The following is a 55882-nucleotide window of genomic DNA, read 5'->3' on the forward strand; positions in this document are numbered from 1 at the left end:
CCGCCGGATCGACCGATCCGGCGGGGCCCCGCCCCACATGTGTCTGCGTCCCGCTCACTCCGTGCGCAGCGCCCCGGCCATCTTCTCCAGCTGGCCGAACGATCCCGTGCCGGTCACCACCGTGGTCGAGCCCTCGGCGTCCTCCAGCACCAGCGCGTCGTAGTGGTCGCCCTCGTAGCGCGTCCAGGTCCTGCCGTCGATCTGCCGCGTGGTCTCCGTCTTCGCGGCGCCCTGCGTCCTGTCCTCGATGAACGCCGACCGCTTGCCCGTGGACTGCTCGACCGCCACGTACTCCCCGTCGGGGGCGCGGAAGCCGAGGTGCCAGGCCTCGGACTCGGTGCCCTTGTAGCGGACGGAGGTGGGCTTCCACGCCTCGGACAGGCCCTCCGGCGCGGCGACGGGGTAGGAGGCGGCCCTGCGGGCCGTGAGCAGGTCGACCCGGTAGTCGACCCGCTTGAGGTCGGGTTCGCCGTCCTCGTGCGGGATGAACAGCCAGACCACTCCCGCCACGAGCATGATGAGGGCCAGGGAAAGGATCATGTCCCGGGCCGTTTTCTGCACGCTCTTCGTTCCTGCCACGCCCCCTATCGTCGCAGGTGCCCGGTGCGCTCATCCGTGGGGGGCCCTGCTCATTCTGTCGGACTGGCGATAGAGTCGTGCCCCACACCCTCATCCGGCCGTCGTCGTACAGAAAGGTGCGCTCCGATGACCGAACACCATCACTTGCCGTCCGAGCTCGATGTCCCGTCCGAGGCCCCCGACCGCAACCTCGCCCTGGAGCTCGTACGGGTGACCGAGGCAGCGGCCATGGCAGCCGGCCGCTGGGTAGGGCGCGGTGACAAGAACGGCGCCGACGGCGCCGCGGTGCGCGCCATGCGCACCCTCGTCTCCACCGTCTCGATGAACGGCGTCGTCGTCATCGGCGAGGGCGAGAAGGACGAGGCCCCGATGCTCTTCAACGGGGAGCGCGTGGGCGACGGGACCGGCCCCGAGTGCGACATCGCCGTCGACCCGATCGACGGTACGACGCTGACCGCCAAGGGCATGACGAACGCCATCGCGGTGCTGGCCGCCGCCGAGCGCGGCTCGATGTTCGACCCGTCGGCCGTGTTCTACATGGACAAGCTGGTCACCGGGCCGGAGGCCGCCGACTTCGTCGACATCGACGCACCGGTGAGCGTGAACATCCGGCGGGTCGCCAAGGCCAAGCGGGTCACCCCCGAGGACGTCACCGTGGTGATCCTCGACCGGCCGCGGCACGAGGGCATCATCAAGGAGATCCGGGAGACCGGGGCGCGCATCAAGCTGATCTCCGACGGCGACGTGGCCGGCTCGATCCTCGCGCTGCGCGAGGGCACGGGCATCGATCTGCTGCTCGGCGTCGGCGGTACCCCCGAGGGCATCATCTCGGCGTGCGCGGTGAAGTGCCTGGGCGGGACGATTCAGGGCAAGCTGTGGCCCAAGGACGACGAGGAGCGGCAGCGGGCGGTCGACGCGGGGCACGATCTGGACCGGGTGCTGACGACCGACGACCTCGTCGCCGGGGAGAACGTGTTCTTCGTGGCGACCGGCATCACCGACGGCGAGTTGCTGCGTGGGGTGCGGTACCGGCCGGAGACGGCCACGACCGATTCGATCGTGATGCGGTCGAAGTCGGGGACGGTCCGTCGGATCGACTCCGAGCACCGGCTCTCGAAGCTGCGGGCGTACAGCGCGATCGACTTCGATCGCGCCAAGTGAAACGTCACTTCGGTGCGGGGGCCTGCGGCGCGTGGGTGAGTGCGGGTGCGCTGTGGCCGGTCGCGCAGTTCCCCGCGCCCCTGAGGGTGTAGTCCTGCCCGGCGCTTGAAAAGGCGCCCCCGTGCGGAAGAAGCGCCCGCGCGGCGGAGCCGTACGTGCCACAGCCCCGCACCCCTGAGCGTGTGGTCCTGCCCAGTACGTGAAAAAGGGCGCCCCCTGTGCGGAGGGGGCGCCCCTTTCACGTGCGTGCGTTTCAGCCCGCTGCCGCGATGCGGCCCGGGCGGGTGTTCTTCTTCAGTTCCATCTCGCGGCGCCTGCGGCGGGCCAGGACCACTCGGCGTTCGGCGGCGGTGAGGCCGCCCCAGACGCCGTAGGGCTCGGGCTGGAGCAGAGCGTGCTCGCGGCACTCGACCATCACCGGGCAGCGGGCGCAGACGCGCTTGGCCGCCTCCTCGCGGGAGAGCCGGGCGGCGGTGGGTTCCTTCGAGGGTGCGAAGAACAGCCCCGCCTCGTCGCGCCGGCACACCGCCTCGGTGTGCCAGGGGGCGTCCTGGTCCCTGTCCCGCGCTGCCGCTCGCTGGGCCGGGACAGCGGCTATCTGCAGGGACGAATGCGGCGGTTGCAGCACGGTCTACTCCTGACGACGGCTTCGCAAGCGAGACACGATGCAGCAAGGCTTACCCGATGTACGCGCGCCTATGCACTGAGTTCCGAACCGCGCGACAGCCCGTCAGTGGCCCAGGTGCCTGCGCATGCTCCTGTCGACCTTGCGCTGCACCCGGTCGAGGATGTCCGCCACGAGCTTGCCGCGCTTGGGGCGCGCCTCGACGCTGCCCAGCACCGCCCAGCCGTCGATGTAGACCACCGGGGCCTCGTCGTCGGTCGCGTCGAGCGTGTCCACCTCGAAGGCGCCGAGCACGCCGCCACCCATGCCGCGCAGCGACACGTTCTCCGGGACGAGGATCTCGACGCTGCCGAAGACGGAGAAGGCCTTGATCATGACCTGCTGGTGGTCGAACAGCGCCTCGCTGAGGTCGATCTCCACGCTCCCGAAGATCGCGTAGGCGTGGATACGGCGGCCGGTGCGCCAGCGGCCCTTGCGGGCGGCGGCGCTGAACACCGCGACCACGTTGTCATCGGGGTCCATCGGGATCGCGCCGGTGGTGGGGCGGCTGGGGGCGGAGGCGTGTGCCGCGCGCCGCTGGTGGGCTATCGGCAGGTCCTGGATGAACACCTCCAGCTCCCCGACCGTCTTGGCGGCCAGCACGCCCTCGACGCGCTCCGCATGCTCGTCGGCGGTGAGGCGGCCCTCGGCGAGGGCCTCGCGCAGGAGGTCGGCGGTACGGTCCCGGTCGGCGTCGGAGGCGCGCAGCTCGGCCGTCCGCGGTGCCGTGTCCGGCTGCTGGGCGTGCTTCTGAAGGTCCACCGCGCCAGCGTACCGAAACGCGATAGATCGCGACTACCCCCTGACGGGGACAACTGAGGACAACCTCACAGGCTCGCCACGAAGAGCAGGTCCTACGCTGGTGAGCGCCCGCCGACGTCGGCGGGCGGCCGGCGAGCGAGCCGAAGGCGAGCCGCCCCGGAAGACTTCCTGTCGAGTGAGGAATGGGCGAGATGCCTGAGTTCGAGTACGCCGATCTGCTCCCCATGGGAGAGGACACCACCCCCTACCGGCTGGTGACCTCCGAAGGTGTCTCCACCTTCGAGGCCGACGGACGGACGTTCCTCAAGGTGGAGCCGGAGGCTCTGCGCAAGCTCGCCGAGGAGGCCGTCCACGACATCCAGCACTACCTGCGCCCCGCCCACCTGGCGCAGCTGCGCCGCATCATCGACGACCCCGAGGCGTCGGGCAACGACAAGTTCGTCGCGCTGGACCTGCTGAAGAACGCGAACATCGCGGCGGCGGGCGTGCTGCCGATGTGCCAGGACACCGGTACGGCGATCGTCATGGGCAAGCGCGGGCAGAACGTGCTGACGTCGGGGCGTGACGAGGAGGCCCTGAGCAAGGGCATCTACGACGCCTACAAGAACCTGAACCTGCGCTACTCGCAGATGGCTCCGCTCACCATGTGGGAGGAGAAGAACACCGGTTCCAACCTCCCGGCGCAGATCGAGCTGTACGCGACGGACGGCGGCGCGTACAAGTTCCTGTTCATGGCCAAGGGCGGCGGGTCGGCCAACAAGAGCTTCCTGTACCAGGAGACCAAGGCCGTCCTGAACGAGGCCTCCATGATGAAGTTCCTGGAGGAGAAGATCCGTTCGCTGGGTACGGCCGCCTGCCCGCCGTACCACCTGGCGATCGTCGTCGGCGGCACGTCGGCCGAGTACGCGCTGAAGACCGCGAAGTACGCCTCCGCGCACTACCTGGACGAGATCCCCTCCGAGGGGTCGGCGCTCGGGCACGGCTTCCGGGACAAGGAGCTGGAGGAGAAGGTCTTCGAGCTGACGCAGAAGATCGGGATCGGGGCGCAGTTCGGGGGCAAGTACTTCTGCCACGACGTGCGGGTGGTGCGGCTGCCCCGGCACGGGGCGTCGTGTCCGGTCGCGATCGCGGTGTCCTGCTCGGCGGACCGGCAGGCCGTTGCGAAGATCACCGCCGAGGGTGTGTTCCTGGAGCAGCTGGAGACGGATCCGGCGCGGTTCCTGCCGGAGACGACGGACGAGCAGCTGGAGCAGGACGGTGACGTCGTCAGGATCGACCTCAACCAGCCGATGGACGACATCCTCGCCGAGCTGACCAGGTACCCGGTCAAGACCCGGCTCTCCCTGACCGGCCCGCTGGTCGTGGCGCGCGACATCGCGCACGCCAAGATCAAGGAGCGGCTGGACGCGGGTGAGGAGATGCCGCAGTACCTGAAGGACCACCCGGTGTACTACGCGGGGCCCGCGAAGACGCCGGAGGGGTATGCGTCGGGGTCGTTCGGGCCCACGACGGCCGGGCGCATGGACTCGTACGTGGAGCAGTTCCAGGCTGCGGGCGGGTCGAAGGTGATGCTGGCGAAGGGGAACCGGTCGAAGCAGGTCACCGACGCGTGTGACGCGCACGGCGGGTTCTATCTCGGGTCCATCGGCGGGCCGGCGGCGCGGCTGGCGCAGGACTGCATCAAGAAGGTCGAGGTCGTCGAGTACGAGGAGCTCGGGATGGAGGCGGTGTGGAAGATCGAGGTGGAGGACTTCCCGGCGTTCATCGTCGTCGACGACAAGGGGAATGACTTCTTCCAGGATCCTTCGCCGCAGCAGCCGACGTTCACGTCGATTCCGGTGCGGGGGCCCGGGCCGGCGTAGCCCCTCCGGTGCGGCGGGAGTGGGTTTTCCGCCCCCGCCGCCCTTTCCCGTCCCGAACCCGGGGGTGCTGCCCCCGGACCCCCGCTCCTCAAACGCCGGAGGGCTGAAGTCAGCCCCTCCGGCGTTTGAGGACGAGGCCCGTTCAGGGCCGATGGGGGTCTGGGGGCGCAGCCCTCAGGGACGGGACGGGAAAGGGCGGCGGGGGCGAATCATTGCCGTCCGGATAGCGGACCCTGCGTACTTCTTTCGGGCAATCAAGCTCCAACCCTGCCCGTTCCGTTGACTGGCTCAACCATCACTGTGAGTCTTCTCGCCACTCCGACATGCTCATGCCATGTCAATCCTGTGTGGCTCACCCCACAGCCACCTCCCGGAGGAGACAAGGTGAAACGAAGATTCGCCGTGGCGGGCTTCTCGCTCGCTGTCGTGCTCGGCTGCGGCACACTCCCCGCCGTGGCCGCCGACTCCGCGCCCGCCGCGGCCACCGCCGCCGCCGCGCCCGACGTCGACGTGACCAAGGTGAGGGCGCACCTGAGCGAACTCAGCGCCATCGCCGGACGGAACGGCGGGAACCGCCGGTCCACCACCCAGGGCTACCGCGACTCCGTCGCCTACGTGAAGGGCAAGCTGCAGGCGGCCGGCTACACCGTCACCGAGCAGCCCTGCACCTCCGGCTGCACCAGCGGGGCCGGGCCCAACCTGATCGCCGAGTGGCCGAAGGGCGACGCCAACAACGTGTACATGTTCGGCGCCCACCTCGACGGCGTCTCGGCCGGGCCCGGCATGAACGACAACGGCTCCGGCTCGGCCGCCCTGCTCGAGAACGCCCTGACCCTGGCGCAGCAGAATCCCGCCATGCGCAACCGGGTCCGCTTCGCCTGGTGGACCGACGAGGAGCAGGGCCTCAACGGGTCCGACTTCTACGTGCGTTCCCTGTCGTCGACCGAGCGCGCGAAGATCAAGGCGTACTACAACTTCGACATGGTCGCCTCCACCAACGGCGGCTACTTCATCAACCACATCACCTCCTCGGCCGCCGCCCCGATGAAGGCGTACTGGGACTCGCTGGGCCTCCAGCCCGAGGAGAACACCGAGGGCGCGGGACGCAGCGACGACTACTCCTTCGAGCAGTACTCCATCCCCACCTCCGGCTACGCGATGGGCGCCAGCGCCCGCAAGACCTCCGCGCAGGCCGCCAAGTGGGGCGGCACCGCGAGCAGGGCGTACGACCCCTGCTACCACTCCTCCTGCGACACCCTCACCAACATCAACACCACCGGCCTGGACCGCGCGTCCGACGGCATCGCGTACACGATCTGGCAGCGGGCGGTGGACACCGGCACCGGCGGCACATGTGACACCACCGGCGTCGTCGGCAACGGCGGGTTCGAGAGCGGCACCTCGCCGTGGACCGGGACCACCGGGGCCATCGGCGCCCACTCGGGCCAGTCGCCCCACGGCGGAAGCCGGTTCGCCTGGCTCGCGGGGAACGGGACCACGAGCACCGAGTCGATCAGCCAGACGGTGACCGTGCCGGCCGGGTGCTCCCGGGTGTCGCTGACCTACTGGCTGCACATCGACACCGACGAGTCCGGCTCGACCGCGTACGACAGGTTCACCGTCAGGGCCGGCGGCACCACGCTCGCCACCCTGTCCAACGTCAACGCCGGCAGCGGCTACGTGCAGCGGTCGGTCGACCTGTCGGCGTACGCCGGACAGACGGTGGCCCTGACCTTCGCCGCCAGCGAGGACCGCAGCCTGCAGACCGGCTTCCTCCTGGACGACATCGCCCTCCAGAGCGGCTGACCTCCCCCCACGGGACCGCCGCCCCGCCGTGCTCCTCCTGCGGTGGGGCGGCGGCCGTCCGGGAATACGCTCGTCGGACACCGCTGCTGTGCATCTTCGGAGGTACGACGATGACGACCACGGACGACGACCGGCACTACCGCGTCGAGCACGACTCCATGGGGGAGGTGAAGGTACCGGCCGACGCCAAGTGGCGCGCCCAGACCCAGCGCGCCGTGGAGAACTTCCCGGTCTCCGGGCAGCGGCTGGAGCGCGCCCACATCGAGGCCCTCGCCCGGATCAAGGGCGCCGCGGCCAAGGTGAACGCCCGGCTCGGGGTGCTGGACAAGGACATCGCCGAGGCGATCCAGGAGGCGGCCGGCGAGGTCGCCGAGGGACGGTGGGACGAGCACTTCCCCGTCGACGTGTTCCAGACCGGGTCCGGAACCTCCTCCAACATGAACACCAACGAGGTCGTCGCCACGCTCGCCGGCGAGCGGCTGGGGCGGGACGTGCACCCCAACGACCACGTCAACGCCTCGCAGTCGTCCAACGACGTCTTCCCGTCGTCGATCCACATCGCCGCCACGGCCGCCGTCACCCGTGATCTGGTCCCGGCGCTCGACCACCTCGCCACCGCCCTGGAGCGCAAGGCCGAGGAGTTCGCCGACGTGGTGAAGTCCGGGCGGACGCATCTGATGGACGCCACGCCGGTGACGCTGGGCCAGGAGTTCGGCGGGTACGCGGCCCAGGTGCGGTACGGCATCGAGCGGCTGAACGCCTCCCTGCCGCGCCTGGCCGAACTGCCGCTGGGCGGGACCGCCGTCGGCACCGGCATCAACACCCCGCCCGGCTTCTCCGCCGCCGTCATCGAGGAGGTCGCCCGCGCGACCGGGCTGCCGCTGACCGAGGCGCGCGACCACTTCGAGGCGCAGGGCGCCCGCGACGGCATCGTGGAGACCAGCGGGCAGCTGCGGACCGTCGCCGTCGGACTGACGAAGATCGCGAACGATCTGCGGTGGATGGCGTCGGGCCCCCGTACCGGTCTCGCGGAGATCGGCCTGCCCGACCTCCAGCCCGGCTCCTCGATCATGCCCGGCAAGGTCAACCCGGTGATCCCGGAGGCCGTGCTCATGGTGTGCGCGCAGGTCACCGGCAACGACGCGACCGTCGCCGCCGCCGGCGCCTCGGGCAACTTCGAGCTCAACGTCATGCTGCCGGTCATCGCGAAGAACGTCCTGGAGTCGGTGCGGCTGCTCGCGAACGTCTCCCGGCTGCTCGCCGACCGCACGGTCGACGGCATCGTCGCGAACCGCGAACGGGCCCGCGAGTACGCCGAGTCCTCGCCGTCCGTGGTCACCCCGCTCAACAAGTACATCGGCTACGAGGAGGCCGCCAAGGTCGCCAAGAAGTCGCTGGCCGAGCGGAAGACCATCCGGGAGGTCGTGCTGGAGAGCGGTTACGTCGAGCGCGGCGACCTCACCGTCGAGCAGCTCGACGCGGCGCTGGACGTCCTGCGGATGACAAGGCCGTGAGAACACCGCACCGGGGAGCGCGAACCGTGACGGGGGCCGCGGCGTCGTATGCCCATGGCACTCTCATATCTGGCCATGGCGGAGGGCGGAGCGACGATGCGTGAGGAAGCGGGCGGGGCGGCCGGACACTGGGCGCCCGGGACACAGGTCCTGTGGCGGTACCGGGAGAACGGCGGGGCGCGCATCCACATCGCGCGCCCCGTCACGGTCGTACGCGACGACCCGGAGCTGCTCGCGGTGTGGATGGCGCCCGGTACCGAGTGCGTGAAGCCGGTGCTCGCCGACGGCACGCCCGTGCACCGGGAGCCCCTCGGCAGCCGGTACACCAAGCCGCGCACGGTGGGGCGGGGCCGCTGGCTCGGCACCGGTGTGCTGAAGCTGGCCCGGCCCGGCGAGCCCTGGTCGGTGTGGCTGTTCTGGGAACCGGGCTGGCGGTTCAAGAACTGGTACGTGAACCTGGAGGAACCGCTGGCCCGCTGGGCGGGCGGGGTCGACTCCGAGGATCACTTCCTGGACATCTCCGTGCACCCGGACCGCACCTGGCGCTGGCTGGACGAGGACGAGTTCGCACAGGCCCGGCGGGACGGTCTGGTGGACTCCGCGCTGGCCGGGAGGGTGCGGGAGGCCGGGCGGGCCGCCGTGGCGGTGATCGAGGCCTGGGGGCCGCCGTTCGCGGACGGGTGGGAGAACTGGCGCCCCGATCCGTCGTGGACGGTACCGTCACTGCCACAGGACTGGGACCGCACTCCCGCGCATCTGTCCTCGTGAGACCCTTGCTGCGCCCCCGGGCAGGAAACGTAGGATCGTCCTCCGCAAGGGTGCGGGGCAGCAACCACCGGAACGCGCACCAGGCTTGACCGATCGTCACCGAGGGGCGGCAGGACGTGAGCGAGGGGTACGGAAACACCGGTGCCGGCCGGGAACGGCCGGCCGACGGCACAGGCACAACCTCTGACCACGCGGGAATTCCGTTCCGGGGGCACGTATTCCGGGTATCGGAGTTTCGGCGGGACGAACCGCGCGCACGGCGTGCGCCGGACGGATGGACTCGACACGCGTGACGGAGCAGCCGACCTCCTTCGAACGCCCGCAGCCGGGCGCCGACCCCGCGGATCCCCGCGGGGCGCTCCTGCGTACCCCGCAACCGGCGCCTGTGCCGGGCACGGGGGCCGCCTTACCCGTACAGAGCCGCTCCGGCGGTGAGCCTCCCGCGTCCGGGGCCGCGTCCCCGGGGTCGTCGGGGGCCACGTCGCCGGGCGGCACGGTGACGCCGGACGGCACCGGCCAGGACCCGGTTGCCGGGTCCGGCTCCGAGCACTCCCAGCCGGGTGCCGGGCAGGGCGCCGAGCCGGACACGCACCGGCCGCGTCCCGCGCCCGAGGGCATCCCGGTGCAGCCGGCCGCGGACCACGGCCGGCCGGTCCAGGGTCCCGACGGCACGGAGCGCCGTACCGGGCAGCAGGCGCAGCCCGGACGGCCCACGCCGATGCGCAGGGACGGGGACCGGCTGCGGTTCGTCGGTGCCGCGACCCGGCGGATCGCCCGCGGCATCGACCTGGACGAGATCGTGATGGGGCTGTGCCGGGCCACCGTGCCCACCTTCTCCGACGCGATCCTGGTCTATCTGCGTGATCCCCTGCCGGTCGGCGACGAGCGGCCCACCGGCCCGCTGGTGCTGCGGCTGCGCCGCACCGACCGGATCCCGGCCGAGCGGGACACCGAGGGCGGGTTCACCCCGGTCGCCCCGCCGGAGCCGTCCGAGCTGGACTCGGTCGGCGCGGAGCTGTGCACCGTACGGCCCGGCAGCGCGCTCGCCGAGGTGCTGCGCGGCGTACGGCCGGTCTTCACGGACGCGCCCGCGGCCCGCGCCGCGCTGCCCGAACTCCTCGGCGAGGAGGGCGCGTCGGCCGTACCGGACGGGCAGCGGGCGATCCTCGCGCCGCTGCGCGGCCGGCGGCGGGTGATCGGCGCGGCGCTGTTCCTGCGCCGCCCGGAGCGCATCCCGTTCGAGGCCGACGACCTGCTGGTCGCCGCGCAGCTCGCCACGCACAGCGCCCTCGGCATCGACAAGGCGGTGCTGTACGGGCGGGAGGCGTACATCGCCGACGAGCTGCAGCGCACGATGCTGCCGGAGAACCTGCCGCGCTGCACCGGCGTACGGCTGGCGTCCCGGTATCTGCCGGCCGCGGAGACCGCGCGGGTCGGCGGCGACTGGTACGACGCCATCCCGCTGCCCGGCAGCCGGGTCGCGCTGGTCGTCGGTGACGTCATGGGCCACTCCATGACCTCGGCGGCGATCATGGGCCAGCTCCGCACCACCGCGCAGACCCTCGCCGGGCTCGACCTGCCCCCGCAGGAGGTGCTGCACCACCTCGACGAGCAGGCGCAGCGGCTCGGCGTGGACCGCATGGCGACCTGCCTGTACGCGGTGTACGACCCGGTGGCGCACCGCATCACCATCGCCAACGCCGGCCATCCGCCGCCCGTCCTGCTGGAGCTGGGCGGACGCGCCGAGGTGCTGCGGGTGCCCGCGGGCGCCCCGATCGGCGTGGGCGGGGTGGACTTCGAGGCGGTCGAGCTGGACGCGCCCGCCGGGGCGACCCTGCTGCTGTACACCGACGGCCTGGTGGAGTCCCGGCTGCGGGACGTGTGGACCGGTATCGAGCAGCTGCGGGAGAAGCTCGCCGCGACCGCGCAGCTGACCGGGCCCGATCATCCGCCGCCCCTCGAGGCGCTCTGCGACGAGGTGCTCGACATGCTCGGCCCGGGCGACCGGGACGACGACATCGCGCTGCTCGCCGCCCGTTTCGACGGGATCGCGCCGAGCGACGTGGCGTACTGGTTCCTGGAGCCGGAGGACGCGGCCCCCGGCCGGGCCCGCCGCCTCGCCCGGCGGGCGCTGTCCCGCTGGGGCATGGAGGAGCTGAGCGACTCGGTGGAGCTGCTGGTCAGCGAGGTGGTGACCAACGCCGTGCGCTATGCCACGCGGCCGGTCACGCTGCGGCTGCTGCGCACCGACGTGCTGCGCTGCGAGGTCGGTGACGACGTGCCGCAGCTCCCGCGGCTGCGGCAGGCGCGGGCCACCGACGAGGGCGGACGCGGGCTGTACCTGGTGAACCGGCTGGCCCGGCGCTGGGGCGCGACCCGGCTGAGCACGGGCAAGGTGGTGTGGTTCGAACTGAACCGCAGCTGAACCGTCGTACGACGTGACGAGGGGCGCCCGGTGCGGTCACCGGGCGCCCCTCGTGTCTTCCGTCTACTGCTCCTCGTCGTCCTCCGGGTCCTCCGGGCCCCCCGGGAGCTCGAACGTCGGCGGTGGGGAGGTGGTCGGGTCCGCCGGCGGCTCCGACGTCGGCGGTTGCGACGTCGGCGGCGCGGAGGTCGGCGGCGCGGAGGTCTCCGGCGGCGCCTGGGTGGTCGGTTCCTCGCTCGTCGGCTCGTCGCTCGGGCTCTGCGACGGCGACTGCGAGACCGACGGCGAGCTGCTCGGCTTCTTCACCGCGTTGCCCTGCTTGGTGTCCAGGTCGAACTCGGTGACCTCGTCCATGACGCCGAAGGTGTACGCGGCCCAGATCTCCGCCGGGGGGCCACCGCCGTTGACGCGGTAGTCGACGCCGGCCGCCTCGTACATCGGGACCTGCTTGCCGCTCTTCGCGTCCTCGCCGAACAGGCCGACCGAGGTGACCAGTTCGGGGGTGAAGCCGGTGAACCAGGCCGACTTGTTGTTGTCGGACGTACCCGTCTTGCCGGCGACCACCTGGCCGTCGCGCAGCGGGTTCTCCTTCACGGACACCCGGGCCGTACCGTCGTCGACCACGCCGGTGAGCACGGAGGTCACCGTGTCGGCGGCCTCGCGGCTGATGACCTGCTCACCGATCGGGTCGGGGAACTCGACCGCGCGGTCCTTGTGCTCGACCGACTTCACGATCGCCGGGGTGACCTTCCTGCCGTGGTTGTCGAGGGTGGCGTAGACGCCGGCCATCTCCAGCGGACTCGCGCCCATGGTGCCCAGGGTCTGCGCGGGCAGGGGGTCCATGCCCTCGGTCTCCATGCCGAGTTCGCCCGCGGTCTCCACCACCTCGGTCATGCCGACGTCGATGCCCATCTGCGCGAAGACCGAGTTGACGGACTTGTTCATCGACTCCTGGACGTCGATGTCGCCGTAGTCCTGGTCGTCCTCGTTGGGGGGCGCGAAGCCGACCTCCTTGTCGCCGTCCATCACGGGGCGCCCGCTCGTGCCGTCGTACAGCGTGTTCGCCGTGATCGGCACGCCGTCCTGGGTCTCGGCGTCCTGGTCCACGGCCGCGGCGAGGATCACCGGCTTGAAGGTGGAGGCGGGCTGGTAGTCGTCGCGGGTGGCGTTGTTCCGGTAGTGCTTCACGTAGTCCACACCGCCGTACATCGCCACGACCGCGCCCGTCTTCGGGTCCACGGAGGCGGCGCCGGCCTGGACGTCGGCGTCGACGTCGCGCTTCTCGGGGTCGAGCTTGCTGGTGAGCTTCTCCTTGACCGACTCCTCCAGCGCCTTCTGCTTCTTCTTGTCGATGTTGAGCGTGACGGTGTAGCCGCCGAGGTCCAGCATGGCGTCGGCCTGCTTCATGTCCTCGGCGGTGCCCTGGGCGACGAGCTGCTCCTTGACCGCGGTGTTGGCCGCCTCGACGAGGTATCCCGTCTGGCCCTCGAGACCGGGGGCGGCCTTGGGCTCCTCGGGAACCTGGAACTTCATGCCCCGGCGGTCGGCCTTGTCCAGCCAGTCCTGCTCGACCATGTTGTCCAGGACGTAGTTCCAGCGCTCCTGGACGAGCTTCTTGCCGGTGTCGCTGGCGATCGCCCAGTCGTACTGGTTCGGCGCCTGGAGCAGCGCGGCGAGGTACGCGCCCTGCTCGACGGTGAGGTCCTCGGCGTCGACGCGGTAGTAGGCCTGCGCGGCGGCCTGGATTCCGTAGGCGCCACGGCCGTAGTAGCTGGTGTTGATGTAGCCGGCGAGGATGTAGTCCTTGGACTTCTCCCGGTCCAGCTTCAGGGAGATGACCAGTTCCTTCAGCTTGCGGGTGACCGTCTGTTCCTGCGTCAGGTAGTAGTTCTTGACGTACTGCTGGGTGATCGTCGAGCCGCCCTGCGCGCCCTTGCCGGAGACCGTGTTGAGCACGCCGCGCGCGGTGCCCTTGAGGTCGACGCCGGAGTCCTTGTAGAAGGACTTGTTCTCGGCGGCGACGAAGGTGCGCTGGACGTCCTTGGGCACCTTGGCGAGGTCGACGATCTCGCGGTTGTAGCCCCGGCGGGCCATGATCGAGCCGTCGCTGTACTTGTAGACGTTGCCCTGCAGCTCGGCGTCGGCGTTCCCCTCGGGGATGTCGATCACCATGTACAGCACGATGAAGGCGCCCATGCCGAGCAGGCAGAGGCCGAAGAACGTGCCGAGGATCTTCTTCCAGGTGAAGAGGCGGCGTATGCCGCTGCGTCCGGCCGCGCCCGACGAACGGCGGCCCTTGGGTGCCGCACGGCGCCCACCGCGCTGTCGTGCGCGTCTTTCTTCCGCTCGTCCCATGCGTCCGTTCCGCTCCGCTTCGTTCGTGTGTGCTCTGCAGCCACACCAGTTCGCCGCTCGGGTCAGCTCAGAAAGCTAACACCGGGAGCTATGACAAAGAGCCGCCGATCCGGCCTTTACGGGCGTGACAATCAGCACCCGCTCCTATGGAACCGACGTACGAACGAGGTCCATGGTTGTCGGGATCGGGTAATCTGATATCACTTAGCTAGACAGGCGCTAGCCGCTCGGCGGGCGCCCGGAGAAACGGGGGAACACCCATGTCCACACACGACACGCAGGTCACGGCCGATGTGCCCGAGATGCCGGCCCCGCGCGTGCGGGAGTTCGCGGCGCACAGCATCGGCGGCGGACTGGCACTGCTGCTCGGCCTCGTCGGCCTGCTGATCGGCGCCGCGCTGATCGCCACCGCCACGGCGGTCGGCGGAGCCGGCGCCAAGGCCGCACTGATCATCGGCGGCATCCTGGTCGCCATCGCCGCGTTCCTCGCGATGTGCGGGCTGAACATGGTGGCGCCGGGCGAGGCACGGGTGGTGCAGCTCTTCGGCCGCTACCGGGGCACGATCCGGCAGGACGGACTGCGCTGGGTGAACCCCCTCACCTCGCGCAGGAAGATCTCCACGCGGGTGCGCAACCACGAGACCGCCGTCCTGAAGGTGAACGACGCCTACGGCAACCCGATCGAACTGGCCGCGGTCGTGGTGTGGCGGGTCGAGGACACCGCCCAGGCCACCTTCGAGGTGGACGACTACATCGAGTTCGTCTCCACCCAGACCGAGGCGGCCGTGCGGCACATCGCCATCGAGTACCCCTACGACGCCCACGACGAGGACGGCCTCTCGCTGCGCGGCAACGCCGAGGAGATCACCGAGAAGCTCGCCGTCGAACTGCACGCGCGCGTGGAGGCGGCCGGGGTGCAGATCATCGAGTCCCGGTTCACCCACCTCGCGTACGCTCCCGAGATCGCCTCGGCGATGCTCCAGCGGCAGCAGGCGGGCGCCGTCGTGGCGGCGCGGCAGCAGATCGTGGAGGGTGCCGTGGGTATGGTCGAGTCGGCGCTCGCCCGGATCGCCGAGCAGGACATCGTGGAGCTGGACCCCGAACGGAAGGCGGCGATGGTGTCCAACCTGATGGTGGTGCTGTGCGGTGACCGCTCCGCGCAGCCGGTCCTCAACACCGGGACGCTCTACCAGTGACGACTCCGTCCGGGGCCTCGGCCCCCCAGGGCCGGCCGCAGCGCAAGCAGGTGCTGCTGCGGCTGGACCCGTCGGTGTACGAGGCGTTGGCGCGGTGGGCGAACGACGAGCTGCGCTCGGCCAATGCGCAGATCGAGTTCTTGCTGCGGCGGGCGTTGGCCGAGGCGGGGCGGTTGCCCGGTGAGGCGGGGCCCCTGCCCCGTCGTGGTCGTCCGCCCGGAGGCTCCGTCCCCGGACCCCCGTCGGCCTGAACGGCCTCGTCCTCGGACTCCCCGGACGGGCCGCTTCACGCACGCCCGTCCCGTCAGCGCCCCCGCGCGGCCCGCCCAGTGGCAGAACCGTGACAATCGGCCTCCACCTGCGCCTCCGTACGCCACGCCACGCACTACACACTCAGCGTATACACACCGCGTATACACCGTGTGTAGAGTGCTCCGCATGTCCATCGGTCACACCCTCCTGGGACTCCTGGAGTCCGGTCCGCGTCACGGTTACGACCTGAAGCGGGCCTTCGACGAGAAGTTCGGTCACGACCGGCCGCTGCACTACGGCCAGGTCTACTCGACGATGTCCCGGCTGCTGAAGAACGGGCTCGTCGAAGTCGACGGCATCGAGGCCGGCGACGGCCCCGAGCGGAAGCGGTACGCGATCACCGAGGCCGGCATCACCGATGTCGAGCGCTGGCTCGCCACTCCGGAGCAGCCGGAGCCGTACCTCCAGTCGACGCTCTACACCAAGGTCGTCCTCGCCCTGCTCACCAGTCGGGACGCCGCCGACATCCTCGACACCCAGCGCTCGGAGCATCTGCGCGGCATGCGGATCCTCACCGACCGCAAGCGCAAGGGCGATCTCGCCGACCAGCTCATCTGCGACCACGCCCTGTTCCACCTCGAGGCCGACCTGCGCTGGCTGGAGCTGACCGCGGCGCGTCTCGACAAGCTCCGTGCGGCGGTGACCCGATGACCGCGCCCGTTCCCCCCGGTTCCCTGCTCACCGCCCAGGACCTGCGCAAGGCCTACGGTCCCACCACCGCGCTCGACGATGCCGCCTTCTCCATCCACCCCGGCGAGGTCGTCGCCGTGATGGGACCCTCCGGGTCGGGCAAGTCCACGCTGCTGCACTGCCTCGCCGGCATCGTCACCCCCGACTCCGGGTCGATCACGTACGACGGCCGTGAGCTGACCGCCATGAGCGACGCCGAGCGGAGTGCGCTCAGGCGCTCGGAGTTCGGCTTCGTCTTCCAGTTCGGGCAGCTCGTCCCGGAGCTCACCTGTGTGGAGAACGTCGCCCTGCCGCTGCGGCTGAACGGCACGTCCCGCAAGGAGGCCGAGCGGGCCGCGCTGACCTGGATGGAGCGCCTCGAGGTCGACGACGTCCGCAAGAAGCGGCCCGGCGAGGTGTCCGGCGGCCAGGGGCAGCGGGTCGCCGTGGCCCGGTCGCTGGTCACCGGCCCCCGGGTGCTGTTCGCCGACGAGCCCACCGGCGCCCTGGACTCCCTCAACGGCGAGCGGGTGATGGAGCTGCTCACCGACGCCGCCCGCTCCTCGAACGCCGCCGTCGTCCTCGTCACGCACGAGGCGCGGGTGGCCGCGTACTCCGACCGCGAGGTCGTCGTGCGCGACGGGAAGTCCCGGGACATGGAGCGCGTCGTATGAGTGCGGGCCAGTGGGCGCGGGACCTCGGCATGGGGATCCGGTTCGCCTTCGCCGGCGGACGCGAGGGGTGGATCCGGGCGCTGCTCACCGCCGTCGGCGTCGGGCTGGGGGTGGCGCTGCTGCTGCTCACCACCGCCCTGCCCGGCGCGCTGGCGGAGCGGCACCGGCGGGAGGAGGCGCGGCTCAACTACACCTTCGGTGAGCAGATCGAGCGCGCCGACGACACTCTGGTGACCGCGGACACCGACACGCAGTTCGGCGACCGCGACGTCCGCGGCCGGCTGCTGGAGCCGGAGGGCGACAAGGCCCCGGTGCCGCCGGGGCTGCGGGAGTTCCCGGCGCCGGGCGACATGGTGGTCTCCCCCGCGCTGAAGGAATTCCTCGACTCGGACGGCGGCGAGCTGCTGCGGGAGCGGCTGCCGTACGACATCGTGGGGACGATCGGCGAGCAGGGGCTGATCGGCTCGCAGGAGCTCGCCTACTACGCGGGCGCCGAGGGCCTCGCGGGGCGGGCCGGCGACGGGCTGGTGGGACGTATCGACTCCTTCGGGGACCCCAACCCGGTGGAGGAGGAGATGGACCCGGTCCTCATGCTGCTGATCCTGGTCGTCTTCGTGGTGCTGCTGATGCCGGTCGCCGTGTTCATCGCCGCGGCCGTACGGTTCGGCGGCGAACGGCGCGACCGCAGGCTGGCGGCGCTGCGGCTGGTCGGTTCCGACGGTGGCATGACCCGGCGGATCGCCGCGGGCGAGGCGCTCGCCGGGGCGCTGCTCGGGCTGGTGTTCGGCGCCGGGTTCTTCCTGGCGGGGCGTGAGTTCGCGGCGTCCGTCGAGGTGTTCCGCATCAGTGTCTTCCCGAGCTATCTGAACCCCTCCCCGCTGCTGGCGCTGCTGGTCGCGGTGGCGGTTCCGGGGGCCGCGGTGCTGGTGACGCTGCTGGCGCTGCGCGGGGTGGTCATCGAACCGCTGGGCGTGGTGCGCACGGCGCGGCCCGCCCGTCGCCGACTGTGGTGGCGGCTGCTGCTGCCGCTGGCCGGGATCGGCATGCTGCTCCCCATGATCGGCCAGGGCCGGGAGAACGGGGACTTCAACCAGTACCTGGTCACCGGCGGTGTCATCTGTCTGCTCGTCGGGGTCACCGCGCTGCTGCCGTGGATCGTGGAGACGGTCGTCGCCCGGCTCGGCTCGGGCAGCGTCTCCTGGCAACTGGCGGTGCGCCGCCTACAGTTGAGCAGCGGTGCGGCGGCCCGCATGGTCAACGGCATCGCGGTGGCCGTGGCCGGCGCGATCGCGCTGCAGATGCTGTTCGCCGGGGTGGAGGGCGACTACACCAAGGAGACCGGCTATGACACGTCACTGGCGCAGATGCAGGTAAGGGTGCCGGAGGGCACCGAACTCGCCGCGGCCGCCACGAAGCTCGAGGAGACCGAGGGCGTCCGCAGGGTCTACCCGCTGTCCGAGGGGTACTTCGCCGACCGGCCCTGGGAGAAGGAGCCGCAGCGCACCGCTCAGTTGACCATCGGTGACTGCGCGACCCTGCGCGAGGTGGCGAAGCTGCCCTCGTGCGCGGACGGCGACGTGTTCACGGTCCGGGGCGGCGAGTACGACGCCGACACCCCGTCGCTGAGCAGGCCGGGCCAGAAGCTGTACCTGGAGAAGTCCATCGGCGACAGCAGGGAGAGCGTCGCCTGGGCCCTCCCGGAAGGGCTGAAGCAGGCCGACTCCATCGAGGACCCGACCGGGAGCAGGCGCGGTGGCTTCCTCGTGACCCCGGCCGCGGTGCCCGCGGACATGGCCGAGGTGGTCACCGGCCAGCTGTACCTGTCGGTCGACGACTCGGTGCCGTACGTCCGCGAGTACATACGCAACGCGGCGGCCGCGATCGACCCGCTGTCCTATCCGACGACGTGGAACTCCGTCGAGCGTTCCGACCGCTACGAGTCCATCCGTACGGGCCTGTTCGTCGGCGCCGCCGTCGTGCTGGCGCTGATCGGGGCGAGCCTGCTGGTCTCCCAGCTGGAGCAGTTGCGGGAGCGCCGCAAGCTGCTGTCGGCCCTGGTCGCCTTCGGTACCCGGCGCCGCACGCTGAGCCTGTCGGTGCTGTGGCAGACGGCGATCCCGATCGGCCTGGGTCTGCTGCTGGCCTCGGTGGTGGGCATCGCCCTGGGCACGGTGCTGCTGAAGATGACCTCGGCACCGGTCGGCGTGGACTGGCCGAGCGTGCTGCGGATGACCGGCATGGGCGCGGGCGTGGTCCTCGTGGTGACGCTGCTGAGCCTGCCCCCGCTGCTGCGCATGATGCGCCCGGACGGCCTGCGGACGGAGTGAACGGTACGGACCGCGGGGGCGCTCAGCTCCCCACTATCCGCACCGGAAGGTCCCGCATCGCCGCTCGCAGGGACGCCGCCAGTTCCTTGTGCTCCGCCGCCCTCGCCGTGCCCGTGCGCATGGCGAGGGCGATGCGGCGGCTGGGGGCCGGGTCGGTGAAGCGGGCGGTGAGCAGCCGGTTGGAGCGGGCGGTCTCGACCGGGACGGCGGTGCCCGGCAGCAGGGTCACCCCCAGGCCGCCCGCGACCAGCTGGACGAGTGTGGCCAGCCCGGCCGCCGTCGTCGTGGCCGGGACGTCGGCCCGCCCGGCCTCCCGGCAGATGTCCAGGGCCTGGTCGCGCAGGCAGTGGCCCTCGTCGAGCAGCAGCAGGTTCAGCTCGCGCAGCACCGCGCGGGGGATGCCCTCCCGGCCGCCGAGCCGATGGCCGAGCGGGGTGACCAGCACGAAGTCCTCGTCGAAGAGGGGGATCTCGGTCACGCCGGGGACACCGAGGGGCACGGCGAGCAGCAGCAGGTCGAGCCGGCCGGCGGCCAGTCCGTCCAGCAGGTTCGCGGTCTGCTCCTCGTGCACCTGGAGGTCGAGGAGCGGATAGCGGCCGCGGACCAGCCGCAGGATCGTCGGCAGCAGATAGGGCGCGACGGTCGGGATGACGCCGAGCCGCAGCACCCCGGTGAACGGTGCCCGCAGCGCGTCCGCCTCCTCCATCAGCGCGTCGACTTCCCCGAGTACGGCCTTGGCGCGGGCGGCGAGCCGCTCACCGGCCGGTGAGAGCAGCACCTTGCGCGTCGTACGCTCCACGAGGGTGACACCGAGCGTCTCCTCCAGCGTCGACACGGCGCCCGACAGCGCCGGCTGGCTCATCCCGATCGCCGCGGCGGCGTCCCGGAAGTGCAGATGCTCGGCCACCGCGGCGAACGCGCGGAGCTGAGCGAAACTGGGCTGCCTGCGCCTCTTGCCCACGGTCACTGATAGCTACCTCCGATCAACACGACCGAGTGTAGCTATTTCACTAATCAATGCACGTTGTGCCAACATCAACAGGGTCCAACCCATGGGAAAAGCCCGCAATCCGGGTGTTTCCCCGCTGCAAGGAGAGCCTGTGCTCACTGTCGGTGACAAGTTCCCCGATTTCGAACTGACCGCCTGCGTCTCGCTGGAGAAGGGCAAGGAGTTCGAGACGATCGACCACAAGACCTACGAGGGCAAGTGGAAGATCGTGTTCGCGTGGCCCAAGGACTTCACCTTCGTGTGCCCGACCGAGATCGCCGCCTTCGGCAAGCTGAACGACGAGTTCGCCGACCGTGACGCCCAGGTCCTCGGCTTCTCCGGCGACTCCGAGTTCGTCCACCACGCCTGGCGCAAGGACCACGACGACCTGCGCGACCTGCCGTTCCCGATGATGGCGGACTCCAAGCACGAGCTGATGCGCGACCTCGGCATCGAGGGCGAGGACGGCTTCGCCAAGCGCGCCGTGTTCATCGTGGACCAGAACAACGAGATCCAGTTCTCCATGGTGACCGCCGGCTCCGTCGGCCGTAACCCCAAGGAGGTCCTGCGGGTCCTGGACGCCCTGCAGACCGACGAGCTCTGCCCGTGCAACTGGTCCAAGGGCGACGAGACCCTTGACCCGGTCGCGCTGCTGTCCGGAGAGTGAGCTGACATGTCCCTCGACTCCCTGAAGTCCCGCATACCGGACTACGCCAAGGACCTGAAGCTCAACCTGGGCTCGGTCATCGGCAACTCCGACCTGCCGGCCCAGCAGCTGTGGGGCACGGTGCTGTCGACGGCGATCGCCTCGCGCTCGGCCATCGTGCTCCGCGAGCTGGAGCCGGAGGCGAAGGCGAACCTGTCGCCGGAGGCGTACACGGCCGCGAAGGCCGCCGCCGCGGTGATGGCGATGAACAACGTCTTCTACCGCACCCGTCACCTGCTGTCGGACCACGAGTACGGCAACCTGCGCGCCGGTCTGCGGATGAACGTCATCGGCAACCCGGGTGTCGACAAGGTCGACTTCGAGTTCTGGTCCTTCGCGGTCTCCGCGATCAACGGCTGCGGCATGTGCCTCGACTCCCACGAGCAGGTGCTGCGCAAGGCCGGTGTGGAGCGTGAGGTCGTCCAGGAGGCGTTCAAGATCGCCGCGGTGATCCAGGCGGTCGCCGCGACGCTGGACGCGGAGGCGGCCCTCGCGGAGTAACTCCGCCCCCTTCTCGGGCCCGTCCACCATGACCGGTGAACGGGCCCGACCCGTACACCCCCACGTGTCCTCTCCACGCCCCGCTCTCCACGGGCAACCACGCCCCCCGCCCCTCCGCGGGCAGTCGTGCCGCAGGGCGGCACGGGTGGGCGCGACGGCACCCCGTGAGCGCCGGGCTGCGCGACACCCCCCGTCCGGCACCGGCACCGCTCACCGGCGCTCGCCGGGTGCCGCTGCGCCCACCCGTGCCGCCCCAGCGGCACGACTGCCCGCGGCTGCGGTGGTGGGTGGCGCAACTGCCCGCAGCTACGGCAGTGGGCGGCACCCCGCCGCGGACGCACGGCGCTGCCCGCGCCTACTCCTCGCCGGCGTCCCCCGGCCGCCCCTCCGTATCCGGTGTCGGAGGCCGGGCCTCCGACACCGCCGGCAGCGGGGCGTCCGGTTCGGACATCGCCGTGGCCCCCCGCGGCCGGGGCGCCTGGACCACGGCCGTCTCGTGCGTGTACGCACGCAGATAGCCGACGACGGTATTGGTGACCGCGACCAGCGGCACAGCCACCACCGCTCCCCCGATACCGGCCACCATCCCCCCCGAGGCGACCGCCAGCACCACCGCGAGCGGATGGACCCGGACCGCGCGCCCCAGGATGAACGGCTGGAGGATGTGCCCCTCGATCTGCTGCACCGCCAGCACCACCACCAGCACCATGACGCCCGTGAACACGCCCTGCGTGACGAGCCCGACGACCACCGCCAGCGCCCCCGACACCACCGCACCCACGAGCGGGATGAACGAGAACAGGAAGATGAACACGGCGAGCGGCACCGCCATCGGCACATCGAGGAAGTAGATGCCGAGACCGATGAAGATCGCGTCGATCAGAGCCACTATCACCGTGCCGCGCACATACGCCGTCAGCGTCCGCCACGCCGCAGGACCCGCCCCGGCGACACCCGGACGGGCCGCGGCCGGGACGAGCTTCAGCGTCCACTGCCAGATCCGCTTGCCGTCGTAGAGCAGGAACAGCGTCGAGAAGACCGCCAGCAGGATGCCGGTGAGCGCCTCGACCACGACGGTCACGCCCTCCAGACCCGCCGAGGTGATCTGCTCGGTGTTGGCGCCGACCGCCTCCCGGAGGTTCTTCGCGATCTCGTTGATCTGCTTGTCGGTGACGTGGAAGGGACTGTTCAGCAGCCAGTTGCGCAGTTCGTCGATGCCGTCCTGGATCTGGTCGGAGAGGTGGTCGATGTTCTCCATGACCTGCCAGGTCACGAACCAGCCGATGAGGCCGATCACGACGAACCCGAACAGCGCCGTCAGTGCGGTGGCCGGCCCGCGCGGCACGCCGAGCCGCTTCAGCCGCGTCACCGTCGGCTGCAGCAGCGCGGTGATCAGCAGCGAGGCCACGAACGCCAGCACCACGAGCTGTACGGCGCTGATGACCCGCATGAGCACCCAGACCGTGCCGGCCAGCACCAGCAGCCGCCAGCCGGCCTCGGCCGCGACCCGTACCCCCCAGGGCACGGCCTGCGCCGGGTCGGGGCGGGCCGGGACGGCGGCGGCCGTGTACTCGAGCGGCGGATCGGGGTCGGGGTGCGGGATCTTCACCCGTACGGGCTCGGAGCCGGGGTCGGCGTCCGTCGGACGGTCCCGCTCCACCTCGGCGCGGCGCTCCTCCAACCGCTTGCTGACCTCGGTCAGCCCGGCTCCGACCCGGCCGAGCCATCCTGGCACTCGCGACATGATCCGTCCTCTTCCCCCGTTTCTCCCCACCACTCACCCCTGGAGTCGTCGGTCAGACCGTACATGGCGAAAGCCCCGCACCGTAGGACGGTGTGGGGCTGTGCCGTGGTTGAGCGGGGCCGGGGGCGACGCGCTCCCGGTGCTTCTAGTAGTAGTGGTTGGCCTGCCAGAACGTCCAGGCCTCGCACGGGCTGCCGTAGCGGACGTTCATGTAGTTCAGACCCCACTTGATCTGGGTGGCCGGGTTCGTCGCCCAGTCGGCTCCGGCGGAGGCCATCTTGGAACCCGGGAGCGCCTGCATCAGACCGTAGGCGTCGGAGGTGGGGTTGTCGGCCATGTAGTTCCAGCTGGACTCGTGGTCCACGATGGTGCTGAAGCACTGGAACTGGTCCGCCGGGACGATCTGCCGGGCCATCGCCTGCACTTCGGCGATCGTGTAGGAGGACTGGACCGGGAAGCTGGACGCGTCGCGGGTCGCGGAACGGCTGGCGGCGGCCTTGGCCTCCGCGCGGTCCTTGGCGGCCTGCTTCGCCTTGTCGTCCGCTTCCTTCTTCTTCGCGACCGCGGTGTCGGCGGCGGCCTTGCGGGCGGCCTCCTCGGCGTCCTTCTTGGCGCTCGCGTCCGCGGCGATGGCCATCGTTTCGGCCTGCTGCGTCAGGGACGCGGTCTGCACCTGGGCCTGCTGGCCCGCGGGGATGTCCGCGAGCAGCGTGGTGCCGCTTGCCGTCGCTTCGGCGTCGTTGTTCTGAGCGGTGCTGCCCGAGGCAACGCCGACGACACTTCCGACAGCGGTGACCGCCGTGGCCGAGGCCACTGCGAATCCCCGGACCGAGATCCGGCTCACACGGTTTCCTTCCAGCATCGCCCGCTTCGGTGACCCTCGCGGACGCAATCGTGCCCCTGGCACTGGCCTCCCCAACTACGGGTCACGGAAGGCACGGGCCCGGTGGGCAACTCCTACGGAAGGAGCGCCGCGTGGTGCTCGGGCGGCATACGACGACGCTATGGAGTTGAGTCTGTGGTTCTGCACCTCCCCCACTGCCCTAAAGGCGTGGGCGGTACCCCCAGGGGTACAGGTGTGTCGTATGCGGGGCCTGACAGGAGTGAGACTCTGCCGTAACCCGACACCGCAAGGCAATTCTCCGTTGCGTGTGAAAGCTCACATCTCGTTTGGCCCCAGGGAATCCCGGAAAGCCGCACGCACGCCGACGCCGCCCGGCTAGGCTCTACGCCTTTCCGGACGGCGCCAACCAATCGGTGACCGGCTCCTGTTGGATGCCGCGGGTCAGATCTGCCCGTCTTCGAGCATTTCGGTCACAAGCGCGGCGATCTGGGACCTCTCGGACCGCGTCAGGGTGACGTGGGCGAACAGCGGATGCCCCTTCAGCTTCTCGACGACGGCGACCACACCGTCGTACCGACCGACCCTCAGATTGTCCCGCTGGGCGACATCATGGGTCAGAACGACCCGAGAATTGGCCCCGATACGGGACAGAACGGTCAGCAGGACGTTCCGCTCCAGCGACTGGGCCTCGTCCACGATCACGAACGCGTCGTGCAGCGAGCGGCCCCGGATGTGGGTGAGCGGCAGGACCTCCAGCATGCCGCGCGCGGTGACCTCCTCGATGACCTCCCGGCTGGTGACCGCCGACAGCGTGTCGAACACCGCCTGCGCCCAGGGGCTCATCTTCTCCGCCTCGGAGCCCGGCAGATAGCCGAGTTCCTGCCCGCCCACCGCGTACAGCGGACGGAAGACCATCACCTTCTGGTGCTGACGGCGCTCCAGCACCGCCTCCAGGCCGGCGCACAGGGCCAGCGCCGACTTGCCGGTGCCGGCCCGGCCGCCCATGGAGACGATCCCGACGTCCGGGTCGAGCAGCAGGTCGAGCGCGATCCGCTGCTCGGCGCTGCGGCCCTTGATGCCGAACACCTCCCGGTCGCCGCGCACCAGCCGCACGTTGCCGTCGGCGGTGACCCGCCCGAGCGCCTTGCCGCGCTCCGACTGGATGGTCAGTCCGGTGTGCACGGGCAGGCGGGAGGCCTCGGGCACATACACGTGCCCCTCTTCGAAGAGGACGTCCACCTGCTCTCCGGGCAGGGTCAGTTCGGACATCCCGGTCCAGCCGGAGGAGTCCGTGATGGCGAGCTCCGCGCGGTACTCCTCGGCGAGGAGGCCCACGGAGGACGCCTTGATCCGGAGCGGGAGGTCCTTCGACACCACGGTGACGTCGAACCCCTCGGCCTGCAGATTGCGGGCGACCGCGAGGATGCGGGAGTCGTTGTCCCCCAGGCGGTAGCCACTGGGCAGCACGCTGGGGTCCGAGTGGTTGAGCTCGACCCGCACGGTCCCGCCGAGGTCCCCGGTCGGAATGGGGGCGTCGAGACGGCCGTACCGCACCCGGTAGTCGTCCAGCAGGCGCAGCGCCTGCCGGGCGAAATAGCCGAGTTCGGGATGGTTCCGCTTGGCCTCCAGCTCGGTCACCACGACGATGGGGAGCACGACCTCGTGCTCGTCGAAGCGGCTCAGGGCGTTGGGATCGGCCAGCAGGACGCTGGTGTCGAGAACATAGGTGCGCCGGTCGGGCTTGTGGCGCTTTGCGCTGGTCACCACGGAAGGACGTACCCCCTCGGATGAGGTCGGGGAGCGACGAGGCGAGACTGGACCGGTCGACGGCCCCCGTGCACAGCGGGCCGGAAACCGGCCCTCCGCCGCTTCTTCCGTGCCGTGACCGCACGGTCGGGCTGGTGCAAAGGGCCTCCCGGGCGGACGGCTTCTGCGCCGCCCGCTGAGATCCGACACCCGTGGTTCGGGTGTCGACCTGTCTGGCTTATGCCCTCGAACGAGCGCCGCCATGCCACGGCATATGACGGCGCGCCGGTGAACTCCGTGTGACCTGCGGAGGATGTGCGGGGTGTTCAGCCGCCGTAGCGCCGGTGGCGGGCGGCGTAGTCGCGCATCGCGCGCAGGAAGTCGACCTTGCGGAAGGCCGGCCAGAACACGTCGCAGAAGTAGTACTCCGAATGCGCGGTCTGCCAGAGCATGAATCCGGACAGCCGCTGCTCACCGCTGGTGCGGATGACGAGGTCCGGGTCGGGCTGGGCGCGGGTGTAGAGGTGACGCCCGATCATGTCGATGTCGACGGCCTCGGCGAGCTCGTCCATCGACGTGCCCCGCTCGTGGGCGTCCAGCAGCATGGACCGCACCGCGTCGGCGATCTCCTGGCGACCGCCGTACCCGATGGCGACGTTCACCACTATCCCGTCGACGTCCGCGGTGGCCTGCTCGGCCTCCTTCAGGGTGGTCTGCATCCCGGACGGCAGCAGGTCGCGCGTGCCGACGTGATGGACCCGCCAGCGTCCGTCGGCGGCGAGGGTGCGCACCACGTCCTCGATGATGCCGAGGAGCGGGACGAGCTCCTCCTTCGGCCGGTCGAAGTTGTCCGTCGACAGCAGCCAGAGGGTGACGACCTCGACGTCCGTCTCGCTGCACCAGCCGAGGAACTCCCCGATCTTGTCCGCGCCGGCCCGGTGACCGTGGACGGTGCTGGAACCCGCGGCCTTCGCCCAGCGGCGGTTGCCGTCCATGATGACGCCGATGTGCTTGGGCACCTGAGCGGTGTCCAGGTGACCTTCCACCCGGCGTGCGTACAGCCTGACCAGCAGGCCCCGCAGCTTGTCGCGCAGGTTCACGTGATCGTCAGCCCCTCCGTACGGATCGGACAGGCGCGGCGCTCCCCGCCGCGTGGCGCGGCAAGCGACCCGGTCTCGGCCGCGGGCGACCCCTGTCCGTATGGCGGTCCCCGAAGGCGAAGCGTACCCCCGCCGGGGCGGGGGTCCCCAAAGTCCGGGGTGGCCGCGTTCTCCGGAGTGATCGCGTTTGCCCGCCGTCCCGGACCGCCGTCCCGTGGGGCACTCGCCCGGCTCTCCCCCGGGGGCAAGAAAAAACGGGCCGGTCCGTGGGGGGGGGAGACGGACCGGCCCGAGGGGGGGTTTCCACCATAACCCTTCGTAAGTGATGCTGCGTACATCGGCGCGCCACAACTACTCTCCGAAACCGTCCGACAACGCGCAGACGGCCCTGGAAGGCACTGTTCAGGGCCTCAAGGTGGCTGAAAACCGGCGAAATCGCGCGAAAATCGAGCAGTAAGGGGGCTCTGTGCCGAATGTGACACCACCCGCCGACAGGATGACCACACTTCCGGCCATCCCTCCGACGGGCGACCCGGGCACGGACACCGGATTGACCCGAGGAGGCCGGATCGGGCACCGCGCAGCCCCCTCCGCTGCGCGGTACCGCCGCCCCGCGCAGCTTTGCCGGCGCGAATCATCTTGGTCCGAACCTATGTGATCCCCTGCTCCGCGGACCAGCCGCACCCCATAACGATGAGGAAACTCACGGACGCGAGGTGCGGCCGGCTCCGCCCTTGCGGGCGTGGAAGAGATGCCGGGTGCTGTGGGCCACGAAGGCCCCCTCGTTCTCGATCCGCTCGTGCAGGGCGCACAGCCGCGGCAGATACGCCTCGACGGTGAACCCGGGAACCATCCAGATCACTTTCCGCAGGAAATGAACGACGGCGGCGATGTCGTAGAACTCCACGCGCAGCCGTTCGGCCCGCAGCTCGACGATCTCCAGCCCGGCGGCCTCGGCCGCGCGCCGCTCACGGTCCGGATGCCGCGCGTCGCGCCGCTCGTCCGGCTGCGCCCCGAGGAAGTACTCGACGAGCTCGTGGACGCTGCCGGGCCCGACGTGCTGGGCGAAGTAGACGCCACCGGGCTTGAGCACCCGCGTGATCTCCTCCCAGCGTGCCTCGACGGGATGCCGGCTGACGACGAGGTCGAAGGCCCCGTCCGCGAAGGGCAGCGGCGCGTCCTCGGGCGAGGCGACGACGGCGACACCGCGCGGCCGGAGCACGGCGGTGGCCTTGGCCAGGTTGGGCGGCCAGCCCTCGGTGGCGACGGCGAGCCGGGGCCGCCGAGGGGCGTTGGCGAGGGCGAAGTCCAGGACCTCCCCTCCCCCGGTCTGGACGTCGAGCACGGCCGTGGCCCTGCCCAGCCGCCCGGCCATCGTCCTGGCATACCCCCACGAGGGCCGGGCCTCGCTGGCCCGCCCCTCGAACCAGGAGAAGTCCCACCCCTCGGTGGGCACGGAGGCACCTTCCGCGATCAGGTCGTCGAAGGTACGGCGGGCTGCCTTGTCCGTCATGCACCGATCATGCACAGAGGGACCATCACCTGTCCTCCGGCTTTACGGCACCAACGGCCGTACCTCCTCCGCCACGAACCGCACGAAGCCCTCCGGGTCCGGCTCGTCGCTGGTCGGCTGGAGAACGACCGAGTCGGCCCCGGCCTCCGCGAGCCGCTGTACGGCCTTGGCGACGGCCCCCGCGTCCCCGGCGACCCCGACTTCCGCCTCCTCGCCCACCCCCTCGGCGACCAGATCGGCCCGCACCCGCTCACCGGCCCCGGCCCCCGTGGCGGCGAGCAGATAGACGACGACCTTGTGGGGCTCGTGGACACGCCCCGCCGCGGCCCGCCCCTCGTCGATGAGCCGGCGCGCCTGCCGCACCCCCTCGGGTGAGGTGTCGGCGGTGAGGATGGTCCCGTCGGCGGCCTCCCCGGTGAGCCGCACGGTACGGGGCCCGGTGGCACCGGCGAGCACCTCCACCGGCCCCTGCGGCGGCCAGTCGAGGGCGACGTCGTCGAGCCTGACGTACCGCCCCTCGGTGGTGACCCTCTCCCCTCCCAACAGCGCCCGCAGCGCGACGAGATGCTCCCGCAGCAGGGTGAGCGGCGACTCGGCCCGCGCCCCGACCTGCCCCATCCAGTCCTGCACCCCGTGCCCGACGCCGAGGATCGCGCGCCCCGGGAACATCCGGTGCAGACCTGCGGCCTCCATGGCCGTCATCGCGACGTTCCGCAGCGGCACCGGCAGCAGCCCGACCCCCACCCGAACCCGCTCGGTCCACGCCAGCGCGGCAGCGGCGGTCGAAATCCCACCCTCCCGAAAACAGTCCTCCCACAACCAGAGCTCCTCGAGCCCGACCTCATCGGCGAGCTCGGCAACGGCACGGAGTCGTTCGGGGGCGAGCTGGGGACGGAAGACTGCGCCAAGTGTGGTCATGGGTGGGTCCTACACCTGGGACGGGCTCTTGAAACTGACACTCCCGGCGATCAGCCGCAGGATCGCCCGGTACTCGTCCCGTCGCGCCGGGGCCGTCGTGGTGAGCGTCAGCACGGCCAGGCGTCCGCAGTCCGGGTGGGGCAGATGAGCGTGCAGCTGAAGCAGCGGTGACTGCGGCAGCCCGCTGCCCGCACCGGGCACGGACGCCGACTCGCTGAACGCGGCGGGCCCACAGGAAAGCTCGACGAACTCCACACCACTGTGCCCCTCACCGGCCGTCACCGCCCGGGCGGCAGTAACACCACGCGGGGCGGTGGCGGTCTCCCGCCAGGAGATGGTGAAGAGAGAGAACAACGGCACCGGGCCGCTCACAGCGGCCACGTCGGCGACGTCATCTCGATGGAGCCCGATGGAGCAATGAACGGTGCCGGCTTCGCGCAGGGCGGCCAGAAGTTGTTGACCGGTGGCGAAGGCGGCGACAAGTCGTCCCCGGGACGCCTCGTCGGGCGCGGCAGCGAGCAACGGAGCGGCGGCGGACCGCAGGGCGTCGGCTGCAGGGGAGCAGGGTTCGGGAAGCAGTGCTTCCAACGGGAGGGGGAGGAATCCGGCTGGTTCGACGAACCACAGTTCCGCGTCAGGGTCTGTCGTCGAGGGGTCGAGGACGAGCGTAGGAGCACTCATGCTTCTGTTCCTTTTTGGCCCTCGGCGTCGGGAGCGGTTGGCTGCACCGCAACAGCAACTCGGGCACCTGCGCGACGGGCTCGCTCAAGATCAGCCGGGTCCACTCCGCTCCAGTACCGGCGTGTGTCTCGTTGCTCAAAGATGGATGGCCGGTAGAGGAAATGCAAACGTTTCGGAGCACCGCCGCTCTTGGAAGGCACGGCCACAACACCGAGAAACCGCGGATCTCCGGCGAACCACAGAGGTTCCAACTGATGCTTCAGCTCCAAACTCGTGCGTGGGCCGCCGATGCGTCGCAACCACCAAAAGGCGCGATGATGCTTTACAAAAGTGAGTGGAACTCCTTTCCCGGATCCCTCGGAGGGAACAGGAAATTCGATCCAGATCCCTCGGTCCTCTGCATCGGGATGTTCGTCGATACCACGAGGGGCATCGAAAAGTACTTGCCAGGCGTACTCACGAATAATCGGCTGCATACGAAGGGCATGGGTCACATGTTGCACTTGAACCACGGCTCTATACAGGACATAGCAAAGCGGCAGCACGAACAGCACGACGAAGACTTGGGACGTCCACGCGATCAAGGCGTACAACATGCCGACCCAAACTGCAGGCCAGCAGATCATTCCGAGGAAGGTCATGGCTGTATGCCTTGCCCAAGCACAACGGGTGGGTAAGTGATCCCACGCCGTAGGAAAGTCGGCGGGATTCAAGGGGAGCCTCTCTTCAAGCACTTGTCAGAAGATGTACCGCACGAGACCGGAAATGCCGCCAGAGTCCAGAATCAGCCGTGTTCCATCAATGCCTGCCACGGTGCCATCTTTCACACCATCGTCATCGGCATCAACGACCTTGTTGTAGAGGCCGAAGCCACTGGTCGCCACACCCGCCAATCCTGCGGTTCCCTCCACCACTTTGGCTGCGGCAGCTGGGTTGCTGACGCTTCGCACCGCACGCACGATCAACACATTGTCCAAGACCGCCACTGCTTTGGCCTCATCCAATGCATTCGTCCCTAAAAGGGCGACCTTCTGTCCGAAGGTGGCGGCTGCACCGCTTCCCAAGGCGGAACGAATTCCCGTATATGTACCCTTACCAACCGCTCCGATTCCTGGGAGCACGCCCACCACGTCAGCCCCCAGCGATACCAAATTGCTCCAGAAATCGGCATCGAGCTCACCCTTGGTGAAGCCGTCCTTCAGTGACGCCCATGTCTCGTCATCGAAAAGTCTGAGAGTCAGCGCGGCCAGACTGATCGTCGAGGATGTAAGCATGAGCATCGCCACAGTCGCCAGGCTCCAACCCAGCGGACCGGAAAGCAGTAGGGCGGCAACGGCGATCAGCCCCGCCGTGAAGCTCAGGATGTCCGGCAGGTTGTCGGTCAGCCAGTCGAGGGCCTCGTCGAACCAGCCTGGTTCATGAGGGGCCAGTTTCTTCGTCGCATCGCGGATTTTGCTCGCACGATGCTTCGCCCGCTGCTCATGTTCCTCAGCCAGCCGCTTCGCCTTGCGGATGACCTTGTCGAGCTCGGCCTGTGCCTCCTCGACAACCGTGTCCCCGCGCTCCTCCCCCTCCTTGCCCGCACGCCCCTCGGCCCGGTCGACCGCGGCACGTGCCTTCTCCGCCTCGTCCTCCAGCTGCTCGGCCCGCCGCTGGAACTCATCCAGCTCGCCCTCCCAACGGCTCAGCTGCCTGGCCGCCTTGCGAATGGAGTGCGCCGCGTTCTTCAGATTCAACGGCAGCGGCCCGTCATCGAGCTGCTCGCGAAAGGCGACGGCGGCGTCGCCCTTCCAGTAGCTGCCGTCCAGCAGCTTGGTGACCAAGTCGTGCGCGTCCCGCAGTACCTCCGCACACCCGCTCAACTTCTTGTGCAGCCGACGGACGGCCTCCGTGTCACCCGGCACGGGATTGAACCCCAGATGCGGATACGCCGGGTTGGGGATACGCGGCGCCGACTTGAGTCCCTGGGGCAGCCCGAGGTCGGCCCGGGACCGCGGATCAAGGACGGCGCCGGACCGGCCGGTCTCCGGAGCCGGAATCACTTCCCTCCGCCCCCGCCCTTGCCTTCCCGGGCCTGCCGGAGCGCCTCCTCCAGGGCCTTGTCGACCTCCAGGTAGCTGTCCCGGCTCTTGCCGATGATCTCGGCCAGGTCCTCGGTCTGCTTGCCGATCTCCTCGGCCCCGTACTTCCAGTCCTCCTGGAAGTCCTCACAGGCGCTGTCGAGATCATCGGTACCCAGCCCGGTGACGGTCGCGTCCGCGAGAGCCCTGCGCACGCCCCTCAGCGAACTCGACGACTTGCGCAGCGACTTCATGAACCGCCCGAGCTCACCCCCGTCGACCGCCAGCCGCTCCGCCATACGCCCGTCCCTCCACCCGCATCAACACCACCGATGGAATGAACGACACGGCCCGCAATCCGTGACGCTCCGGAGCCGGCGAACGTGCCCTGCCGGGTACGTCGTGCGCCTGGAGTCGTACTGGCGCGCCAGGAAGAAGTTCGAAAATCAGCTCACACGGTCGGGCTCAGGGCTGGCACTTGTCACTCCCGCTCTGGGACATCACTTTCGTAATAACCCAGACACCCTTCTCGTTCTTGCGCAGCTGAGTGGCGTAAAGCACGTAACTGTTCTTGGTGACGGGCGTCTTCTTGACCTTGTCGTCCTTCAGGTACTTCACGAACGCCTTGCCCTGATCCTCGCAGTAGCTGAAGGACGCAGTGCCGTCTGTATCGACGTCGACCTCAGGAAGGTAAAAGCGGTAGGCCCCCGTAAGACCTGCCTTGTGATCAACGTAGTTCTGAATGAACTCTTCCGTCCCGGCCGCCGCTTCACCCTCGTAGTAGTAGAGGTACGCCTTGTCCAGTGCGTCCTGGTTGACGATCGCCAGATCAACGGCCTTGATGGACTGCTCCCCGTCCGCCAGGACCGCGTCCTTCTCCTCGTCCCCCGTCTTCGGCCAGTCGAAGGTGTAGGAGAGGTCGGACGGCAGCTCGACCTCCGGGCGGTCTACTGAAGCAGAGGCTGACGCGCTCGGGGACGCCGACTTCTCACCGCCCGTGTCCTCGCTCGCGACCTTGTCCCTGTTCTTGGCGGCGCTGTCGTCGTCACTTCCGCAGGCGGACAGCGTCAACATCACGGCGGTCAGCGCGAGCGCTGCGAGCAGGGTGGGGCGACGGTTCACAGTCGGCTTCCGGTAGGGCGAGGTCTGGCTTGAGCGGGCTACGGCCGGCACGCCTTGTCTCCCCGATTCGACGAGATGTCGGTGGTCTGCCAGATGCCCTCGGCGTTCTTCTCGAGCTTGGTGTTGTAAAGGACGTAAGCGTTCGCCGTTGTCGGCGTGTTGTCGACCTTTCCGGTCTTCTTGTCCTTGATGAACGACTTGCTCTCGTCCGAGCAGTAGGTGACGTATGCCCCGTCGTCCCCGGACAGACGGATCCGGTAATCGAAGTACCGGGTCTCGCCGACCCACGTGTCCTTCTCGTTGATGTACCGGAGCGCATACGTGATCGAGGCACTCAGGGCCGACTCGGTGTTGTAGAAGCCGAGTGCCTTGGTGTCCGTGCTGCCCTCGAAGATCGCCTCATCGACGGAGTTGACACTCAGCGTGCTGTCCGCGAGGGCCGCGTCCTTCGCCGCGTTGCCCGTCTTCTCGTACTCGAAGACATTCTTCGCGTCAGAAGGGAAGGTGATCTCCGGGCGTCCGTCGGTGTCCGACGCGCTGGGGCTCGGGGAGGGCGACTTCTCACCGCCCGTGTCCACGGCCTTGTCACTGCCACTGCCCTTGGCAGTGGCAGTGCTGTCACCGTCACCGCTTCCGCAGGCGGACAGTGTCAAGGCCGTAATGGTGGTCAGCACGAGGGTTGCGAGCAGGGTGGGGCGGCGGTGCACAGTCGGCTCCTGGTGGGGCGAGGCTTGGGGTCAGCGGTTGATGGCCTGGATCTCCTGGACCACGACTTCCTGCTCTCCACCGAACGTGCCGTCCGGCAAGTCCTGTTCACCGGCGACGCCGGTACCCGTCCAGTGGATCTCCCAGGTGACCGTGGCCTCGAGCTGGTACGGGTCATCGCCCGAGGAGCGCAGGTACTTCACCCCGCACGGAGGCGTCTCGTTCGCCTTGCCCTTGGCATACGGCTCGCCGATGCGTCCGTTCTGGATCTCGCAGACTCCGGAAGCGGGGTAGGTCTCGGCATCCGGCGTGCCCGGGTCTATCCGGACGGATACCGGTTCGGCCGTCGTGGTCGCCTCGATGCCCAGCAGCGGAACGGAAGCCGTGACCGACACCGGTTTGAAATCCACCGCGTCCAGCCACGCCCAGGTGGGGAGATTCACCTTGGTCGTCCCGTTCGGAGCGAGATCCACTTCCGTCGTGGGAACACGGATCTCCGCATAGGCGAGTTGCGCGAGGACCTCCGTGGTGATCGCCTGCGGGATATCGGCCGGCGGATCGTCGTTCTCGTCCACCCAGAAGGTGGGCTTGTCACAATCCAGCGCGCCCGGATCGCCCTCCCGACCGGGCGTGACGTAGGAGTCCCACCAGTAGCCTTCGCCGGCCTTGTCCTTGTTGAAGTCCTTGTAGGGGTGTCCCTCGACGTACCGGTCGCGCTGCTCGGCGTCCCACTCATAGCCCGTGGAACCGGCCTCCCAGATCGGCTCCAGGTACTTCTGCAGCTGTTCCGGCGTGTACTTGGGCGCGTAATAGCAGGCGGGTGGGGTCCAGTTGGTGGCGGACGCTACGGGGCCGGTCTTCGGGCCTGAGCCGTTATTGGACCGGTTGAACACCACGACCCCGGCAGACAGCGTCCCGTCTCCATCGGCACCTCCATGGACCTCCTTTTCGGGAGACGGGTCTTGCGCTCCACCGCCGATCACGTTATCGGCCATAGCAGGCGTACCACTCAGCAGGATGGAACCGATCACAGCCGACATCATCAGAGCTCGTGCGGTTGGGCTCAGGGCTGGCACTTGTCACTCCCCCTCTGGGACAACAACTTCGTGATGACCCAGACGCCCTTTTCGTTCTTGCGCAGCTGAGTGTTGTAGAGCACGTAACTGTTCTTGGTAACAGGGGTCTTATTGACCTTCTCGTCTTTCAAATACATGTCGAAGGCCTTGCTTTGGTCCTCGCAGTAGACGAGCGACCCAGCGCTTCCGCCACTTACATTCACGGAAGCGTCGTAGTAGCGGTACGCACCCGTCACCCGCGCCTTGGCCTTGACATACGCCTCAATGAACTTTTGCGTCCCTGCCGCCGCCTCGCCCTCGTAGTAGTAGAGGTATGCCTTGTCCAGTGCGTCCTGGTTGACGATCGCCAGATCAACGGCCTTGATGGACTGCTCACTGTCCGCCAGAACCGCGTCCTTCTCCTCGTCCCCCGTCTTCGGCCAGTCGAAGGTGTAGGAGAGGTCGGACGGCAGCTCGATCTTCGGGCGGTCTGCCGAGGCAGGGGCCGATTCGCTCGGGGAGGGCGACTTCTCGCCCCCCGTGTCCGCGCCCGCGATCTTGTCGTTGTCCTTCGTCGGGGTGTCGTCGTCGCTTCCGCATGCGGACAGCGTCAGGGCCGCGGTGGCGGTCAGCGCGAGCGCTGCGAGCAGGGTGGGGCGGCGGGTCACAGTCGGCTCCCAGTAGGGCGAGGCTTGGCTTCAGCGAAGTCAAAGCTATCGGGTGCGTAAGTCGAGGCACCAGAGTGAACGGGGTCAACTTGCGGGGTCCGGCGGTTCCGTGAGCGGGTGGTCGGTGATCAGGGCCGTGAGGATCAAGGGGACGTCGCCGTCTGACTGGTTGAGGGAGAGGGCGGCCCAACGGGTGCGTGGCAGCGGGCCCCAGAGCGTCAGGTCGCCGTAGCAGTCCTTGGCGGAGAGGGTGTGGAAGGGTTCGGGGAACCGTTCGCCGGAGCCGCGTCGGAGCAGGGGGGCTCGCATGTTCAGCGTGCGGTGGGGGCCCCAGTGGGTGTCCAGGTGTGCTGTCAGTGCGGCCAGGTGTGATTCCGCCCTCGCCTCCGCCTCGTTCCATTCGCGGCCGTACACACCCGTGAGGGAGGCACTCTGCCAGAGGGGGAAGAACAGGAAGCCTTCGCCGCGCGTCGACGTCCATTCGCCGGTCAGCGGGTCGCCCTGGCCGGTGGTGGGGCCGGAGGTGGGGAGGGGGGACGACAGGGCGGTCTCGATGGCTGACACGGCGGAGGGCAGGTCGAAGGGGGTGTCCGCGTGGGGTGTCATAGTGCCGGCCTGGTCATGGGGTGGGGCAGCGGGTCCAGTGCGCCCGAGTCCCTGAGGGCCTGGTACGCCTTGACCACGGTCGCCGTGTCTCCGGGGGGTGCGATGGTCAGGAGTACGCCGCCGGTGGGGAGTGTCCTGCTGTCGGGGAGTGAAGCGGCGGGTGTGCGGGCCGCGCGGCCGGCGGACAGATAGGCCAGCCAGCCGACCGACGGCGTCCCGATCCTGAAGCCCGCTTCCTTCTTCAGCGCGGACGTCACCGCCCGGTCGCTCACGTCCCCGTAGTCCGGAACCCATGACTCCGCCACTGCCGCGAGGAGTTCGGCGTCCGGGAGGTCCGACGCCTCGTCGGGGGACACGATCGTGGCCACCAGTGACTGGAGCAGGTGCTCCGGGGTCCCGCCCGCGAGTGCGGCGATCTCCACCTTCCAGCCGGGGGCGGTGTTCTCGGCGAGCAGTCGGAGCGAGGTGCCGTTCGCCGCCGACCAGTCGTCGGCCGTCCGGGCCGTGCGCAGGGCGGTGAGCAGGGACGGCTCGTCCGGCTGGAGCGTTTCGGCCGGTCCGGAGGCGGGGACGGTGCGCCATGTCCCCGTCGCCTGTGGCAGCAGTCGGGCGAACCGGTCCAGCATCGTGCTCCACCGTGCGGCGAGTTCCTCCGCCGACTCCTGCCGGGGACCCCAGAAGCCCCGCACCACGCGTCGCATGTCCCGTTCCCTCTCTTCCCGTGTCCGCTTCACACCCTAGGTCGTACGCGGTCTGCCGCCCCGTCAGTCGAAGGCCTCGGGGCGGCGGTCGCCCGCGATCGGTTCGGGCGCCGTGTGGACGACCTCGATGTCCAGGCCCGCGTCCTCGAAGGCGTCGCGGGCCGCGTCGGCGACCTCCTCGTTGGAGAAGTGCCACTCGATGTCCTTGCCCCGCGCCGCCGCGACCTGCCTGCGGGCCTCGGTCAGCAGCCGTTCCCGGCCTGACGGGGTGAGTTCCGTGCGGTCGGCGCCCAGGAAGCTGTCGTAGCCGTTCTTGGCCTCCAGGTAGGTCTGGCGGGAGGAGTCCCAGCCGTCGAACTCGACGTCCGGTACGTCCGGGTCGGTGTGCGGGACGACGTACTCGTGACCGCGCTGCGTGCCGGTGATCTGTTCCTGGTAGCGCAGCCAGGACTCGTTGCGCCAGTTGGGCTGGGGGTTGCGGTCGCGGCTGGCCCAGAAGCCGTCGCCGTTGTCGGCGTCGCCGTACGTGCGGCTGTCGAGGTCGTCGGCCCAGTCCGGCGGGTCGTAGTTGCGCGGGTCGCTGGTGGCGTTGCGCTCGGGGTCCGGCCACTGCTTCCTGTTCTCCAGGGCCTGCCGGGCGCGTTCCGGTTCCTCGGCGCGTTTGCGTTCCAGGTGGGCCTGGCGCTCCGCCGCGCGGGCCTCCTCGGCCTGTTCGCGTGCTTCCTCGTCGCAGCCGCCCTCCGCCAGGACGACGTACGGGCTGCCGGCCGCCGCGAGTACGGTGGTGCCGGTGCCGGGTCCGCTGTGCGGGGCCTCGCCGTACGGGGCTCCGCGGGGCGGTGCGGAGAGGGTGCAGCCGGTGCGGCGGGCCGCGTCCTCGGCCTCGTCCGCTGCCTCGTCGGCACGCCGGGCGGCGTCCTCCAGCGCGTCGAGGTCACCGGCCTCGGCCGCGCGCCGTGCGTCCTGGGCGGCCTCGGTGGCGTCGTCGACGACCCGGCTGAGCCGGCCGAGCGAGCCGACCTTCTCGGCTATTTTCGCCTCGCCGTAGCCGGGGATGAAGAGGGAGCCGATGTTCCAGATGACGGTGGTGACGGCCCGGGTCTCGTTGCCGCTGTTCCACTGGTCCACGACGTCGTCGCCGATGAACGAGTCGAACAGGACCGTGCCGCCGGTGCCGAGCGAGGCGCCGCCCCAGTCCAGGATCGCGCCGAGGTGGTCGCCGTCGTCCCACATCTCGCGGGCGTCGGCGGTGTTGTCCCACCACTCGCCGCCGAGGGAACCGCCGTAGTCCATCAGGCCGTTCCAGGTGTCGACGGGGCTGGTGACGACGTCCCGGATGCCGGTGACGTCGCCCCAGACGCCGTCGACGAAGAGGCCTCCGCCCACTTGGCCGAGCTGGTCGCCGGCGCAGCCGAAGAAGGCGCCGAAGCCGGAGAAGCAGCCCTCGTCGTCGCCGTCGCCGTCCTCTTCGTCCCCGGCCTCGGTGGTCGGGTCCTCGTACGGTGGCTCGTCGGTCTCGTCCTCGGCGGCCACCGGGTCCACGACGGAGGGGTCGCCCTCCGGCTCGGCGGGCGTGTCGTCGGAGTCCCGGGGGCCGGGGCCCGTGTCGTCCGAGTCGCCGCCGGGGCTCCCCGTGTCACCGGGGAACCCCGTGCCACCGGGGTCGTCGGTGCTCTCGCCGTCGCCCTCCGCCGTGATCCGGCGGTCGGCGGCCCCGCCGGGTACCGGACACGCCGTGCCGGTGACGTGGCAGACCTGGGCCTGGATGCCGGTGAGGATCCGGGTGCCCAGGCCGCTGACGACCAGCGCGGCGATGATCGCCGCGACGACCGCGACCAGACCCGCGTACTCCACCGCCGTCTGGCCGTCGTCCCGGCGCCACCGGATCATCCGGGGCAGGGAGAAGGGGCGGTGCTCACGCCGGTCCGGTTCCGCGAGGCGGTACCAGTCGCGGCTCTCGGGGCGGGTCAGGAGGGAGAGGACCAGGAGGGGGAGGAGGAGCTGGGTGAGGCCGCGGGCCGATCCGTCGGCGAGGTTGGATACGGAGCCGAGGATCAGCCATGCCTGTACGACGATCAGCCCGGTCCAGATGCCGGCTCCGCCCCGCCAGGTGCGGCGGGCCAGCCACCAGCCGAGGACTCCGGGAGCGGCGGCGTACGCCACGTGGGCGAGCAGTGTGCCGTCCGCCGCGTCGAACGACGCCGCTGTGAGGAGCAGCCCCAGGCCCCCGAGCACCGTGAGCGCGAACAGCGTGTGCACGAGCAGCAGGGCCCGGGACAGGGTCCGGGGCATGTCCCGCCGCCCTCCCCCGTACCCGGGCGCGCCCCGCGCCACCCCCGTCCCCGCTCCTCCCCCGTTCGAGGCCATACCGCCCCTCCTCAAGTCCCCCGGTTCGCAACCGTGTTTGGTTCACGGCAGGCCCCGAGGGTAGGGAGGGGCAGGTGGTCGGGGCATGGGCCCGTGGGCCCAAAGCAGCGCCCGACCGAGGACTCGTGACAAGGCCGGGGCGATCCGTCGTCCGTACACCTGGGTCTTTCCGGATCGCGTGAGCATTCCGGCCGTTGATGTCCTGATGGCGCTCGTATGAGCGGTGGAGTGACACTCACCTGTCCACTGCTCACGCATTTCCGGGGAGGGGGTGGTCGGCGGGGCTCACGCCGTACCCCACGCTTCCGGCCGTCCGCGCCGCCGGGGCTGTCAGACCCTGCCACTAGGGTCCCTGACACAGTCGCCGCCAATGGACGGCCGACTTTGCTGACTGACCACCAGGAGCAGTGCGCATCATGGGATTTGACGTTACCTACGCCGACTTTTCCGTCGATCCGACTCGGCTGGCCAACGCCGATGTCAGGTATCAGCGGGCCCGGTTCGCCGGGTCGCACGTGGCGTTGAGTGCGGGCGGGAGTGTGACGCTGGACTTCGAGGTGGAGGACCCGGAGGACGTCCCCCAGGTGACGCTCACCGTCACGGCCCTCGTCTCCAAGCTCGGCTCCGACCTCGGGTACGCGCCGATGGACGTACTGGTCCAGGGTGAGGTGGTGGCCGAGGACCTCACCGTGCCCGGTGGCGGCGATCTCCCGCAGGACAACGTCTTCGCCGTGCCGGGACGTCTGCTGAAGCCCGGCACCAACACCCTGGAGATACGCTCCTCGGCCAAGGCCGGCAGCATGCTCCGGCTCTACCGGATCACCCTGGACCCCGTCTGGGAGCGTGGCCGCTCCGAGCGTGCGCGGGTCGCCGAGGCCGCCCGGGACTCGGTCTTCGCCTACCGTACGGAGCTCCGCCCCGCCCACTCCTCCTCCGCCTCCTGGCAGGCGGCCCCGCGGCTGCTCTTCCACATCGACCGGGACGAGCACTCCCTGCCCGCCCGGCTCGGCTGGCGCGGCGAGGACGGCGCCGAGGCCGCCATCGGTTTCCAGTCCAACATGTCCGACTTCCACGGCGTGTACCGCGCCGCGGACGGTACGGCGTACGAGTACCGGGGGCGGCTCACCGACCGCCGGCCGTTCTCGGACGACACCCGGAACCTCTCGGCGTCCCCCCTGCACCGTTTCCATACGGAGGAGGGGTGGGGCGGTCGCTGGCACACCTCCCACGAACTGCGGCTGCTGGTCGACGACGGCGGGGCGCCCGTCGAGCGGTTCACCTGGCGCGACCAGCGGGGCAACTCCGGGGTGGCCGTGCTGCACACCGCCGCCGCCGAGGTCGAGGCGACCGATGTCGAGGCGAGCGACGAGTTCGACGAAGGGGGCGAGGGGGCCGACAACCTCCTCGAGGAGCGGCGGAGCAAGTGGCTGACGTTCGAGGAGACCGCCCACCTCGACTTCACCCTCGCCCGCCCCACCGCCGTCGCCTCCTACTCCCTGGTGTCGGCGAACGACTTCGCCGAGCGCGACCCCCGCGACTGGACCCTCCTCGGCTCCCACGACGGCCAGACGTGGACGCCGCTGGACACGCGCAGCGGTGAGAAGTTCACCGAGCGGTTCCAGACCCGCGAGTTCCACCTCCGCTCCAACGCCCAGGCCTACCGCCACTACCGCCTCGACATCACCCGCAACTCCGGCGGGACCGAGGTCCAGCTCGCCCGGGTCCGGTTCGCGGAAGCGCCCGCCGGGCAGGCGTTCACCGGCTACTACCAGCGCTGGAACGAGGGCCCCATCGGCTATCGCGGCACACCGGTCGCCGCCACGTCCGCCGCCCTTCCCACCGCTCCCCGCGTCGCCTCGGAGCTCCAGGCCGCCGTCGCGAGTCTGTCCGAGACCGCCCAGACCCTCGCCGCCCTGGCCGCACAACTCCGCAAGCACTGATTTCGAGGGGCCCGCGGAGATACGTTCGGGGCGGACGGTTCGTCGGTCGGTGGTCGAGGAGGTCGGTCGGGATGGCTCGCTGGCGGGACGGGCGGGGGGAGCTGACCGTCGTACGGGGGGACGGCGAGGGGGTGCCGGTGCGCGTCCCCCTGGAGATCGCCGCCTCCTACCGGGCCCGCACCAAAGGGCTGCTCGGGCGTGACTCCCTCGACGGGGCCCTGCTGCTCTCCCCCGCCAACAGCGTGCACACCTTCCGTATGCGCATGCCCATCGACGTCGCCTACCTCGACCGGCGGCTCCGCGTCATCGCCGTACGCACCATGCCGCCGGGGCGGCTCGGTCTGCCTCGGCTCCGGGCACGGCACGTGCTCGAAGCCGAGGCCGGGGCGATGGAGGGGTGGGGGCTGCGGGTCGGGGCCCGGGTGGAAGTGGGCCTCTAGGGCGCCGCCGCCGGACAGGAGGACACTCCCCTCACCGACAGCAGAGGAGCCCCGCGCGCGCCCTCACCCTGGAGATCAAGGCGGGCAGGGCCGACCATCTGCTCCAGGAGTTGCGGGAAGATCGGTGCGGAGACAGGCACAGGAAGGGAAGTGGAACCGTGTGGCCACGGGTGAACGGCATGCGGGCACTGGAGCTCGGTACCGTCGGTGAGATGCGGGAGCGGCTCAACGCCCTCGTCCTGGCCGGGAGGAAAACCGCCACCACCGGGCTGCTGGCCGAGTACGTCGAGGAGACGGAGGGCCTGGAGTTCGAGGGTGAGCGCCTGGCGCTTCTCGGGAACGACGGAGACCGCGTCGCCACGATCGAGATCACCGGCGTCGAACTGACTTCCTTCGGCGGTGTCACGTGGGAACACGCCGCCGCCGAAGGAGAGGGCGACCGATCGCTGGACGAGTGGCGGACCGGACACAGGCGCTTCTGGGAAGGCATCGGCACCCCGGTGGACGAGGACACGCCGCTGGTGTGCCTGCGGTTCCGGCTCAGCTCCCCGTGCGCGGGAACGTGATCTCGACCCTGCGGTTCTTCTTGCGGCCGGCCTCCGTGGAGTTGTCGGCGATCGGGTACTGCTCGCCGTAACCGCGCACCTCGTAGGTGACGTTCGCGTCGCTCAGCTCCTGGCCCAGGACTGCCTGTACGGCGTTGGCGCGCCGGCGGGACAGGACGTCGCCGTGCGCGGACGAGCCCAGGTTGTCGGTGAAGCCAAAGACGCGGACCTTCGTCGCGTTCTGCGTCTTGATCTCACCCGCGATCGTGGCGATGCGGGCCTTCGCCTCCGCACTGAGCTTCGCGCTGTCCTTGCCGAACAGCACCTCGGCCTGGAGCGCGAACGTCACGTCGGAGTTGGTGTCCTCTCGGCGTTCGTCACCGCTCTTGTCCTCGACGATCTGCTTGATGTCCAGGACCTTGGGCTCGGTGAGGGTGGCGCCCTCCGGGAGCTTGAGGTCGGGGTCGTTGGGGTCGACTTCGACGGGTGCGGACGCGGACGCCTCGGTTCCCGGTGGAACACTGGGGCCGTCGTCCGCGTGGGCCGACGCCACGCCGTACAGGTTGGTGGTGACCAGGACCGTGGCGGCCGAGAGGACCAGGGCGAGGCGGGGCGGCGCCAGGCGGGTCGGGGTACGTGTCATGGCCGGCCTCACCCGGAGATCTTGATCGTGCCGCTGGAGAACGTCGGTACCTGCAACGTTACGTCTGCCGTGTCGGTCGGCGGGGCGGGGAACTGCATGAAGACAGGAAGGGCCTGACCTCCGTTGAGGGTGGTGAGACCCGTCGTCGTCAGCGGTCGGCCGTCCGTGTCTCGCAACACGTAATAGCGCTTCTTTCCCTTCGAGTCCACGAGGGTGGCACCTCCGAGCGACGGGCCGTGGCTGACGACCTCGGTCTCGTCGCCGCTCATCTGAGGTGGAACGGCAACTGATTCCGCGCCGTCGTTCTTGAGATTTCCGCTCACGGTGACGAAGCCGCCGGAATCCCGTACGGCAGAGGTGATCTGGAGGAGCAGTCCGTCTGTGCCTTTGAGCTCGGCCAGTGGCGTCTCCGCCTGCCCCTCCTGAGCACTCGGCTGCGATCCACCGTCCTTGGAAGCGGATGACGAAGGCTCCGGCTTGTCGTCGTCGCCACCACCGCCGCAGCCCGCCATACCGAGAGCCAGGCCGGCCACAGCGGTCAACGCGACCATCCCCCTGCGGGCCTTGGCAGTGATCCGAATGCTCATCTCTCTGCTTCCTTCATCACTCGTCGTCGCTTGTCAGTCGGCCAGGTGGACTTCGAACAGGTCTTCGGGCTCGGGGAGGAGTTCGACGGGCCCCTTCGGGTCCAGCTCCCATTCCTCGCCCTCGCAGGTGAGCAGCGGCAGTACGTCTTCTCCGGCGTCCTCGGACGGGAGCTGGAAAGTGCAGCGGGGTTCGATCACAGCGGTGGCGGTCGCGTTGGAGCGGCGGTTTTCCGTACCGGGGACCACTGAGTCTCCAACGGTCTTGTCGGTCTCGACCTCGACCTTGTAGCCGAGGAGGCCCTCCAGGCCGCATCCGATCACGCTGGCGTCGTTCCGCGCGGCAAGCTCGTACGCCCGCCCGCAGGTGAGACCGATGCCGTCGACGTTGCCGTTGAAGATGGCCTGCCACTTCGCCGGGTCGAGCAGGTCCTGGACCCACCGGTCCGCGAGCGCGTCCCGAGTGTCCTGTGCCGCCGCGAGTGCCGCCGCATCAGCGGCAGTCTGCGCACCGTTCCGATTCGCTGCGGCCTGGCCGACCGCGAAGTACGCGAGCGCAAGAAAGAGCAGGCCCCCCACCACCGTGATGTAGATGGGGAAGGCCTGCCCCGCGTCGCCCGAGCGGCGGAATGGCGTCAAGGAGCGACCTTGGCGATCTGCGCGTTGATCTTGCCGAGGATGGTCTGGCCGATGCTCGTGCCGGTGATCGCGAGCACGATCAGCACGACCACCGCGATGATGCCCAGGTACTCGACCGCGGTCTGCCCCTTGTCGGCGTTGCGGCGCCGCATGGCCTCGACCGTCGTGTTCTTCCAGCCGTTGACGCGGACCTTGGTCGCGACGGCGGTCTTCATCATCAGGTCGCTCATGGTGTTCCCCTCCGGCTGACGCAATAGCGGCCTGCTCCGTAGGGCCGCTTTCGGCGTCTGCAACGTACGGGCGGGAGCCTTGCCCGTCAGAGGGCCCCAGGGCCCAATCCCGGGCCCAATCGCGGGCCCAGTTCCTCGCCGTCCTTGCCGTCACCGGAGGTCACCCCGCCCCTCGGCCCGAACCCGGTGTCGTGCCGAGCCACTTCGCCGCGGCCTCGGAACGGCTCGTGCTGTGGAGCTTCGCGAAGATGCGGTTGATGTGGTTCTTGACCGTCTTCTCGCTGATGAAGCACGTGGCGGCGATCTGCTGGTTGTTCATGCCGGATGCGATGAGGTCCATGACCTCCGCCTCCCTCGTGCTCAGTTGGTACCTCGACCTGTCGGGAGCGGCCGGGCGGCCGCCTGTCCATCCAGACGACGATCGTGCCATATCCGGTTGCAGTTGCGAAAGGTTTTCCGCAGAAGTAGGCAGGGGTGGGATGTGGGGCATGCCGAGTCCGTTTGTGGTGGCGTTAGTTGTGCGCGCGGTCCCCAGCCCCTCCGGTAGCGACCTGGGCGGTCGCGGGTCCTGGCGTAGTTGCGAGAGCAACGCTCCTGCCGCTGTGGGGGTGAAGTGGGGCCTGCCCTCCCTGATGTCGCGGATCGCCGACACCAGCTGGTCCGCCGTGAACTCGCCGTGGACCAGGTAGCCGCCCGCCCCCCTGCGCAGCGCCTCCTGGACGATCTCCGACTCCCTGCTGTACGTCAGCATCACCACAGGTGCGATCCGTACCAGGTACGGGAGTGCCGAGATGCCGTCCACGCCGGGCATCCGGACGTCCAGGAGGACCACGTCGGGGCGGTGGGTGCGGGCCGCCTCGCAGGCCTCCCGGCCGTCGGCCGCCTCCGCCACCACCGTGATGTCCTCGCGTCCGGTGAGGAGGGCGGTCAGCCCGGCGCGGACCACCGGGTTGTCGTCTGCCACGACCACCCGGAGGGGGGCCGGGGGCGGGACGTTCGCGAAGGGGTTCGGTGGTGTCGTCATGGGGTGGCCTCCGTGGGGGTCGTCACGGCCGCCAGTGGCAGTTCCAGGCGGACTTCGGTGCCTTGTGTGTGCGCGCCCCGGCCTATGCGGATGCGGGCGCCGACCGAGGCCGCCCGCTCGACCATGCCGACGAGGCCGAAGTGGCCGGCGCGGCGGAGTTGTTCGAGGTCGGTGCCGGGCGGGAGGCCGGTGCCGTCGTCGTACACGCTGATGCGGAGCAGGTCGCCGTGGACGCCGGCGTGGACGTCGACCTTGGTCGGTCGCGCGTGGCGATGGGCGTTCTCCATGGCCTCCGACGCGATGGTGAGGAGTTGGCGGGCCACGGCGGGCGGGACGGGCGGGACCGCGTGTTCGCCGGTGGGGCGGTAGATCGCGGGGACGCCGGTGCGGGTGGTGAAGTCCCGGGTACGGGCGGCCAGTTCCACCAGTACGTCCGTGCCCTGGCCGGGGTCCGACTCCCTGCGCAGGTCCGCCAGGAGTTCCCGGGACTCGGCGGCGGCCCTGCGGGCCGAGCGGGCCACCAGTTCCGCCTGTTGTCTCACCAGGGCCGGATTCATGTGCGGGGCGCTCGCCGTGCCGGTCAGGCCGTCCGCCGCCAGGGCCACTCCGTGAAGGGTCTTGGCCACCGAGTCGTGCATCTCGCGCGCCAGGCGGGCCCGTTCGGCGCTGACTGCCTCCGTGACGGCCAGGCGGGCCCGGACCGTGGTCAGGGCCTGGGTTGCCGTGCCCAGGCGGAGCATGAGATTGCGGAGGCTGGAGCCGACCGCGCCGGCGATCACGCAGAGGCCGGGGAGGAGGAGTGCTTCCGCCGGGTCCGTTCGGGGGTTGTCCAGGGCCGCGTGGACCAGGAGGAGGATCAGGCCCTGGAGGGAGGCGAAGACCGCCGCGCCGCGCCAGCCGTAGATCAGGCCCGCGAGGAGGGGGGTGCAGACGCTGACGTAGGCGAGGGTGGTGTCGGGGCCCGCCGAGATCAGGAGCAGGGCTCCGAAGAGGGTGTCCGCCGCCAGGAGGGTGGGGTGGCGGAGGAGGAGGGGGCCGAAGCGTTCCCAGTCCCTGAAGAGGACGTAGGAGGCCATGAAAGTGGCCACTACCGCCATGCCGACGAGGCGGGTGCTCCAGCCGGGGGCGGCGTTGAGGAGGGCGGAGGGGGTCGCCAGCGCGATCATCGCCAGGCGGAAACCGAATGCCTGCCGGCACAGGGCCTGGAGGGCGTTGATCTGGATCTGGACGTCCGGGCCCGGTGCGGGTGCCGGTGCCGGTGCGGGTTGTGGGGGGTGCGTCCGGCCTTCGGCCGGACGGGGGTTCCCACCCGCACCACCCGTGCGGCTCTCGTTGTCGGGTGCGGGTGGCCCCTGCGGGGGCCCAGCAGCGTCGGCGGCTGACGGTTCGGGCCGCCGGGGCTGTGTGCTCTTCGCCGGTTCCCAGCCCGGCGGCAGTGCCGGGGTCACCGATGTCACCGGGATGTCCGGGGCGCCCGTCCGCGCGTGGGGCGGGAGGACCGTGCCCGCCGGTGGGGTGGTGATCTCCGACGGTCTGGCCGCGCGGCGGAACAGCCCCGTGCGTTCCCCGGTCGTCGTCATCGCACCCCGCCCCCTGCCCTACTCGCCCGTGACCGCGCCGAAGTCGATGCCGGAGCCGAGGATCAGGCCGGCGCCGAGGAGGATCATCGTGGCCGGAACCATGAACGTGGTGATCATCATGGTGGCCTTCGGGACCGCTCGGGCCGCCTTGCGGCGGGCGTTCTGCGCGTCCGTACGGCGCATGTCCTTCGCCAGGGACACCAGCGTGTCCACGATCGGCGCCCCCAGCTCCTCGCCCTGCTGCAACGCCGTGACGAACATCGCCACCTGTTCGGAGTCGTTGCGGCGGCGCAGTTCCGCGAACGCCTGCCTGCGGCTCATGCCCAGGTCCATCTGGCGGAGTGTGATGCGCAGTTCGTCCGCCCACGGGCCCTCGTACTTCTGCGACACCCGGTCCAGGGCCTGCCGGAAGCCCAGACCCGCGCTCACCACCACCGCCAGCACGTCCAGGAAGTCCGGCAGCGTCCGCTCGATGACGTCCCTGCGGACGCGGATCGCCGACCAGATGCCGACCTCCGTCCAGAACGCGCCGAAGGCCAGGAGCAGCAGGGCCATGAAGAGCTGGCCGCGCATCAGGAACACCAGGAAGCCCAGCCCGCCGAGCGCCCCGTACACCGCGCGGCGGGCCGCGTAACGGTCGATGGTCAGACCGCCGGGGTTGCCCGCCAGGTCGATCTTGCGGCGGTACCTGGCGACCTGCTTGGGGCCCATGACGCGCAGCACGGCGGGGGCGTAACGCATGCCCATGCGGTCGACGAGGGAGTCGACCGCGCCCGTGCGGGTGGAGCCGACCTCCAGGGCGAGGGCCAGGTCGCTGGGGAGTTTCACCTCCGCCCGGTACATGCGGACGCCGGCGAAGACGCCGTAGACGGCGAGGCCCATCAGGAGGGCCAGCAGAAGTGCCATGTCGGTCGGCCTCCTCGCCTCTCAGACGTCGATGCGGGACAGGCGGCGGATGAGGACGAAGCCGATGGCGTAGAGGCCGAACGCGACGACCACCGCGGCCTGTCCGGCCGGGGAGCCGGTCATGCGGTCCAGGGCCCCGTCCTTCACGCCGTTCATCAGGAACAGCGAGCCGATGCCGAGCACGGGGACGGCGTACGACGTCATGCTGACCTGGGAGAGCTGCGTACGGACCTCCCGGCGGGTCTCCTTCCTCTCCTCCAGCGTCTCGGTCAGGTTGCGCAGGGCGCTCACCACCTGGCCGCCCGCCCTGTTGGACAGCACGAGGGTGGTGACCAGGACGACCAGCTCACGGGACGGGAGGCGGTCGGCGAGTTCGCCGAGGGCGTCGTCCATCGACGCGCCCACCGCCAACTGGTTGGCGACCTTGGACAGTTCCTCGCCCGCCGGGGCCTCCAGCTCCTCCGCCGCCATGCCGATGGCCGTACGGAGGGCGAGACCGGCCTGGGTGGCGTTGGCGAGAATGCGGGCCAGTTCCGGGAGCTGGTTGATGAACTTCTCGATGCGTTTCTGCCGCTGCCAGTTGAGGAACTGCAACGCCAGCCAGACGCCGAGCAGGCCGGCGATCGGGCCGAAGAAGGGGGCGAGGGTCGCCTGGCCGATGAGCCACAGGCCGGCGACCGTGGCGAGCATGTAGACGAAGAACTCGCCGGGGGTGATGTCCAGGCCGGTGGCCGCCAGGCGCAGTTCGAGCTTCTTGCCGAGTCCGGTGCGGCGCAGGCGGCGGTCCAGGGTGGGGAAGTGGCGCCGTCGGCCGGCGACGGGGATCTGGCCGGTGGCCGACAGCCGGTCCACCAGCGCCTGCCGCTGTGCCCTGCCGGTGGCGTACGACTGCACGCCGACGACCGCGAGGACGCAGGTCAGCAGCGTGATGCCGGTGGTCAGCGTGATCAGGTTCTGCAGATCCATGGGGACGGTTCCTACCTGGCTTCTCGGGTGGCGAGCTGGTCGTAGGACTGGGCGATGCCGAACGCCTGGGGGACGGGCTGGCTCGCCATGTAGAGGCGGTCGGCGGTGCGGCGCGGGAGGGGGTAGTGCTCGTAGGCGCCGTGGACGCGGCCGTCGGCGGTCATGGGCTGTGCGTGGAAGCGGGCGACCGTGGTCAGCCGGTACGGCTCCGACGCGTGGCTCTCCAGCAGGGCGACCTCGGTGATGCGGCGGGCGCCGTCGGCGAAGCGGGTGAGCTGGACGATGACGTCGACGGCGCTGTTGATCTGGTCGTGGAGCGCCACGAACGGGATCTCGACGTCCGACATGGAGGCGAGGGTCTGGAGCCGCATCAGGGCGTCCTCGGCGCTGTTGGCGTGGACGGTCGCGAGGGAGCCGTCGTGGCCCGTCGACATCGCCTGGAGCATGTCCAGGGACTCGCCGCCGCGGACCTCACCGACGACGATGCGGTCGGGGCGCATACGGAGGGAGTTGCGGACCAGGTCGCGGATGGTGACCTGGCCCTTGCCCTCGACGTTCGGCGGGCGGGACTCCAGGCGGATGACGTGCGGCTGCTGGAGCTGGAGTTCGGCGGAGTCCTCGATGGTGATGATGCGTTCGCGCTCGGGGATCAGACCGGAGAGGGCGTTCAGGAGGGTCGTCTTCCCGGTGCCCGTCGCGCCGGACACGATGACGTTGAAGCGGGCCTGCACCAGGCCGGCCAGCAGGTACAGCATGTGGTCGTCCAGCGAGCCGAGGCCGATCAGTTCCTGGAGGGTGAAGGAACGGGGGAAGCGGCGGATGGTGAGGGTGGCGCCGGTCAGGGAGAGCGGCGGGATGATGACGTTGACGCGTTCGCCGGAGGGGAGGCGGGCGTCGACCATGGGGTTCGACTCGTCGACGCGGCGGTTGACGGTGGAGACGATGCGTTCGATCGTCTGCATGAGCTGGTCGTTGGAGGCGAAGCGGAGCGGGAGTTGTTCGACCCGCCCGCCGCGCTCCACGAAGATGGCGTCGGGGCCGTTCACCATGATCTCGGTGATGGACGCGTCCTCCAGCAGGGGTTCCAGGATGCCGAGGCCCAGTGCCTCGTCGACGACCCGGCGGATCAGCTGGGAGCGTTCGACGGTCGACAGGACCGGGCCCTCGCGGCTGATGATGTGGCCGAGGACGCGTTCCAGCCGGGCCCGGCGCTCGGCCGCCGCCAGCGAACTCATCTCCGCGAGGTCGATCTCCTCCAGGAGCTTGGCGCGGTAGGAGGCGACCAGGTGGCCGTCCTCGCCCCGTCCGGCCGTCTCCTCGGGGGAGTTGATGCGTGCCCGCAGGCTCATGGGTCGCTCGCTCCTCAGTGGTCTCGCGGCATCGTGGCGGACTTGCGGGCGGGGCCGAAGTCCCAGCCCGGCACGATCGAGGGGATGTCGACCGTGGCGGTGACGGTGATCTCGTCGCCTCCCGGATAGCCCTCGCAGGAGGTGCCGTCGGCGAGCCAGTCGCTGATGGCGGCCCTGCAGGTGTAGCCGTACGCCTCGCCCAGCGACGCGCTGCGCGCCGCCGCGCGTGCCGCCGTGCCGGCCTGCTGGGCGGTGTAGGCGACCAGGCCGAGCTGTACGGCGGCCATGGCGACGATGAGCAGGATCGGGAGGAAGCCGAGGTATTCGATGGCGACCTGGCCGCGGTCGCGGAGCCGGTGTGCGTTCGGCCCGTGCGGCTTGTGCGGCCTGTGCGGTTCGTACGGCATGTCAGTCCGTCTCCTCCTCGACCGCGCCCGCGTGTCCCTCCACGTCGAGGGGGAGGGAGATGGCGCCGGGGAAGAGGAGGGGGACGTTCAGCTTCACGTCCGCGGTGACGAAGCCTCCCGAGGTCGTGCAGTTCACGGTCGCTCCCCCCGCCCACGCTTCCGACAGCTTGTCCCTCCCGGCCTCCTGGCAGGCGCCCTGGCGTGCGCCCGGTGCCGCCGCCGTGGCCGCCCGTACGGCCTCGTCCGCAGCATTCCCCGCGAGCGTGAACGCGTACCCCACCAGTACGAGCTGCCACAGCACCACCAGCGTCACGAGGATCGTGGGGGTCATGCCGAGGAACTCGATGGTCACCTGGCCCCGGTCACGCGCGGGTGATGCCGCTTTCATGGTCGTCCCCCTCCGTCCCTGCGCCGCCGGAAGCTCACCGACCCCCGGTCGCCGCGCGGCCTGCCGCCCTTGTGGGCGCCCTCGGCTGCCTTGACCAGGCCGAGTTCACCGGCCAGGCCCCACAGGGCCTGCTTCACCGTGCTCTTGTTCTCCAGCTCGTGGACGCGGCCGGCGTCCACGACGGCCTGCAGTTCCTTGAAGTGGGCGGGGATCACGGTGGCCGCGACCGCGGTGGCGGTGATCTTCCGGATGAGCGGGGGCTGGATCTCCGTGGACCGGGTGTGCCGGTTGACGACCACGGTGGTCTCCTCGGCCTTGCGGATCTGCAGCCGGTCCCACATCCGCACCGCCCGCTTGGCGCCCCGTACGGCGATCACGTCGGGGGTGGTGACCAGCAGGGCCGTGTCGGCCATCTCCACGGCCGCCGCGCCGGCGCCGCCGAGCTGGGCTCCGCAGTCGATGACGACGACCTCGTAGCGGGAACGCAGGGCGCTGACGATCTGGCGGGTGGCGCGGTCGGTGACGTCCTCGCCGCGTTCGCCCTCACCGGGGGCGAGCAGCAGGGCGAGGCCGGTGTCGTGGCGGAAGACGGCGTCGGCGAGGACGCGCGGGGAGATGTCGCCCACGGCGGCGAGGTCGACGACGGAGCGGCGGAACTGGACGTCCAGGTAGGCGGCGACGTCGCCGGTCTGGAGGTCCATGTCGACGAGGGCGGTGGTGCGGCCGGAGGCCTGGGCGGCGAGGGCGAGCTGGATGGCCGTCAGGGTCGCGCCGACGCCGCCCTTGGCGCCGCTGACGGTGACGACGGTGCCGCCGACGCCGGTGAACACGTCACCGCCGGAGCCGAGGTGGCGCCGTACGCCGGCGGACCACTGGGCGACGGCCTGGACGCGGCTGGCGAGTTCCTCGTAGCCGAGCGGGAGGGCGACCAGGCCGCGGGCGCCGTAGTCCATGGCTGCCTGGAAGAGACCGGGGCTCGCGTCGGAGGTGACGAGGATGACACCGACGGCGGGAAAGCGCAGGGCGACTTCGCGGATCAGCTCCAGGGCGGGGACGGGGCCGATCCGCTCGTGCACGACCACGACCTCGGGCAGTTCGTCGACGGACTCGGCGGCCAGGCGGGCGAGGGTGTCGATGAGCTGGGTGGAGTCGACCACCGGGGCCACCGGCTCGGCGTCCGGGAGCTGGCTGAGCAGTGTGGTGAGGGACCGGACCGCGTCCGCGTCGCCGACTGCCGGCAGGATCCTCGTGGGCATGCGGGCCTCTCACTTGTCCTTCGCGAGTTCGTACGTCCGCTGCGAGTCCGGGACGGTGCTGTCGGTTCCGGGTGCGACCAGCGCGAGGCGGACCCGCTGGGCGAACGACTCGGCGTAGGTGATGCGCTGGGCGTCGACGGCGGACAGCGCGAAGGTGATCGGGACGGCGTCGGTGGGCTCCCGGCCGCGGTCGTTCTCGTCGGGCTGGAGGGCGGTGAGCTTGCCGACGTCGAGGACCTTGGCGTTGGTCACGATGATTCTGGACTGGTCGGGGTCGCCCTCGCGCTCGCCCTCGAAGGTGGCGTAGACGTTGACCGAGGAGCCCGGTGTGATCTTGCCGGCGACGCCGGTGGCCGCGTCGATCATGATGGCGACCTCCTGCTGCCCCGGCTGCAGGGCGGGCTGGTTCACGATCATGTCGCTCTGCAGCAGGGAGCCCTCCTGCAGATCGGTCACGGCGATCTTGCCCCGGATCTCGTCCAGGTCGGTGACGGCGTTCTTCGACAGCCACCGCTCGGGCATCTCGATCTTCTCGAACTGGCCCGTGCTGAGGGGGGTGTAGGGCGCCACGTCCGTCTTCAGCCGGTACGCGGTGACCTCGGGGCCGACCTTGGACTCCACGTCGCTGATGACGGAGAGCACGCCGGCGAACGCGCCGAGGGCGCACAGGACCGACAGAAGCAGGAGTATCACGCCGCGGCGCTGACGGGAGTTCATGAACCGTGCAACCTCATCGGGGATATCGGTCGAGCGGACTCGGGCGGGATCGTGCGGTGGGTGTGAGGGGTCAGGTGCCCCGGGTGAGGGCCGGCGTGCCCTCGGGGGCGGGTGGTACGGCGGAGCAGAACACGCACCGGTCGCCGATGACGTCGATGCCGCACCAGTGGCAGACACCGCGCCGTACGGAGGTGACCAGCTGGTACAGGACGGACAGGTCGGGCAGGTAGGTGCAGAACTCGACGATCCTGCCGGTCCCCCACCAGCCGGGGGACTCGGCGGGGAGCGGCGTCTCGCGCAGGCCCTGGACCTTCCAGGAGGGGGCCAGGGTGGTGGTGACCCAGTCGGACTGGAGCTGGCCCTTGGCGACGAGCATCCAGGTACCGAACTCGGGTCCGTCCAGGGAGGCTTCGGGGCCGAGGCGGACGAGTTGCGGCTGCGGGTGGGCGAGTACGGCGAACTGGCTGCCGGGCATCCAGGACCTGGCGTGCTGCTTCAGGTCGACGGGGACGCGGTCGAGGCGGGCGACGGAGCCGAGCAGGGCCCCGGAGTGGATGTAGTGGATCAGCAGCCGGCCGGCGGAGGCGAGGACGCCGGGGCTGAGGTCGCAGGAGGCGAGCTGCCGCAACTGGCGGGCCAGGACGGCCAGTCCGAGCGGTGGCAGATCGGGACGGAAGAGGGCTATCCGGTCGCTCTCCAGCAGGGAGCGCAGGGTGTGCAGGCGCCGCTGGACGGCGGTGGGGGCGGCCTGGGAGCAGACCACGATGACGTGCCCGTGGTGCTCGATGACCGACTGCAGTTCGGTCAGGACCTGTTCGAGCGGGCGGGTGTCGATGTCCCGCAGCACCACGGCGGGCAGGGTTCGCTCGTCCTGGGCCGGCAGCGCCATGTCGGCGCCGGTCACGGCAATGGCAGTTGGCACGCGCGGCTCCCCGTTCTCCCCAGGCCCCTCGGCCCATCGGGCGTCACTCCGATGCACCCTGGTGACTTCACTGCGTGACTACGTCAGCACTGTATCCGCGGGCCTGTGGCCGGAGAACAGCGTTTGAGCAGCCGAACAGCAACTGCTGGTGCACAAGGTGCTTCAAAACGGGACACGTTGAGCATCTCGCCGGTCTCGATCGGGTCCCGCAGGTGTGGATCCCGTGCACCGCCTTGACGCCGGGCGTCACCCCGGGGCCGGTTCGCTGGTCGATTTTGGTCTGGACCTATTGACAACAGGATTGGTCTGGACCACCTTGTGCTGCACACGGTGGCCACCGTCGCTCGTACTTCCTCCTCTCCCCCACCCTTCTCCCCCACCGGAGGCCCCAGTGAACCGCGCACCAGGAACGCCCGTTCGCAGCAGACGTCTCTGGGCCGGAGCCTTCGTCTCCGCCCTCGCCCTGGCCCTTCCCCTCGCCGGCGCGGGCCAGGCGTCCGCGGCGGACGTCAACAACGCCAGGAACGCCGGCTTCGAGGCGGGCCTGAGCAACTGGACCTGTTCGGCGAACAGCGGCGCGACCGTCTCCTCCCCGGTGCACGGCGGTACGGCCGCGCTCAGGGCCACGCCCGCCGGGCAGGACAACGCCCGCTGCTCCCAGACGGTCGCGGTGAAGCCCGGCTCCACGTACAGGCTGAGCGGGTGGGTGCAGGGCGGGTACGCCTACCTGGGCGTGACCGGCACCGGAACGACGGACGTGTCCACCTGGACCCCGGACTCCGGCAGCTGGAAGCAGCTGTCGACCAGCTTCTCCACCGGTTCCTCCACCACCTCGGTGACGGTCTACACCCACGGCTGGTACGGCCAGGCCGCCTACCACGTGGACGACCTGTCGGTGTTCGGTCCCGACGGGGGCGGCGGCGGTGAACCGGAGCCGACGGTCCCGGGCACACCGGGCGGTCTGTCCGTCTCCGGTACGACGTCGTCGTCGGTGTCGCTGGCCTGGAACACGGTGTCGGGGGCGACCGGGTACACCGTCTACCGCGACGGTACGAAGGTGACCGCCGTGTCGGGCACGTCGGCGACGGTGACCGGCCTCGCGGCCGACACCTCGTACTCCTTCCAGGTCGCCGCGACCAACGCGGCGGGCGAGTCGCCGAAGTCGACGGCGGTGACGGCCCGCACGAAGCAGAAGGAGGACGGCGGCGGGGGCGGTGACCTGCCCGAGCACGCCGTGACCGGGTACTGGCAGAACTTCGACAACGGCGCGGCGGTGCAGCGCATCTCGGACGTCCAGAACGCCTACGACATCATCGCGGTCGCCTTCGCGGACGCCACCGGCACCCCGGGCGCCGTCACCTTCAACCTGGACTCGGCGGGCCTGAACGGCTACACCGTCGACCAGTTCAAGGCGGACGTCCGGGCCAAGCAGGCGGCCGGGAAGAAGGTCATCATCTCGGTCGGCGGCGAGAAGGGCACCGTCTCGGTGAACGACTCCGCCTCCGCGGCGAACTTCGCGAACTCGGTGTACGCCGTCATGCAGGAGTACGGCTTCGACGGCGTCGACATCGACCTGGAGAACGGCCTCAACCCGACCTACATGACGCAGGCGCTGCGGTCGCTGTCGGCGAAGGCGGGCCCGTCGATGATCCTGACGATGGCACCGCAGACCATCGACATGCAGTCGACGTCCGGCTCGTACTTCCGTACCGCGCTGAACGTGAAGGACATCCTCACGGTCGTCAACATGCAGTACTACAACAGCGGTTCCATGCTGGGCTGTGACGGCAAGGTCTACAGCCAGGGCTCGGTGGACTTCCTGACCGCGCTCGCCTGCATCCAGCTGGAGGGCGGCCTCGACCCGTCCCAGGTCGGCCTGGGCCTGCCCGCCTCGACGCGGGGCGCGGGCAGCGGCTACGTCTCCCCGTCGGTCGTGAACAACGCCCTGGACTGCCTCACCAAGGGCACCAACTGCGGCTCCTTCAAGCCGTCGAGGACCTACCCGAGCCTGCGGGGCGCGATGACCTGGTCCACCAACTGGGACGCCACGGCAGGAAACGCCTGGTCCAACGCGGTGGGCCCGCACGTCCACGCGCTTCCGTAACCGGCGCGGCCCGGACGGAGACCGCCCTGCCCCGCGACGACGTGGGGCGGGGGCGGGTAGCAGACGCGGGGGGCGGGCCCCCCAGGGGTGGCGAGCGGGACGCCCGGGGTACAAAAGAAAACCAGCACACAAGGCTAAACAAC

General features: G+C 70.1%; 53 protein-coding genes. 17 read left to right on the forward strand and 36 right to left on the reverse strand.

Annotated features, from left to right (window positions below; translation table 11 throughout):
• Positions 1-54: 54 nt before the first annotated feature.
• A complete protein-coding gene (locus tag ACFV5H_RS30475; RefSeq protein WP_385058759.1) occupies positions 55-579 on the reverse strand; it encodes a DUF4245 domain-containing protein in 525 nt (174 codons plus the stop codon).
• Between the two features lie 126 nt (positions 580-705).
• Here ACFV5H_RS30475 and glpX point away from each other — a divergent pair, with 126 nt between their 5' ends.
• On the forward strand, positions 706-1740 hold the full coding sequence (glpX, locus tag ACFV5H_RS30480) for a class II fructose-bisphosphatase (RefSeq protein ID WP_385058761.1): 1035 nt from the start codon (positions 706-708) through the stop codon (positions 1738-1740).
• Between the two features lie 253 nt (positions 1741-1993).
• On the opposite strand, the gene ACFV5H_RS30485 is transcribed toward glpX, so the two are convergent.
• Positions 1994-2368, reverse strand: coding sequence for a WhiB family transcriptional regulator (locus ACFV5H_RS30485; RefSeq protein WP_085575372.1), 375 nt, complete (start codon positions 2366-2368; stop codon positions 1994-1996).
• Positions 2369-2470: 102 nt separating this feature from the next.
• Positions 2471-3166: a DUF1707 domain-containing protein gene (locus ACFV5H_RS30490; RefSeq protein WP_385058763.1), complete on the reverse strand. Its 696-nt coding sequence runs from the start codon at positions 3164-3166 to the stop codon at positions 2471-2473.
• A gap of 182 nt (positions 3167-3348) precedes the next feature.
• Between ACFV5H_RS30490 and ACFV5H_RS30495 the strand changes: the two genes are divergently transcribed.
• From ACFV5H_RS30495 to ACFV5H_RS30515, 5 genes are all read left to right on the forward strand, one after another.
• On the forward strand, positions 3349-5028 hold the full coding sequence (locus tag ACFV5H_RS30495) for a fumarate hydratase (protein WP_385058765.1): 1680 nt from the start codon (positions 3349-3351) through the stop codon (positions 5026-5028).
• 384 nt (positions 5029-5412) lie between these two features.
• Positions 5413-6834: a M28 family peptidase gene (locus tag ACFV5H_RS30500; protein WP_385058766.1), complete on the forward strand. Its 1422-nt coding sequence runs from the start codon at positions 5413-5415 to the stop codon at positions 6832-6834.
• A 110-nt stretch (positions 6835-6944) separates the two neighbouring features.
• Positions 6945-8348: a class II fumarate hydratase gene (locus ACFV5H_RS30505; protein WP_385058768.1), complete on the forward strand. Its 1404-nt coding sequence runs from the start codon at positions 6945-6947 to the stop codon at positions 8346-8348.
• A 75-nt stretch (positions 8349-8423) separates the two neighbouring features.
• Positions 8424-9116: a DUF402 domain-containing protein gene (locus tag ACFV5H_RS30510; protein WP_385198212.1), complete on the forward strand. Its 693-nt coding sequence runs from the start codon at positions 8424-8426 to the stop codon at positions 9114-9116.
• Positions 9117-9390: 274 nt separating this feature from the next.
• Positions 9391-11541: a SpoIIE family protein phosphatase gene (locus ACFV5H_RS30515; RefSeq protein ID WP_385198173.1), complete on the forward strand. Its 2151-nt coding sequence runs from the start codon at positions 9391-9393 to the stop codon at positions 11539-11541.
• Positions 11542-11604: 63 nt separating this feature from the next.
• On the opposite strand, the gene ACFV5H_RS30520 is transcribed toward ACFV5H_RS30515, so the two are convergent.
• Positions 11605-13896, reverse strand: a complete 2292-nt coding sequence (locus tag ACFV5H_RS30520) for a transglycosylase domain-containing protein (protein WP_385198175.1) — start codon at positions 13894-13896, stop codon at positions 11605-11607.
• A gap of 260 nt (positions 13897-14156) precedes the next feature.
• On the opposite strand from ACFV5H_RS30520, the gene ACFV5H_RS30525 reads away from it, so the two are divergent.
• The 5 genes from ACFV5H_RS30525 (at position 14157) to ACFV5H_RS30545 (ending at position 19074) form a co-directional block, all read left to right on the forward strand.
• Positions 14157-15092, forward strand: a complete 936-nt coding sequence (locus tag ACFV5H_RS30525) for an SPFH domain-containing protein (protein ID WP_385198176.1) — start codon at positions 14157-14159, stop codon at positions 15090-15092.
• On the forward strand, positions 15089-15343 hold the full coding sequence (locus ACFV5H_RS30530; protein ID WP_385198178.1) for a hypothetical protein: 255 nt from the start codon (positions 15089-15091) through the stop codon (positions 15341-15343). The genes ACFV5H_RS30525 and ACFV5H_RS30530 overlap by 4 nt, the downstream gene beginning before the upstream one ends.
• A 187-nt stretch (positions 15344-15530) precedes the next feature.
• Positions 15531-16055, forward strand: a complete 525-nt coding sequence (locus tag ACFV5H_RS30535; RefSeq protein WP_385055120.1) for a PadR family transcriptional regulator — start codon at positions 15531-15533, stop codon at positions 16053-16055.
• The gene (locus tag ACFV5H_RS30540; RefSeq protein ID WP_385198179.1) at positions 16052-16747 is read left to right on the forward strand and encodes an ABC transporter ATP-binding protein; all 696 of its coding nucleotides are present in this window, start codon (positions 16052-16054) and stop codon (positions 16745-16747) included. The genes ACFV5H_RS30535 and ACFV5H_RS30540 overlap by 4 nt, the downstream gene beginning before the upstream one ends.
• Entirely contained in the window at positions 16744-19074 is a 2331-nt protein-coding gene (locus ACFV5H_RS30545; protein WP_385198181.1) for an ABC transporter permease, read from the forward strand. Before ACFV5H_RS30540 ends, ACFV5H_RS30545 begins: the two co-directional genes overlap by 4 nt.
• 22 nt (positions 19075-19096) lie before the next feature.
• Here ACFV5H_RS30545 and ACFV5H_RS30550 read toward each other — a convergent pair whose 3' ends face one another.
• Entirely contained in the window at positions 19097-20041 is a 945-nt protein-coding gene (locus tag ACFV5H_RS30550) for a LysR substrate-binding domain-containing protein (RefSeq protein WP_385055111.1), read from the reverse strand.
• Positions 20042-20174: 133 nt separating this feature from the next.
• On the opposite strand from ACFV5H_RS30550, the gene ACFV5H_RS30555 reads away from it, so the two are divergent.
• Both ACFV5H_RS30555 and ACFV5H_RS30560 read left to right on the forward strand, forming a co-directional pair.
• Entirely contained in the window at positions 20175-20729 is a 555-nt protein-coding gene (locus tag ACFV5H_RS30555) for a peroxiredoxin (RefSeq protein WP_073932236.1), read from the forward strand.
• 6 nt (positions 20730-20735) lie between these two features.
• Positions 20736-21269: an alkyl hydroperoxide reductase gene (locus ACFV5H_RS30560; protein ID WP_085574276.1), complete on the forward strand. Its 534-nt coding sequence runs from the start codon at positions 20736-20738 to the stop codon at positions 21267-21269.
• A gap of 355 nt (positions 21270-21624) precedes the next feature.
• Here the strand turns inward: ACFV5H_RS30560 and ACFV5H_RS30565 are convergent, their stop codons facing one another.
• The 17 genes from ACFV5H_RS30565 to ACFV5H_RS30645 all read right to left on the reverse strand — a co-directional run bounded on the left by ACFV5H_RS30565 (position 21625) and on the right by ACFV5H_RS30645 (position 39024).
• The gene (locus ACFV5H_RS30565) at positions 21625-23013 is read right to left on the reverse strand and encodes an AI-2E family transporter (RefSeq protein ID WP_385198183.1); all 1389 of its coding nucleotides are present in this window, start codon (positions 23011-23013) and stop codon (positions 21625-21627) included.
• A gap of 145 nt (positions 23014-23158) precedes the next feature.
• Entirely contained in the window at positions 23159-23857 is a 699-nt protein-coding gene (locus ACFV5H_RS30570) for a transglycosylase SLT domain-containing protein (RefSeq protein WP_385055106.1), read from the reverse strand.
• 441 nt (positions 23858-24298) lie between these two features.
• Positions 24299-25624 carry a PhoH family protein gene (locus ACFV5H_RS30575; RefSeq protein WP_385055103.1) on the reverse strand — a complete coding sequence of 442 codons (1326 nt, stop codon included), beginning with the start codon at positions 25622-25624 and terminating at the stop codon, positions 24299-24301.
• A gap of 305 nt (positions 25625-25929) precedes the next feature.
• A complete protein-coding gene (locus ACFV5H_RS30580; protein WP_385055100.1) occupies positions 25930-26703 on the reverse strand; it encodes an isoprenyl transferase in 774 nt (257 codons plus the stop codon).
• A gap of 703 nt (positions 26704-27406) precedes the next feature.
• Positions 27407-28216, reverse strand: a complete 810-nt coding sequence (locus ACFV5H_RS30585; RefSeq protein WP_385198184.1) for a methyltransferase domain-containing protein — start codon at positions 28214-28216, stop codon at positions 27407-27409.
• A gap of 42 nt (positions 28217-28258) precedes the next feature.
• Positions 28259-29134: an LLM class flavin-dependent oxidoreductase gene (locus tag ACFV5H_RS30590; protein WP_385055094.1), complete on the reverse strand. Its 876-nt coding sequence runs from the start codon at positions 29132-29134 to the stop codon at positions 28259-28261.
• 9 nt (positions 29135-29143) lie between these two features.
• On the reverse strand, positions 29144-29815 hold the full coding sequence (locus ACFV5H_RS30595; protein ID WP_385198185.1) for a hypothetical protein: 672 nt from the start codon (positions 29813-29815) through the stop codon (positions 29144-29146).
• Positions 29812-30456 carry a hypothetical protein gene (locus tag ACFV5H_RS30600; RefSeq protein ID WP_385198186.1) on the reverse strand — a complete coding sequence of 215 codons (645 nt, stop codon included), beginning with the start codon at positions 30454-30456 and terminating at the stop codon, positions 29812-29814. The genes ACFV5H_RS30595 and ACFV5H_RS30600 overlap by 4 nt, the downstream gene beginning before the upstream one ends.
• A 96-nt stretch (positions 30457-30552) precedes the next feature.
• Positions 30553-31638 carry a hypothetical protein gene (locus ACFV5H_RS30605; protein ID WP_385198187.1) on the reverse strand — a complete coding sequence of 362 codons (1086 nt, stop codon included), beginning with the start codon at positions 31636-31638 and terminating at the stop codon, positions 30553-30555.
• 215 nt (positions 31639-31853) lie between these two features.
• Complete coding sequence (locus ACFV5H_RS30610; RefSeq protein WP_385055084.1) at positions 31854-32174, reverse strand: hypothetical protein; 321 nt, start codon at positions 32172-32174, stop codon at positions 31854-31856.
• A gap of 166 nt (positions 32175-32340) precedes the next feature.
• Complete coding sequence (locus ACFV5H_RS30615) at positions 32341-32997, reverse strand: hypothetical protein (RefSeq protein WP_385198213.1); 657 nt, start codon at positions 32995-32997, stop codon at positions 32341-32343.
• Positions 32998-33035: 38 nt separating this feature from the next.
• Positions 33036-33704 (reverse strand): hypothetical protein, encoded by a 669-nt coding sequence (locus tag ACFV5H_RS30620; RefSeq protein WP_385198189.1) that lies wholly within the window; start codon positions 33702-33704, stop codon positions 33036-33038.
• Positions 33705-33734: 30 nt separating this feature from the next.
• Complete coding sequence (locus ACFV5H_RS30625) at positions 33735-34742, reverse strand: hypothetical protein (protein WP_385198214.1); 1008 nt, start codon at positions 34740-34742, stop codon at positions 33735-33737.
• 23 nt (positions 34743-34765) lie between these two features.
• The gene (locus ACFV5H_RS30630) at positions 34766-35425 is read right to left on the reverse strand and encodes a hypothetical protein (RefSeq protein WP_385198191.1); all 660 of its coding nucleotides are present in this window, start codon (positions 35423-35425) and stop codon (positions 34766-34768) included.
• Between the two features lie 84 nt (positions 35426-35509).
• Positions 35510-36031 carry a hypothetical protein gene (locus ACFV5H_RS30635; protein WP_385198192.1) on the reverse strand — a complete coding sequence of 174 codons (522 nt, stop codon included), beginning with the start codon at positions 36029-36031 and terminating at the stop codon, positions 35510-35512.
• The gene (locus tag ACFV5H_RS30640) at positions 36028-36732 is read right to left on the reverse strand and encodes an Imm52 family immunity protein (RefSeq protein WP_385198194.1); all 705 of its coding nucleotides are present in this window, start codon (positions 36730-36732) and stop codon (positions 36028-36030) included. Before ACFV5H_RS30640 ends, ACFV5H_RS30635 begins: the two co-directional genes overlap by 4 nt.
• Positions 36733-36795: 63 nt before the next feature.
• Entirely contained in the window at positions 36796-39024 is a 2229-nt protein-coding gene (locus ACFV5H_RS30645; protein ID WP_385198196.1) for a Tox-REase-5 domain-containing protein, read from the reverse strand.
• Positions 39025-39515: 491 nt separating this feature from the next.
• Between ACFV5H_RS30645 and ACFV5H_RS30650 the strand changes: the two genes are divergently transcribed.
• The 3 genes from ACFV5H_RS30650 (at position 39516) to ACFV5H_RS30660 (ending at position 42045) form a co-directional block, all read left to right on the forward strand.
• On the forward strand, positions 39516-41039 hold the full coding sequence (locus ACFV5H_RS30650; protein WP_385198198.1) for an alpha-1,2-mannosidase: 1524 nt from the start codon (positions 39516-39518) through the stop codon (positions 41037-41039).
• Between the two features lie 71 nt (positions 41040-41110).
• A complete protein-coding gene (locus tag ACFV5H_RS30655; protein ID WP_385198200.1) occupies positions 41111-41479 on the forward strand; it encodes a DUF192 domain-containing protein in 369 nt (122 codons plus the stop codon).
• Between the two features lie 179 nt (positions 41480-41658).
• Positions 41659-42045, forward strand: coding sequence for an ASCH domain-containing protein (locus ACFV5H_RS30660; protein ID WP_385055057.1), 387 nt, complete (start codon positions 41659-41661; stop codon positions 42043-42045).
• Here ACFV5H_RS30660 and ACFV5H_RS30665 read toward each other — a convergent pair.
• The 14 genes from ACFV5H_RS30665 to ACFV5H_RS30730 form a co-directional block, all read right to left on the reverse strand.
• Positions 42020-42667, reverse strand: coding sequence for an OmpA family protein (locus ACFV5H_RS30665; RefSeq protein WP_385055054.1), 648 nt, complete (start codon positions 42665-42667; stop codon positions 42020-42022). The genes ACFV5H_RS30660 and ACFV5H_RS30665 overlap by 26 nt on opposite strands.
• Positions 42668-42675: 8 nt before the next feature.
• On the reverse strand, positions 42676-43254 hold the full coding sequence (locus tag ACFV5H_RS30670; RefSeq protein WP_385198201.1) for a hypothetical protein: 579 nt from the start codon (positions 43252-43254) through the stop codon (positions 42676-42678).
• A gap of 33 nt (positions 43255-43287) precedes the next feature.
• Positions 43288-43890, reverse strand: coding sequence for a pilus assembly protein TadG-related protein (locus ACFV5H_RS30675; protein WP_385055048.1), 603 nt, complete (start codon positions 43888-43890; stop codon positions 43288-43290).
• Positions 43887-44120: a hypothetical protein gene (locus ACFV5H_RS30680; RefSeq protein ID WP_030859896.1), complete on the reverse strand. Its 234-nt coding sequence runs from the start codon at positions 44118-44120 to the stop codon at positions 43887-43889. Before ACFV5H_RS30680 ends, ACFV5H_RS30675 begins: the two co-directional genes overlap by 4 nt.
• Positions 44121-44280: 160 nt before the next feature.
• Positions 44281-45144 carry a response regulator gene (locus ACFV5H_RS30685; protein ID WP_385198203.1) on the reverse strand — a complete coding sequence of 288 codons (864 nt, stop codon included), beginning with the start codon at positions 45142-45144 and terminating at the stop codon, positions 44281-44283.
• Positions 45141-46724 (reverse strand): sensor histidine kinase, encoded by a 1584-nt coding sequence (locus ACFV5H_RS30690; RefSeq protein WP_385198205.1) that lies wholly within the window; start codon positions 46722-46724, stop codon positions 45141-45143. Before ACFV5H_RS30690 ends, ACFV5H_RS30685 begins: the two co-directional genes overlap by 4 nt.
• An 18-nt stretch (positions 46725-46742) precedes the next feature.
• A complete protein-coding gene (locus ACFV5H_RS30695) occupies positions 46743-47630 on the reverse strand; it encodes a DUF5936 domain-containing protein (RefSeq protein WP_385055039.1) in 888 nt (295 codons plus the stop codon).
• A gap of 21 nt (positions 47631-47651) precedes the next feature.
• Positions 47652-48596 carry a type II secretion system F family protein gene (locus ACFV5H_RS30700; RefSeq protein WP_385055036.1) on the reverse strand — a complete coding sequence of 315 codons (945 nt, stop codon included), beginning with the start codon at positions 48594-48596 and terminating at the stop codon, positions 47652-47654.
• 11 nt (positions 48597-48607) lie between these two features.
• The gene (locus ACFV5H_RS30705; RefSeq protein WP_385055033.1) at positions 48608-49945 is read right to left on the reverse strand and encodes a CpaF family protein; all 1338 of its coding nucleotides are present in this window, start codon (positions 49943-49945) and stop codon (positions 48608-48610) included.
• 14 nt (positions 49946-49959) lie between these two features.
• Positions 49960-50352, reverse strand: a complete 393-nt coding sequence (locus ACFV5H_RS30710; protein ID WP_385198207.1) for a TadE/TadG family type IV pilus assembly protein — start codon at positions 50350-50352, stop codon at positions 49960-49962.
• Between the two features lies 1 nt (position 50353).
• Complete coding sequence (locus tag ACFV5H_RS30715) at positions 50354-50740, reverse strand: pilus assembly protein (protein ID WP_385198208.1); 387 nt, start codon at positions 50738-50740, stop codon at positions 50354-50356.
• Positions 50737-51996 (reverse strand): CpaE family protein, encoded by a 1260-nt coding sequence (locus ACFV5H_RS30720; RefSeq protein ID WP_385055025.1) that lies wholly within the window; start codon positions 51994-51996, stop codon positions 50737-50739. The genes ACFV5H_RS30715 and ACFV5H_RS30720 overlap by 4 nt, the downstream gene beginning before the upstream one ends.
• Positions 51997-52005: 9 nt before the next feature.
• Positions 52006-52713 (reverse strand): Flp pilus assembly protein CpaB, encoded by a 708-nt coding sequence (cpaB, locus tag ACFV5H_RS30725; protein WP_385055023.1) that lies wholly within the window; start codon positions 52711-52713, stop codon positions 52006-52008.
• Positions 52714-52783: 70 nt separating this feature from the next.
• The gene (locus ACFV5H_RS30730; RefSeq protein ID WP_385055130.1) at positions 52784-53617 is read right to left on the reverse strand and encodes a hypothetical protein; all 834 of its coding nucleotides are present in this window, start codon (positions 53615-53617) and stop codon (positions 52784-52786) included.
• A 409-nt stretch (positions 53618-54026) separates the two neighbouring features.
• On the opposite strand from ACFV5H_RS30730, the gene ACFV5H_RS30735 reads away from it, so the two are divergent.
• Positions 54027-55739, forward strand: coding sequence for a chitinase (locus ACFV5H_RS30735; RefSeq protein ID WP_385198210.1), 1713 nt, complete (start codon positions 54027-54029; stop codon positions 55737-55739).
• The last annotated feature ends 143 nt before the right edge of the window (positions 55740-55882 follow it).

The sequence above is a fragment of the Streptomyces sp. NPDC059787 genome (assembly GCF_042732315.1).
GTDB lineage: Bacteria > Actinomycetota > Actinomycetes > Streptomycetales > Streptomycetaceae > Streptomyces > Streptomyces atrovirens.

Coding starts and splice junctions, on each gene's coding strand:
- ACFV5H_RS30700 (WP_385055036.1), bottom strand. CDS start 48,596: ATGGATCTGCAGAACCTGATCACGCTGACCACCGGCATCACGCTGCTG.
- ACFV5H_RS30600 (WP_385198186.1), bottom strand. CDS start 30,456: ATGACCTTCCTCGGAATGATCTGCTGGCCTGCAGTTTGGGTCGGCATG.
- ACFV5H_RS30645 (WP_385198196.1), bottom strand. CDS start 39,024: ATGCCCCGGACCCTGTCCCGGGCCCTGCTGCTCGTGCACACGCTGTTC.
- ACFV5H_RS30520 (WP_385198175.1), bottom strand. CDS start 13,896: ATGGGACGAGCGGAAGAAAGACGCGCACGACAGCGCGGTGGGCGCCGT.
- ACFV5H_RS30710 (WP_385198207.1), bottom strand. CDS start 50,352: ATGCCGTACGAACCGCACAGGCCGCACAAGCCGCACGGGCCGAACGCA.
- ACFV5H_RS30640 (WP_385198194.1), bottom strand. CDS start 36,732: ATGCGACGCGTGGTGCGGGGCTTCTGGGGTCCCCGGCAGGAGTCGGCG.
- ACFV5H_RS30670 (WP_385198201.1), bottom strand. CDS start 43,254: ATGAGCATTCGGATCACTGCCAAGGCCCGCAGGGGGATGGTCGCGTTG.
- ACFV5H_RS30715 (WP_385198208.1), bottom strand. CDS start 50,740: ATGAAAGCGGCATCACCCGCGCGTGACCGGGGCCAGGTGACCATCGAG.
- ACFV5H_RS30565 (WP_385198183.1), bottom strand. CDS start 23,013: ATGTCGCGAGTGCCAGGATGGCTCGGCCGGGTCGGAGCCGGGCTGACC.
- ACFV5H_RS30595 (WP_385198185.1), bottom strand. CDS start 29,815: ATGAGTGCTCCTACGCTCGTCCTCGACCCCTCGACGACAGACCCTGAC.
- ACFV5H_RS30590 (WP_385055094.1), bottom strand. CDS start 29,134: ATGACCACACTTGGCGCAGTCTTCCGTCCCCAGCTCGCCCCCGAACGA.
- ACFV5H_RS30525 (WP_385198176.1), top strand. CDS start 14,157: ATGTCCACACACGACACGCAGGTCACGGCCGATGTGCCCGAGATGCCG.
- ACFV5H_RS30635 (WP_385198192.1), bottom strand. CDS start 36,031: ATGACACCCCACGCGGACACCCCCTTCGACCTGCCCTCCGCCGTGTCA.
- ACFV5H_RS30685 (WP_385198203.1), bottom strand. CDS start 45,144: ATGACGACACCACCGAACCCCTTCGCGAACGTCCCGCCCCCGGCCCCC.
- ACFV5H_RS30535 (WP_385055120.1), top strand. CDS start 15,531: ATGTCCATCGGTCACACCCTCCTGGGACTCCTGGAGTCCGGTCCGCGT.
- ACFV5H_RS30510 (WP_385198212.1), top strand. CDS start 8,424: ATGGCGGAGGGCGGAGCGACGATGCGTGAGGAAGCGGGCGGGGCGGCC.
- ACFV5H_RS30705 (WP_385055033.1), bottom strand. CDS start 49,945: ATGAGCCTGCGGGCACGCATCAACTCCCCCGAGGAGACGGCCGGACGG.
- ACFV5H_RS30625 (WP_385198214.1), bottom strand. CDS start 34,742: ATGTCGGCTGTGATCGGTTCCATCCTGCTGAGTGGTACGCCTGCTATG.
- ACFV5H_RS30505 (WP_385058768.1), top strand. CDS start 6,945: ATGACGACCACGGACGACGACCGGCACTACCGCGTCGAGCACGACTCC.
- ACFV5H_RS30660 (WP_385055057.1), top strand. CDS start 41,659: ATGCGGGCACTGGAGCTCGGTACCGTCGGTGAGATGCGGGAGCGGCTC.
- ACFV5H_RS30545 (WP_385198181.1), top strand. CDS start 16,744: ATGAGTGCGGGCCAGTGGGCGCGGGACCTCGGCATGGGGATCCGGTTC.
- ACFV5H_RS30585 (WP_385198184.1), bottom strand. CDS start 28,216: ATGACGGACAAGGCAGCCCGCCGTACCTTCGACGACCTGATCGCGGAA.
- ACFV5H_RS30610 (WP_385055084.1), bottom strand. CDS start 32,174: ATGGCGGAGCGGCTGGCGGTCGACGGGGGTGAGCTCGGGCGGTTCATG.
- ACFV5H_RS30665 (WP_385055054.1), bottom strand. CDS start 42,667: ATGACACGTACCCCGACCCGCCTGGCGCCGCCCCGCCTCGCCCTGGTC.
- ACFV5H_RS30695 (WP_385055039.1), bottom strand. CDS start 47,630: ATGGCACTTCTGCTGGCCCTCCTGATGGGCCTCGCCGTCTACGGCGTC.
- ACFV5H_RS30720 (WP_385055025.1), bottom strand. CDS start 51,996: ATGCCCACGAGGATCCTGCCGGCAGTCGGCGACGCGGACGCGGTCCGG.
- cpaB (WP_385055023.1), bottom strand. CDS start 52,713: ATGAACTCCCGTCAGCGCCGCGGCGTGATACTCCTGCTTCTGTCGGTC.
- ACFV5H_RS30690 (WP_385198205.1), bottom strand. CDS start 46,724: ATGACGACGACCGGGGAACGCACGGGGCTGTTCCGCCGCGCGGCCAGA.
- ACFV5H_RS30495 (WP_385058765.1), top strand. CDS start 3,349: ATGGGCGAGATGCCTGAGTTCGAGTACGCCGATCTGCTCCCCATGGGA.
- ACFV5H_RS30560 (WP_085574276.1), top strand. CDS start 20,736: ATGTCCCTCGACTCCCTGAAGTCCCGCATACCGGACTACGCCAAGGAC.
- ACFV5H_RS30650 (WP_385198198.1), top strand. CDS start 39,516: ATGGGATTTGACGTTACCTACGCCGACTTTTCCGTCGATCCGACTCGG.
- ACFV5H_RS30655 (WP_385198200.1), top strand. CDS start 41,111: ATGGCTCGCTGGCGGGACGGGCGGGGGGAGCTGACCGTCGTACGGGGG.
- ACFV5H_RS30540 (WP_385198179.1), top strand. CDS start 16,052: ATGACCGCGCCCGTTCCCCCCGGTTCCCTGCTCACCGCCCAGGACCTG.
- ACFV5H_RS30680 (WP_030859896.1), bottom strand. CDS start 44,120: ATGAGCGACCTGATGATGAAGACCGCCGTCGCGACCAAGGTCCGCGTC.
- glpX (WP_385058761.1), top strand. CDS start 706: ATGACCGAACACCATCACTTGCCGTCCGAGCTCGATGTCCCGTCCGAG.
- ACFV5H_RS30515 (WP_385198173.1), top strand. CDS start 9,391: ATGGACTCGACACGCGTGACGGAGCAGCCGACCTCCTTCGAACGCCCG.